The sequence below is a fragment of the Treponema phagedenis genome, assembly GCF_008153345.1.
GTDB lineage: Bacteria > Spirochaetota > Spirochaetia > Treponematales > Treponemataceae > Treponema > Treponema phagedenis.
In genome coordinates, this window is record NZ_CP042818.1 from 115,343 (window position 1) to 173,013 (window position 57,671).

Genomic DNA, 57,671 nt, shown 5'->3' on the forward strand with positions numbered 1-57,671 from the left:
CTTTCGGGAGTAAATCTTTCTCAATATAAAAGCGAAGGCAAAAATTTTGCAGATGTTTTGCAGCAATTACTGGATGAAACAAAAAAAATTCACATACGTATATCAAGCCTCTATCCGGAAAGTATCACCCCCACTTTTTTGAAAGTTGCGGAAAATCCGCGTATCGCGCCGCATTTTCATCTTTCAATACAGTCCGGCAGTAACGCCATTCTGAACGCTATGCACCGTGCGTATACCGCAGACGATATTGTTTCCGTTGTTACTGCTTTGCGGAGCATAAAGGAAAATCCTTTTTTAGGCTGTGATATTATTGCAGGATTCCCCGGTGAAACGGCAGAAGATTTTGAGAAAACGCTTTCACTTTGTACGGATTTACGGTTTACCGGTATTCATGCGTTTCCTTTTTCGGCTCGCCCCGGAACCGAAGCTGCCGGCATGAAAGGACAGGTGCCGCAAAGAATTGCGGGTAAGCGTGTCGCCATGCTGCAAGCATTGGCAAAAGAACATTACAAGGACTATCTAGCATACTGGGACGGGAAAACACTTTTTGCCGTTGTTGAAAAATATACGGACAAACCGCAAGTGCTTACTGAAAACTATTTAAGTTTGCCCTTTGATTGCAACGAAAAAGATTTGCAAGGAAAGGCGGTTATAATAAAAGTACAGGGAAACAAGGCAGAGCTGTATAAAAATAATTTTTATTAAATTTAAATCCTCGACTTTTAGATTTTTTTGTGTTATTCTATCCATATAAAGAAACATCTTGCGCAGCATCTTGTTTTATTTAAGACTAAAGTTTAACAAAAAGGAAACTCTGCCCTTTGTTGGACTGAAAGTAGTTATTAGGAGGATTTATGAACATTAATATTCAAGCAGTAAAATTCACCATGGATGAAGAGCAAAAAGCCTACGCATTAAAAAAGTTTGAAAGAATTCAATACGCAAAAGACTTAATTACCGATGTTCTTTGTAATATTAAGCTTGATAAAAAATTTATCTATGAGTGTACCGTTAATTTTAAGGGCGGAACAGCCCATGTATCAACCGAAGATTATGACTTTAATGCGGGAGTAAATAAACTCATGGATGTTTTGGATCAAAAAGTAAAAAAAGAAAAAGATAAAATACAAACAAAAAAATAACAAAGGCAAAACCTACCGGTTTAATACCGGAAATCAGGTGTCTGCTATTCAACAAAGTCCGAATATATCGATTTTGAGTTTAACGATCTTTTTTGATTAAATAAAAATCTAAACCTCCCTTTTTAAAAAGAGGGAGGCTGTTTTTATTACACTTACAACACCTTAAACAAAAAAACCGGTGTAGCATTTTTTTGATAACTCGATTATTTTTTAATTCATTCAATATGACTTGTAAAAAATTTTATATAAAAAGAACTCGACACGGCGCAACGGTGGGCAGTTTACCATAGGGCGAAGTTTTGAAAATTTACTGTAACTTCGCCAACGAGTTTTAAAGCTTCAATTTTACAATTTTATGTTGATGCTTTAAAACATCGTTTGGAATTGAGCAAGGGCGAGCAATTTACCATAGTGATACTGAATTAATTCTCAAACTGCCTGTTAATACTCCAATTACTAACAGCACTTAATTACAAAACGTTATACTGGGAACAAGCCGCGCTTTTTACATTACGCAAATCACTTATATTCAATTGATTTTAAAATCTTATTCAGCTTAACAATTGGATCTTCGTACTGTCTGAAAGTAAACAACACATGATATCCCATATCGGAAACAGCCGTGATACTTTTCCCTATACAATTATGTATCATGTTTGAGGTTTCGTATGGAAAGTACTGAGGCTTTAGGATTGCAAGATGATAATCTCTCCCATCATACCGCACCTGCGCAAGTTTTGAGGGGAAAGGAACAAGGAAAATTAAAAAGTCATCGCTTTTTCCGCCGCCAACGCTCAAGCGTGAACCGGGCCGCATAACGTGAATATTTCGTTTTCCGATTGCCCTTGTCTGATTAAAGACAAAAATTTCAGTCATGCCTGATTGGTTATGCTTAATCTCGATTTTTTCCGAGTGATTTGCCGGAGCAAAATTCCCTCGATTTTGCGCGAAATTTGCTCCTGCAGAATTTAAAACTGCAAAACGATTTTGTGAATCCGCAGTTTGCTGTGAAGCAATTCTACTTGTATCAGCGGTAAAAGCCGTACGAGATTCCGTTGCGGTTGCAAAACTGGATTGTCCAAAGCTATTAAGAGAAGTTTTTGTGTCAGGTTTTTCGTCAAGCTGATGCGGATAATACTTTTCCTCCTTAGTGAAGCTATTCATTGTTTCAACTGCATGAGCTTTTTCTTCTTGTTCAGTACTTTGCTTGCCTGCTGTACTGATTGCTCGTGATACCGGATGCGAAGTTCTGCGAGTAATAAAATATATGAGTAAGAAAAGTAAAATAAGTACAAGTAAAATAAGCAAAATGAGGTACAGGATTGCATGTTCACCGAATAATCCTTCAAGCGCAGAGGGAAGAACCTGCAAGTTTACCGAAGCGGTTTGCGGATGCACTCGCTTTCCTTCAGCAAATTCAAGTCTGAGATTTATTTGATATGCTCCTTGCTTTGCGTATCCTTTTGGAAGCTGTATTTTAGGAGCAATCTGAACTTCTTCACCGACTTTTATCGTAACGCTTTTTCCTTTTACTAAAATCTTTTCAGAATCAAAACCATTATCAAATATAACAGCATTTAATTGCAGCTGAACCGATTCGGAAGCGCTGTTTTTAATTGTTAAAGGCAAGCTAAAGCTTTTCCCTGTTGCGTTAATTGTGCTAGGAAAAATAACTTGCGGAAGCGCTTTTTGTGTATCATCAAACTCAACACTACCGTCTGCGTTCACCTTACTCGGATTAATTCCTGCCGCTTTTGTAAATTCGCCGGAAACATCGGTAGCGGTTTCAACTCCTTCCGCGGCTTGAGAGTCGGAAGAGCTTTCTGAATTGCTCTGCGAAATTCCTTCAGAACCCGAATCGAGATTCAAACCGGACTCTGAATTAAGTCCGCCCTCTCCGGAAGACTGAGTGTCAGGACTAGCGTGCGTGTCGTTAAAAGGTTGAGTTTCCGAACCGTAACCACTATCTCCGGATGATTGTCGTGCGGAGTTACTGCCGATATTTCCCAAAGATTGAGTCTTTGAAAGAGTGTCGCTGCTTCCGGAAGATTCTGTGCCGGTTCCCCCCCAAAAATGAGTACCCGAACTTTGTCCCAACTCGGTACCGGAATCGGTATCAATACCGCCAGACATGGAGGGAGCTCTCTGATTTTGCCCTGTTTTTCCTGCTGAAAAGCCGGATTGTTCGGCGGCAGATCCTTTTCCTTGTTGACCGGTCTCCCCTCCGATTGATTGAGAGCCTGATGTTTCGCCCTTTTTTGTTACGGACGGATCAATTTTTATTTTTCCTTTTGTTCCATCGGGATACGTTATGTTTCCATTATTATCCATTGTACCGGTATAGAGATTCCCATCCAAATCCTTAATGGCAACCCCCGACGGAAAGGGAAGTTTTACATAGTAAACCTTCCAACCGGTTTGTCGAATTGCCGCAGCGTTTTTTGCAAGGGCTGTTTTAATTTGTTCTGCATTATAGTTTTTATACGGACTTGTCTCCGGCGGATTAAAAATTCCGTCGGAGATAATAATCAATAGTTTTTCTTTTTTTTGCGGAAGAGAATTCACATATTGTTTTGCATAATCCAAGGCGGAAAGAAAATCGGAATTTAAGCCGAGCTGATATAAAAGCATAAATCGGGATACAATCCTTGACATATCAGCTTCAGAGTTAATAATTTGTGATACCTCATATCGCGGTTTTGCATTAAAAGAAAGAACGTGAAAAGTATCGCCTTTTCTGACAAACTTATCATTTATCTCTTTTAATACCCGGTTATTGATGATATCATGATATTGCAAAACCGTTCCGGATGTATCCATCACGACTACTATATCAGCAGACTGATTAACCATACGGCTCTGTGCGGTCAGCGGTAAAAATAGCACCCCGAATAAAACACAGATTGACAGCAATTTTCTTATTTGCCGCATAGATTCTCCCCCTTTTTCTCCGCATTAGATTTCTGCTGCGGATATGTTTAGAATCTCATAAATTTTTTCATCTTCACTAATAGTAAAAGACAGTTTTTCACCCTTTTTATGATTAAGCAAGTTCGTCCCAAGCGGCGACATATAAGAAATAACACCGCCTTCGGGGTTTGATTCCCATGGGCCAAGTATAGTATACACTTCGTTTTCTCCGCTTGTATGATTTTTTAACTCAACGATTGTTCCGAAAGAAACTTTTCCAATTGTCGTAGCCGTAGGATCAAATACTTGAGCGCGTTCAATTTCTTCTTGCAATCTGGTTACCATGTTATTTAACCGTGTTTGCTCTTCTCTTGCCGCTTTGTACTCCGCATTTTCACGAAGGTCCCCAAGCTCAAGAGCTTTACCAATCTCTTTTGAATTTTCAGGAATTTTGATATCAATAATTTCTTGTAATTCTTTTTTCTTTGCTTCAAGCATTTTTGCAGTAACAATGAGTCCGCGCGCGGTAACCGTTTTTTCTTCCGTATCAAAGAATTTAAAATCTTTATATTTTTCAAGAATTTTATTACGAAGCTGCATTTTTAATTTCGGGTCCAAATCTACAATATCATTAATGAAGGTGTAGAACCGCGTAACAGTATCTTCATCGCAGTCGAGAATAAAATTCTCAAGCAATGCATCTTTTCCAAATAATACACCAAGCACTTGTTTATTAATTCTTCTGTTTTCGGTTGTATTTCGTTTATTGGCAATTTCACGATAGGTAATATCAAGAATATGAATCAGCACAATAATTTGTCGGGCATAGTCAATATTCAACTCTTGAAACCATGCTTCGTTTCCTATATTTTTAAATAGCCAAATCACTGCCTCCCTATTATCACTGTAATTTTCAAAACACTCTTCAACAAGTTTTTTTACCTTTTCTTCAAAGCCTTCTTCTATAAGCGTGTTTAATATATCCAATGATAAAATGACGGGGAAAAGTTTTATATATTCATCACTCCAATCGGGAATGAGATTTTTGATTTTTTGCAAAAATTCCGCTTTAAGCGCCTTGTCTTTTATACCGGCATATACCGCAGAAGGATCGGATATCTGTTCATATAATCCGGCAAAATTATATACCTTATCAACTTGCAAATGAGCAAATGCAGTTGCGACCTTTGTTACCACCAAGTATGCTGATATTACTTGCTCATCAACCTGATTAAAAGCTTTTAAGAAATTATTAAAATACGTGAACATATCGCGGAATGTATCGGAATCGGTATCTCCGTTGTCCATAAAAGTATTAAGTATTTCAATTCGCGCGAAAAAGTTTCTTTGTGCTTTAAATTCGTTTGCAAGTTTTTCTTCAATAGACACCGGTCTGCTACGCACCGTATAAAAATCAATGTTTGACGGATTTGCGGCAAAATCCGTACTCTCTTTTAAAATTTTCCGTGCCTTTGTATTCCAGCTTGTCCATTCCCCTGGCGTTAGTAAGGACGGAACAATCTCCTGCTTTACTCGTTTAAGATCGCAATTATTATCAAAACTGCGGATAATAACTTTTAATGCCCATTCGGGATTTTTTTTCACCTTTGCGGCAAGCTCATCCCGTTTCATTGTTGATTTAAGCACCCAAATATGATCTTTATCGAGGGTTTGTAATGCGGTAATCGCCATTTTTAATCCCATCGTATGTCCGCGCTTTTTTACAAAATCGATAAGCAGGTCGTCATTATCTACTTTTGCAATTCTTCCGACGCCCCAAGTTCGATGAAAAACATAATTGCCCTCATCAAAGGAGATATGCTTTTCAAAGTCGGCGATGGCTTCAAAAATATTGCGCCATGATTGGCTAATATTTGAAATTTTCAGATATTCTTCAAGCTGGCTGTGGTCTGCATACCGCTGCTTAAAACAGTCGATAATTTCCTTACGCGCCCAAGTATCTTTTTCATTATATTCAAGAATGAGTTTTAAAATATCAATACAGGTTTGCCAATCTTCATTTTTCTTATAATACACATAGACTTCCTGCATTAAAAGTCCGCCGCGTCCTTCTCCGATTTTTTCGGATATTTTCTTTTGTTCACGGTAGAAGAAATCAATATCTTCAGGGATAAGCTCTACCAGCTTAGACCAAACTTCTTTGATTGCGGTTCCCTGTTTTTGTACAATAAGCCTATAGAGGGACTTTTTATAATATTCGATTGCTTTTTCCAAGTCGCCATCTTGCTCATATTTTTCAGCTAAAAGTCTCGGTATTTCCGTTTCATCATAATCAATTTTGATGAGCCGCTCCCAGATATCATATATCTCTTCATTCCCCGCGGCTTTGTAAATCTCTGCTAAAGTTCTTAACGCAAGCTTGGAGTCGCCGTAATCAAGCACTCTATTACAAAGGTGTGTAACAATTTGCGTTTTATGATTGTCAATAAAAATATTGATAAGCGTAACAAGCGTAGAATCATCAAGCAACTGTTTTGATAATGAAATAATGCTAGCTATGTATAAAGCAATAATGCTGTTTTTTGTGTGAGAAAGGTGTTCATCACAAAGTTGCTTTAAACCGTCAAGATATGATTCTTTTTTTGCTTCCGCAATAATTTTATCAAGCTCTTTAAATTTATCGGTTGAATACGCACTCAGAGCCGCCCTTGTCCATTTTTCTTCATTGAGCATTTCTCGAACGGTTTTTTCTATTCGCTCAGACATAATCTAATCCCCCAAATTTACGCTATTCCTACATAGCGATTATAAATTGATGTATCGATCAGTTTGATCCTTAATAGAATCTCATCGATTTTTCGTTTATCTTCACTGATATTGATATAGTGATCAATTAACCAAAAGTAGTAATTTATAAGTCGCGGCTTAAGCAGTTTTTCTTCTTCCGTCGCGTTTCCGCTTTTTAGTTCGCTTTCTAAAGAATAGATTGACTGTTTTAACCTTCCTATTTCCAGCGCTCTCAACTCCCGCTTAACGGTAAGCACTCCATCCAGTTTTCCGTATATAGGCAACCATTCGGCAAGCTCTTTACCGGAATACCCGAAAGAAGCAACTCGAGCGATAAGGCTATTAATAAGCCCCGACTCTAAAAAAGGTAACTCTATTTTTGAAGCACCTTTGAAAAAGGCCTCGCGAAAATAAAGCTTTGCCCAGCGAATTTCCCCCGCGAGGGCGTAGGCATCGGCAAGTTCTGCCAAAACAGGCGGAGAATCCTGCTCTTTTGAAAGAGCAAAATTAAGACATTCTCGTGCCGTATCATAATCGCCCAATGCTTTATAGCAAAGACCTGTCTTACGATATATCTCTGCGGGCTGCTCTCTTGTATCCTCTGTCAGCAGCTTTCCATAAAATCTTAGAGCAGAGGTAAAAGCATAGCATTTTAGCGCGTAAATGATAGGTTCCGAAAATATCCCTTCCTTTTTCATATAGGTTAAAAAAGGTGCCCATTGAGCAATAATATATTCACCCTGGCTAAATGAATCTGCTATATCACTTATCTGTTGCAGTCTGTCCTCCCAAAATTTTACCCCTTTTAAGGTATATAAAACCGTAGGATTTTCTAGATCCTCTTGCAAAATATTTTGCAAGCCTTGCCGAGCCTGCTCCAGATCTCCGTGCCTTAACAGTTTTAGCACCGGTTCCAACACTGTTTGGACAGATCGCGCAATCATATACTATAATATATTATACTGATATCAGCGGAATAGTCAATTGATCGGATTTTCCATTTTTTTGCATTTTATTCTTAAGTTATTTCATACATAAAAACAAAAACGCAGCAGTATAAAAGAAGAGCATCTTGTGCATACATTCCATAATTAACCTTACTGATACACTTCCGTTCTAAAAAATAACGCATAAAATAATCCCAATTTGAAACTGTTTTCTGCAAGGCTGCCAAGAAAATACAAAAATAAAATTTCTAACTTTTTATCAAAAAGAGTCCGACACGGCGCAAGGGCGAACCCTTGGAATTTCTACCTTTGGTTCGCCTACGAGTTTTGCCTGCTTACGCAGGAGAATCAGGCAAAACATCGTTTGGAATTGAGTAACGGTGAGCAAACTTACCATAGGCACAATGCTACGCACCACGGACTTTACAATAAACTACTTGCGCCTTGCGCTGGAGAAAAATAAGAAGTTAAACTCGGAAAAAGCTGTGCAGGAATAAGAACAGGACTGCGCTTGGCTTGCTGCCCTGTTTCGGTACAAAAGCAAATAACAGTTCCTCGAATGTACCTATCGTACATTCGAGGAACCGTACACCAAAGAGTGATTATTTATTTTTTAACAACTGTGCAAACGGATTGTATTTTGTGCCGTCGTCGTCTTTTCCGGAACGTCTTTCAGAAAGACTCCGCTCTCCTCGATGTGCGGGCTTTCGCTCGCCGCGCAGATCAAGCTGCTTTTCGCCTTGGATACTTGGCTTACCCGAAGTTGATTTTACGACAATAGTTTTGCCGTCCTTTGTTTTTACAGTAATCTTTTTCACTTCAGCCTTTTGCTTTGCGGTCAACTTTGCCTGTCCCGCTCCGCTTTTTCTGCTTAAACTAATTCGACGGCGGTCTTCGTCAAGGGCAATGATTTTGCATTCTACAATATCGCCAACCTTAACCGCTTCAAGCGGATCGGAAATAAAAGAGTCGCTCATCTCGGAAATATGCAAAAGTGCGGTTTCCTTAATGCCAAGATCCACAAAGGCACCGAAATCAACCACATTTTTTATCTTGCCTTTCACCGTCATGCCGGTTTTAAGATCTTCAAAGGTGAGTACGCCCTGCTGCATAATCGGCTTCGGGCAATCCTCTCTCGGATCTCTGTTCGGCTTTTTTAACTCTTCGATAATATCATTAATTGTTTGCTCGCCTATGTTGTAATCCGTTTTAATTTTTCCCCGCAGCTCGGAAGAAACCTCGGCATTTTTATGCAGCATTTCGTAAATGATTTTGCCTGCCGCATAGTTTTCGGGATGCACCCACGAGTTGTCCAGCGGGTTCGTGCTTTCAGGGATTTTCAAAAAGCCGGCGCATTGCTCAAATGTTTTTGGCCCCATGCCGGACACCTTTTTAAGCTGTTCTCTGTCTGTAAAAACACCGTCGCTTTCCCGATAAGACACAATCTTTTTTGCCAAACTCGAAGTAATTCCCGAAACGTATTTTAAGAGCGAGGCACTTGCGGTATTCAAATTCACACCAACGTTATTTACGACGGAGCTTACAACTTCGTCCAGCTGTTCCGAAAGTTTTTTCTGGTTTAAATCATGCTGATACAAACCGACGCCGATTGACTTCGGATCGATTTTTACCAACTCAGCAAGCGGGTCTTGCAACCGTCGCCCGATTGAAATCGCACCGCGAATGGTTAAATCCAAATCGGGGAATTCTTCGCGGGCAACATCTCCCGCAGAATAAACGGAAGCCCCGTCCTCGTCTACCACAGTAAACAAAACATCGGGATAATGCGTCTTAATCACATCGGCAACAATTTCCTGCACTTCATGAGAGCCGGTACCGTTGCCCACCGCAATAAGCTGCACATCGTACTCTTTTATCGCCTTTTGCAGCGCGCTCTTTGCTTCCTCAGCCTTATGTTGATAAATCACAAAAGAGCCGAGATACTTGCCGGTTGCATCAAGGGCTGCGCATTTTGTTCCGGTGCGTATACCGGGGTCAACGCCGAGCGTCCGCGTTCCTTTGATCGGCTGCGTCATAAGTAAGTGCTTTAAGTTTTCGCTGAAAATATTAATGCCGTGGTCGTCCGCATTTTCGGCTAAATCGCTACGGATTTCGCGAAGCACCGCCGGTGCCAACAGGCGTACCAGCCCGTCCGCAATCGCCTCTTTGTGATATTTATTATGGAAAGTAAAATGAGCCTGTAAAAGGTCAATTGCTTCGTCAATATCAACGACAATTTTTACCTCAAGCACGCCCTCACGCTCACCTCGGTTTATGGCAAGCACGCGGTGCGGCTTAATCTCATTCAGCGGCTCAGCATAATCCCAATACATTTGATACACCGAAACCTTCGCAGCCTCTTCATCACCGACTCCTTTTACCTCAAAGCGGCCGGTTTTCATAAAAAAGTCCCGAACATCGGCACGGTTTTGTGAATCCTGCGCAATTTCTTCGGCAATAATATCGGATGCCCCCGCAAGCGCATCGGCAGCCGTCGGCACATTCAGTTCTTCGGGATCGCAACCGGTCTTTATAAATTCTTCAGCCTTTTTTTCCAACGCTTCATCGTCAAGCTCTTTCATCAAATCGGCAAGCGGCTGCAAACCTCGCTCCGCCGCAAGCATACCGCGTGTTTTCTTCTTCTTTTTAAACGGCAGCCAAATATCTTCAAGTTCGGCAAGCGTTACCGCCTTCATAATATTTTCGTACAGTGACTCGGTAAGTTTCCCCGCTGCAAAAATACCGCGCACAATCTCAAGTCTGCGCGTCTCCAAATTGGTATACGATTTAAACAGCTTATCACAGTCGCGCACCTGCACTTCGTCAAGGGAACCGTGCTTTTCTTTACGATAGCGGGAAATAAACGGAATGGTACAGCCTTCGGCAACCAAAGAAATTACGGCGGAAACCTGATTCACCGTAATGCTCAATTCCTCAGCTATGCGTTTCATAATATCAACCTCATTCACGGAGAGGCTTTCGATAAATTCATTTGTTAATTCCATAGAAAAAGGAGTATAGAAGATTAAAGACAGAAAATCAAGAGAGAATTGTTATACGACAGGGCTTACGCATGAACAAGGAGCGTGCTGCCCCTTAGACCCCGGATTACTGTTGCTGCTGGCGCAGGGCTTTTTAGGCTTATGCTTCGCCGCGATCCTGTCCCCTGCACCCCGCCTATGATGATAAAACTGGAACTTTTTAGTAAATAAAAAAGGGCTAGTCGCCCATAGCCACCTTATCAAGGCAAGGTGGGACGCTGCCCTTTTATTTGGTATCCAGATGAGAACATCTGAACCAAGAGTACTTTATACTCCCACGCATACTATCCCCCGCTCCCGGCAAAATGTCAAGAGGCATATTTGTTTGTGTCAATTGTCCGCAATATTTGCGGCGGCGGCATCACTTCGATTTAGCTCTTATATATTTCGTGCAAGCGAGCCCAGTCCGGAATGGAAGCTCTAAGATCTTCAAATGCAGGCATTTTATAATCAGCTGCTTTTTTTCGAAGCTCATCAAAGGCTGCATCCAAGGACTCCATTTCGGTAACGGCATGGCGGCAATGCTCGGAGGCGGCAAGCTCCCCGATGCTTGTTTTTGCCATCACCCAAAACAAGGCAGCAGTTATAATGCGCTTAGCGCCGGGCTTAAAATATGCATCCATGCCTTTCGGAAGAATCGGATACGATAATTGTTTTAATAAGCCGCAAGCCTCGCCGGCAACATCTAAAACTTGTTTAATTTGCAATCGATTTACATTCCTCAAATTACAATGAACATGGTAGCATAGATAGGCAATGGGCAAAATTAATGTAAGATGACTTTTGTACCATGCATCCATATTATTAACCCAAGTCAGTTTATATTTTTTTCTTTTAGAATTTCTTGTAGAATCTCCGGCTGAATTTCCCGATTTAAACAAGGCGGTAACTTTTTTCTTTGTTGTCTCATCGGCTTCATTGTGCAAGCCACCCAGAGTAAGCGTGCCGTCACCAAAGCGAACACAGTGAAGGACGCCGTTCTCCCGTTTGCCTCCTGTTGCCTGAAAACCGAAGAGCACTGTTTTCGGAGTTTTTGTTTTTTGTAAAATGTGAGCTTCGTGAATTTGCGCGGACATATTATTGCCAACTAAAATAACCACAGGGCTACTCACGGCGGCAAGGTCATCCAATATTTCCGCCATTTGTTGGTATTGCATTACCGCAAAAACCGCATCGTATTTCGCATCCGAGGAAATGCTCTCAATAATTTTTGGACGGTCAATCGTTGTTTTGCGCTGAAGACGATGGCGAATAACAAGACCCTTTTCCTGCAATGTTTTTTTCCAAGCCCCGCGTGCAAGAATTGTAACATTGTGACCGGAAACGCAAAGCACATGCGCCAAATATCCGCCGATAACTCCCGCACCGTAAATCAATATGTTCATGTTGTTACCTCAAGTAAATTGTATACATAGTATAACAAAAACGGTGGAAGTTGCAAACTGTTGATACGGTTATTAAAAAATATATAATAATCAAAACTGTTGAAAAGCTCGATCCTTACATAGTTTATATTACGGAGCAGTTTAGATATGAATCAAAGTGAGCGAAGAAAGTTTTAATCGATAGTCTGTTTAGAGAAAACATTGAGTATCAAAACATGGAGTATCCAAAGGATGAAACTATGGGAAAAGGCTTATTGCGTTCGCTTTCTGAATGTGCGGGATCCGAAGCCGATAAGCGAATGTGGGGCGCACAACTTTTTACGCGTATTTTCCGACAAAGGATCACTTGTTAAAAGAATTATGCGCAGAGCTTTTTTTCCCATGTTTTCTCCGAGTCGCTCAGTGCGGAAAAATCTCATGATTTTTCGATAAGCTCCGGCAACCCGCATGAAGTTATTACGCATATTCTCTACCATATTTTAGATAATAAAAAACCTGTTATCAGTATTTTAAAAAGCGAAAGCCATGAGCTTTTTCTCATGTATTTTCGCGATAACCTCAACCGCAGCTTGGCGAATCTTTTTTTAAAAATTCGATATTAAAAAATAAGGATGTTCCGCAGGATTTTTTAATCAACCACATCACGTGCAGTTTTACCGGTATGATTAGGTGGTGGATAACTAATGGAACAAAAGAGCGTCCTGAAAAAGTTGCTGAATATTTTCTTTCGCTTATTTTATAGATTTTATCTTGCCATATATTTTTTTGAGCAAGCATGATATAATCAGTACAAAAAATAGAGGCACCAGTATGAACGTCAATGAACAAAACAATAAAAACTTTGCAAGCACAAACTTTTTGCAATATAATTTAGCATGCAAATTTTTGTGGAGCTATGTCGGCAAAAAATCCGTAAAGGAGCTTGCAAAAAAAAGAAACTTGGATGAAAAAGAATTAGCCGGCAAAGTTAAATCAACCTTTCTCGAAATTTTAGCAAGGACGCCGTCAATCGGAAAAAGCAAGTATTTGTTTAACCTTAATTTCGGCTGCTTGCTTTTTGCTTTTCCAAAAGTGCTTCCCGATATCAGCGGCGAAGAATTTAAAATGATTGTTTATATGATTTTCAGAAATAAAACCTTAGCCAAATTAGCTAAAAAGAAAATGAAAATCTTTACCGAAAAACGAGCTCAAGAAGGCGAGTACAATAGCGGTTATGCTTTTGACTGGATTGCCAAAACCGACGGCTCTCAATATCCCAAAGAGATTTACACAACATTCACTGCCTGCAGTTTATACAACTTGGCAAAGCAGGAAGACGCAGTAGAATGGCTGCCGTACTTATGCGGCACCGATTACTTCATCTGCGATGGAAGCGAAGCCGATCTCATCCGCACCAAAACCTTAGCAACAGGCGACGAGTGTTGCAACTTCCGCTTTATTAACACCAAATACCACAGCGCAGCGGAAATCATGGAAAAAGAAGGAATACGAAAAGAAGAGCTTAAGTGATAGAGTGTGTCTTATTGATGACAGCCACATACCGGAGCTCGCCGACCCGAAAGGATTTGCCCAAAATCATTGTAGTGTGAATACTTATAACACAATTTCTGTTTTTAGGAATTATATATTTCATGCAGACGAGCCCAGTCCGGAATGGAAGCTCGAAGATCTTCAAATGCGGGCATTGTACAATCAGGTGCTTTTTTTTCGAAGCTCATCAAAGGCTGCATCCAAGGACTCCATTTCGCTAACGGCATGGCGGCAATGATCGGAGACGGCAAGCTCCCCGATGCTTGTTTTTGCCACGGACGGCAAAATCAGAACGGGCACGGACGCCCGTGGTTCCAAACAGAAGCGATGTTTTAAAGCAAAACTATTTGCAAAGCTTTAAAACTCGCAGGTTTGGTTTTGCCATGGACGTCAAAATCAAACCGTCGTGTTGGACTCTTTTTATAAAACTTTTTATGATTTTTGTAAGATGTATTAAAAACGGATCGGGTTATTAAAAAAAATTTTATAAAAAAAATCTAAAGCCTCTTGACAGTTATCCGTAGTTAACATACAATCCATTTACCGAGATATCTCTCGGTAGTGAAGCGAGATAAGTAAATTATGAATAAACCAATTACAAAAGAAAAAAAGGCAAGAACAAGGTTAAACCCTGAAGACAGACGTAAGGAAATTTTGCATGCGGCGATGAAGGTTTTTATTGAAAAGGGTTATAAAAATTGCAGTGTTGCGGATTTGGTTTTTGCGTCTGGTTTGTCGGCGGGCGGATTTTATCATTATTACAAAGATAAATCCGAAATACTATACGACCTTATGAAAGAAGGTAACAAGCAGCGTTTTGACCTAATGTTGACGTATATGAAAAAGCATCCTGAAGTATCCGGTCTTGAGCTTATGGCGGAGTTAACGTTGGATAAGCTTTTGGATAAAAATGATTTAAAAAAAATCTATGTTATTTTTTTGCAAGAGCTAAAAACCGATAAGCGGCTGCGTGATTTATACCGCAAAATGATTAGCGAATCGAAAAAAGACTTTGCCGCCTTCTGCAAAGAACATAATTTGCAAGTCTTGAGTCATTTAGACGGTGATATATTTATTGCACTGATAAATTGTATTTATTTGGGAATTGAGCTTCTCGATCTTAGAGCATTGTTTGTTCGAGAGCGGGAACATATTAAAAAAGCTCTCCTTAAATTCATGGGAGAGCTGGAGGACAAACATAATGAATAATCAAACAAAGGTCAGGGAGCAAGAATTAATCTTGCATGGCAATGTTTGGGGGATGATGTGGAGCCTATCATGGCCGGCTATTGTTGCCATGGTTCTTTTCGGAATGAATGTTGTAGTCGACGGCATCTTTGTCGGGCAGTATTGCGGCGAAACCGCACTTGCGGGCGTAACCTTGGTTTACCCCATCACGCAAATTCTGCAAGGCTTCGGCTCGCTGATTGGAGTCGGTGCGGGATCCTATCTTAGTATTCTGATTGGAAAGAAGGCGTTAAAAGAACAGGGGACGCTGATCGGAAATGTAAACTTTCTTATCATTGTTTTTTCAATCATTATCACGGGGCTCGGACTTTTATCTTTAAACCCGTTGATGAAATTACTTGGGGCCTCTGCGGAAGAAAGTGTTTTTGCGCTGGCATATATCCGCCCGCTATTGTACGGAAGCATATTTTGGATAGCTGGTCTTGCTTACAATATGATTGTCAGAGCCGAGGGCAAAATGGCAACAGCCGCATGGATGATGGGCGTGGGACTTCTATGCAATATAATTTGTAATTACATTTTTATGGCGATTTTTAACCTCGGAGTTTTCGGTGCTGCACTGGGAACAAACATCGGCATGCTGCTTTATACACTGGCCTTTTTAATATATGCCGCAAGAGGAAAGGCGAGCTTCCCAACCAACGCTGCAAAGTTTTACCGGGAAAGCGGTGCACAAAAAGAAATCCTTTCTTTAGGTTTTCCATCGCTTTTGATGACCATCATGTATGTTATTCAAAGCTTAATTATCATGAAGGCTCTTAACAGCTACGGTACGCAGGGCGATGTTGCGTTTTACGGTAATGTGTTCAGACTGTTCAACTTATTCTTAACACCCATTTACGGTTTAATGCGCGCCTTGCAGCCTGCCATCGGAATCAATTACGGCGCAAAGAATTACGATCGTGTTATCAAATCGTACAGAGTTTTTTCCGTAGCAGCAACACTCCTCATGCTGCCGCTTTGGCTCGTTTCATTTTTCTTTCCGGAAATGATGCTGGGGCTTATGCTGCCGAATAAAATTTTCACTCCCGATGAAATTTTAAGCTTTAGAATTTTCATATCCGTAGCGCCATTTTTGCCGATTATCTTTATGGCAATGACTTTTTGGCCTGCAATCGAAAAACCGAAACCGGCCGGCATATTTGGCATTGCAAGACAGGTGCTGCTCTACATTCCGGCGATGATAATTCTGCCAAAATACTTCGGCATTTCGTGGATATACAAAGGCTCATTTCTAATCGACATTTTCCTTTGTGCAGTTGTGGCGTTAATGATAAACAAAGAATTTAAGCGCTTAAAATCTATGAAAGTACAAGGCTAAAAGAAGCGGTGGCTCCAAACCAAAAACGATGTTTTAAAGCAGGACTATTTGTAAAGCTTTAAAACTCGCAGGTTTGGTTTTTGCCACGGACGGCAAAACTCAGAATCGACATGGACGGCGGTGGTTCCACTATGGTAAACTGCCCGCCGTTGCGCCGTGTCGGAATCTTTTTTCTAAAAATGAATATTTCCCCTGCTTTGACAGAATCTCATTTTTTCATTATACTGTTCCGGTTTATATGCTCGGTTTACAGAATGTTATAAGTGATATAAGAGAACAAAGGCGCGCTATTGCGACAAAGGCTGTTTCTTCGCTTTTGTCTGAAGGCTCGGCGCCCCTTCAGTCCGGTCAAATTACAATGGAAGTTCCTCCCAATCCCGAGATGGGAGATATTGGCTTTCCTCTTTTTCCTTGAGGTAATGTAAAAACAACGCGCCTTCGTTTCAGCATACATCGCTAAAAAAGCAGATTCTTATCCGGAATCTCTTTTTATGCTTATACACAGGATAATACAGATTACATCGCAACGAGCCGGCTTCATTAGCGCTAAAATGAAGCCCGTATATTAACAGGCACTAAGGATACCATTGCAAAATGCAAACACAAATGAAAAAAGCGTATACCGCTTTCGGCCCCATTCACTTTTATAAATCGGCATTAAAAATTGCCGTTCCGGTGATGATACAATTATTTGTACAAACCCTTGTATCTCTTATTGACAACTTCATGGTTGCCGGACTCGGCGATATAAAAATGAGCGGCGTAAATGTTGTCAATCAATTCCTTTTTTTATTTATCACCGCCTTAACCACCCTTTCTATCGCGGGCGGCATTTTCATGGCGCAGTATTCAGGGGCAAAAAATGCCGAAGGCATGCAGCAAAGCTACCGGTTTAAAATCCTTTCCATGGGACTGCTTTCAGCTTTACTAATGGCGGTTTCGCTTCTCTTCCCCGATCAAATACTTGGCTTTCTGGTTAGCGGCAACATACAACAGCACGCCATTGTAGCGGAAGGTAAAAGCTACCTTTATATTATCGTTCTCACCTTTATCCCGATGGCTCTGTCAACCGCCATCGCCTCATCCTTACGCGAAACGGGCGATGTAAAACCGCCGATGTACATTGTAATTGTCAGCACCATAGTCAACACCATCGGCAACTATATTTTAATCTACGGCAACTTCGGTGCGCCCCGGCTGGAAGTGCAGGGAGCCGCATACTCTACCGTCATTGCGCGAATTGTGGAATTAGTACTTTTTATCGCCTATGTAAACAAAGCAAATTCAGTCTTTTATGTACGCTTTATACACTTATTCAACGTTAAACTCTCTTTGTTTGGAGACATCCTTAAAAAATCCGGCTGGATATTTGCCGCCGATATGTCATGGGGCATAAGCGAAACCGTTGCAACAGCCCTATACAACAGCCGCGGCGGAGCGGAAGTTGTTGCGGGCATGTCCGCCGGCTGGACAATCGCCAACCTCTTCTTCCTCATTTTCCCCGCAGTCGGCACCTCAATCGCCGTTATCGTCGGCGGCACCTTAGGCAAAAACAAACTCGAAGAAGCAAAACAGCAGGCGCGCTGGTTAATGAACGGATCCGTCATTGCGGGATTCTTTGTCGGCATACTGGAATTCTGCTCGGTCATCCTAACCCCCATCGTATTCGGACAACTTTCTGCGGAATCGCAGGCGGTGACAAAAAATCTTATCTGGATAATTGCCCTTTACATGCCGCTTTGGACATACCAAAACTCGCAATATGCCATCTCCCGCGCCGGCGGAGACGCCCTTTTAGGCGCATGGGTTGACCTCACCGTCAACCTCACCCTCTTCATGCCGGGAATGTACGTGCTGACCTATTTTACCAACCTCTCAGCACCGGTTATGTACGGCGTAGTAAAAATATCAAGCGGGGTAAAAGCAATCCTTGCCGGCTGGCAGCTGAAAAAAGAACGATGGGTAAAAAACCTCACCGCAATTGACCGATTATAAAAATACAAAAACTTTTCTCTTATCTAAGAATGCATTATAATCGGATAATCAATACGGGCGAATTTTTTCATTTTTTACATTAGACCTTCAATGAAAAAACCGGGCTGTCCATTACAATTGTACCGCCTCTTCTGCGAAAAACGAGCAACGTTATTCCCTAACGTCCATAAGTTGCTGCTTGTGCAAAAGCTATCGGCGATACAATTTCCATTACCATCCCTTTCGCATGGGTGTGGAACGGAAGCCCCGTAGCAAGATTTAGCCAACCTTATTATTTTTGAGCCACTCTATTGTTTTATTAAAAGCGTCAACCCGACTTTTATTGCATTCTTTCGGAAATTTGCGCTCAACCTTAAAAAGCCGCTGCTCTTTTCGCAAATTTAAGCCTGCAAGATGGAAGGGGAATAAAAGATGACTTACCTGTGAATAATATAAATGTTGACAGTTATATTTGAAACGCGCTTCATTCAGCTGCTTGAGCATTTGGTCGCAACAAAGTTTGCTCGGGCGTATGGTATCCTGCGTGGATGACAAAAAAAGAATCGGAGCTTTGATTTTTTCTATTGGGATTAAAGCTTCGGCGGGAGCGGCAAGCATCGCCTCTTGGTACATTGGAAGCAGATTAAGCTTTCGTAAAAACAAACGCTGCAAAAAAAGCTTGAATACTTTTTTCTTTATGCCTTCCCCCGCATAGGCAAGCGGAGCACCGTCAACACTAAAACAGGAAGTGCTGACCGGACGCTTGCGCAGCCTGCCGCGCTTCCCCTTTTCGCCGTACCAAATATGCCGAATCGGGCAAACAGCAATCACCGAATTTATCTGCGGATAAAGAGAGGCTGACAAAAGCGCAAGATCCGCACCCGCTTCAAACCCCCAAATTCCGATATTTCTATATCCCAGTTTTTGCAAGCCTTTAACGGCATATAACACAAATTCCGTCGGTATTTCGATAAAATGCTCGGGCAATCCCGGCGCATTTCGGTAAGCAAGCGCAAGGGTATCAATGCCGTTTTTTGAAAAAAATTCGGCAATTATCCGTATTTCCGTCGCTCCGCCTCTTCCAAGCATGATAAGCACTTTTGAGGAAGCAAAAGGTTTTGGAGCCTTAAATAATACGCCGGAAAAACCGTCGGCTTCTATGGTAAATTCCTGCATTTAAATTCCTTATTGATGCGGCGAATTAAAATACTCATAAACGTTCAAATCGAAAAAATAAAAATCTTTTAGCTAAAAAATTTCAGTGCATTTTCCGCATCTCGATAGGGATCCGCCATTTTCTCTGAAAAGCCGGTAACGGAATTATACATTTTTTCGGTTTGTATGCGCAGCAGGTCAAAGGCTTTGTCCAGCTCATCGCTTTTTGCGCCCATAAAATTGATGTTTTTTATCACTTCTTTTATGGTGCCGCCGATGTCCCGCGAACTTTCAAGTGCTGCCATTGCAAGCCGTCCCAGTTCCTCAGCAACAACGGCAAAACCTTTGCCCGCATCACCTGCATGGGCTGCCTCTATCGCCGCATTCATACTGAGCATTTTGGTTTGCTCGGCAATTTCTTCTATTAACTCTGACATTTCATGGATTTTGGAAATGCTTTGCGTAATAAACTGAATGCGCTCATAGGTAATCTTAAACAAACTATGTCCCGTTGTAAAAGTATTCTTCAGCACCTCAGCTTCCTGCGCGTCTTCCTGTATTTTTGGAGCGTTTTCCTGAATTGTGTGCAAAACTGATTTTATATTCCGTACAACCGCACCGGAGCCTGAAATACATTCCTCGTCCATTTTTCGCTGTAATGCCTCGTACGCTTCCTGAAGTTCAGCGTTGGATTTTTTCAGCTCCTCGTTGGTTTTTTGCAGAATCACTATTTGCTGCTTGGAATTTTCCGCCTCTTTTTCAAAAGAGTTATAAGAAAAACCGTCTGTACGATTTTCGGATTTATCCCGAGAAAAAGAAGACCGCTCTGAGCCCCATGTTTCGGATGCGGAAAATCCGCCCTGCCGTTTTTCAGCCGAAGTTTGTGCAGACAGTCCTCCCAAGCCTTTTTCGGCTTCGCCCTTCGGCAAGGTGCTTGCGCGGTCAAACGCAGGCAGCGGCGCAAAAGATGTTCCGTCCGATGCCGAGCCCATATCGTTTTTTTGCCCTTGCGCCGCGGAATCCCCGTGCGTAAAGGTTGTTTTTTTCTCTTCCCGAATCGCTGCTGAATAAGTGTTTTCGGATGTATTTCCCGTTATCGATGAAGCGGCGGAGCTTATTCCACTGAAAGCAGAGCCGCCTTGCCGGTCGGCGTAAGCAGAACCGGTTCCGGACAAATGGGATTGCCCGAAGGTAAAACCGGAAGTTTTTACTGCGCTTCCGCTCTGTGCGGTTTGTAGCCGCTTCTCCAAATCCGCTACCTTTTGCTCAAGCGCCGCATTTTTTGATCTTAAATCGGAAAGTTTTGCGGAATCTTCGGCAGCTTGCGTAAACGGCCGTGAATACCCTCGTGCCGTGTCTGTCTCTTTTTGATCGCCTTGAGGATTTGTGGTAATACTCGGAGAGGTGAAAGAAAAGGCTGCCGTTTTATGACGCTCCTCAGGCTGATCGGCACTAAGATGTTTTGGCGCAAGGTGTAAAATCAGTTTGCGGCGCTCGGCAAGCCACGCATGTACCCATTCGGACAAGAACCACGCAAGCACTAAGCCGGCAATCCACACGGTGATGATAAGGGAGCCTGATATTACAAAAACAGCCTTTTGTTTAGATTGCATTGTTTTTGTATACTCTTCCTGCAAAGAAAGGAAGCTTTTTTCTTCTTCCGAAAAAAGCTTTTCGAAGTCCCTCAAGGTTGATTCTGAAAAATTGTAATTACTTATTAAGCGTTTTAGATTTTCATGTATGGCTGTAAGGCTTTTTCGATATGCGGATTGAGCATTGGCACCGATGATTTCATTTTGCATTAACGGAAGAATGGAGTTAAAGGTCTCGTTTGTTTTTTTTGTAAAATTTTCTTTTTGAACTTTACTATTTATTGAAGCGGTTTTATAAAACTCCGCTTGCAGCGAAAGAATTCGGTAATGTCCGTCGGTAATAGAATCGGAAAAACTTTGCAAGTCGCCAACTGGATTCAGAAGCTTAAAATATAAGCCGACAGAGATAAGAACCATCAGGCAAAGCGCAATGAATGAAATAACTATTTTCGCCTCTTTTTTCATATCGCCCCTTTACAGAAATACTGATAGGGATTAGTATAGCACAAAATGAAAATTTTGCATACTGCGGACTTACATTTAGGGAAATCCTTGCATGAATTCTCTCTTTATGAGCAGCAAAAAAAAATGCTGCATGATATACGGCAAATCCTTTCAAAAGATGACTATGCCGCTTTTTGTATTGCGGGCGATGTGTACGACCGCTCCATTCCTCCCGCCGATTCGGTAAGTTTGTTCAGCTCTTTTTTAACCGAGATAAAGGCGGATAATCCGGAACTTTCTATTTATATTATTCCGGGCAATCACGATTCTGCGCAGCGGCTTTCTTTTGCAAGTGAGCTGCTGAAAGGGCAAAATATTTTTATTCACCAAGACCCCGAAAAATCCGATTTGCCCTATCATATTTCGCATAACGGAGAAGAAGCAGCTGTTTTTTTGCTTCCTTTTTTAAATTTGGGAGCATTTTCATATATTGCCGAAGACAAAACCGAAAAGCTTATGACTTCGCAATCGGAAATGCTTACCGAAGCGTCTCGGCGGCTAAAAAAAACGGTACCGAAAAATATGCCGTCTATTCTTATTGCCCACCTTTTTACGCTTGCGGGAAAATCTTCTTCAAGTGAGCGCGTTTTTGTCGGTTTGGCCGAACAGGTTGACCCCGCTCTTTTTGACTTTTTCTCTTATGCGGCACTCGGGCATTTGCATAAGCCGCAAAAAATAACGAAGCGAATGTATTACTCCGGCGCTCCGCTTCCGTACTCATTTGATGAAGCGGACGACCGCAAGTCGGTGTTATCCGTAGATATTGACTGCAAAACGGAAGGCTTTCCGGTAACCGTTACCGAAATTCCGATTGCGCCTCTTATCCCCCTGCGGCGGCTTGAGGGTACATTTGAAGAATTCCATCGGGGCAGCAAGTTTGCCGCATATGAAAATGATTTTCTTGAAATTCAGCTTACAGATTCTTTGACAGTGGCAAATCCAATGGGTTTGTTAAAAACCCGTTATCCGCGCATTATGAATATTAAGCAGCCGCAAGTCTTTTTTCAGACCGACGAAAAAACGAACGGCAGCTCATTGCGGGGGCGAAAATTGAGCGCAAATGACCCGCAAACACTTATGCAAAATTTCCAAGCTTTTCAAAAAGAGATTGAAAGCGATGCAAGTCCCGAAAAAAAAGAAGTGTTTACGCTTCTTTGCAAACAAATACAAGAGGAGCGGTAAATGCGCCCGAAAAAACTGGAATTACAAAATATCGGCCCCTTTGTGAATACTCACTCGGTTGATTTTTCGGCACTCGGTTCTATTTTTTTGGTCTGCGGTAAAACGGGCGCCGGAAAAACCACTTTGTTTGACGCAATCTTTTATGCCTTTTACGGTAAGCCGCTTGGAAGCAGATCCGACATCACAAAAAGCTTGCGCAGCGAATATGCCGGTGCCTCCGATGAGGCTGCGGTTTCATTTGAATTTTACCTCGGCGAAAACCTCTATCGGATACGGCGGAGAATTGCGTACACGCCGCCCAATAAAAAAAGGGAAATCCCCGAAGAAGTGAGTTTGGCACAAAAGGCGGCGGACGGCTGGAAAGATATTTCCTGTACCAACAAAAGCGAAACCGATGCTAAAATCAAAGCCCTTGTCAAACTCACCGATAAAGAATTTTCGCGCATTGTGGTTTTGCCGCAGGGTGAATTTTCTCAATTTTTAAAAGCAAACTCAAAAGAAAAAAAAGAAACGCTGATAAATCTTTTTCCGGTGGAAACGTACACCAATTTAATGGAGCGTGCAAAACAGCAAGCGGACGAGGCAAAACAGAATTTGCGTCTTGTGGAAAAAAGGCTTGAAGCGCTGCAAGCTGAATTCAATCATCACACGTATGAAAGTGAATCAAAAAAACTTTCGGATGAGTTGGACTTGCTTCGGAACGCACAAAAAGAAAACAGAAAAAAAATCGCGGAAATTTCTTCAAAAATAACCGAAGAGGAAGCCCTTGAAGAAAAACTGCAAAAATATGCACAAGCCCAAAATGAGCTTGAGGCTTGTAAACAGCAGGAACAAGAAATTCTCCTGACAAAACAAAAAATTGAAAATGCGCGCAAAGCGGCTCCCTTGGTTGTCCGTGCAAAACAGCTTGAAGAACTGCGCGAAGAAACTGTTCAGCTTAACCAAGAGATAGAAACAAAAACAAAGCTGCAGCAGGAGTTGGAACAATTTATTACAGAGCTGCATAACCGGCGCGAAGAAATTGAAGAAAAAAAGCTGCTTTCGATTGAGTTAAAAAAAACGCAAGGAAAGCTTTCCGACGGAATACGAATTGCGGATGAACTTAAAGCCGAAAAAACGGAAGGACAGCAATTGCGGGAAGGCATCAATAAACTTCAAGCGGAAAAACTGGATATGGAAAAGCGGGAAGCAGAAAGTTTGCAAACCATTGAAACCTTGCAAGAATCAATAGACGCTTTTACCGATCGGCAGGAAAATTTTAATCGATTAAAAGATGCGCTTGAGCTTTGGCGCAAACTTTCCGAGCTGACAAAAAAGAAGACAACCGTGCAGCAATATTATGCCATGCAAAATGGAGCGGCGGAGAAAAGTTTGCAAGAATTAAAAACAACCGAAAAGGATTTGGAAATTGCCCTTGCAACACAGCACGATTTAATCGAAGAGAAAAAAAATGCCGAACGCCGGGAAGAAGCGGCTCATTTAGCACAACATCTTATTCCGGGTGAGCCCTGCCCCGTATGCGGTTCCCGAGAACATCCGCAGCCGGCGGCAACCGCATTGCTTGACTCTTTCAGTTTTGATGACAAAATCCAAGCTGCGGAACGGCAAGTTGAAAAATTACAGAAAGACAAGGAAGAACAAAAAGATTCGTATGCCCGTTGTACCGCAAGTGCACAGCAATATCAAACTCAATTAGGGGAACTCAGGGAAGAGCTCAATCTGATTGCAAGTCAAAACAGCGATTTAAATCTGAGTGATTTCCCCGATGAAAATGTGTTAAAGCAAAAGATTGCCGCTCTTTCAGAAGAGGCTGAAAAAGCCGCCGCCCTTTTTAAGGATTCGAGCAAGGCTTTGCAGGACAAGAAAAAGCCCGAGCAGGCGCTTGAGCAGATTAGAACCGCCTTAAAAGAAACAAGCCAAAAAATTGCAACGGCTGAAGCACGCTTAAGCGGTATTCGGAGCGCCTATGCAGCAAAAAACAAACAATTACAGGAAATCTTAAAAACCGTTCCAAGCATTATAAACACTTCCGATTTAGAAAACGCACACGAAGAATGTAATGCGCTTATTCTGAAAACGGATAATGCAATAAACGGCTATACGGAAGACCTGCAAGAATCCGAAAAAAAGCAGAGTGCTATTCAATCTGAATTACAGGCGCTTCGGCAAAACCGCATACAAAAGGAAAAAGCAAAGGCGGAAATTGAAGAGAACTTACAAGCGGAGCTGGAAAAGGCGGGCTTCCAATCAGCGCAGGACTTACTTTCCGCCGGCATGAGCGAGCTCGATATTCAAAACCTTAAAAACGATATTGAAGTATTTACAAATAAACAGATTGCAAATGAGCAATTGGTAAATACCCTTAAGGCGGAAATCGGCGAAAGACGCGGCGGAAATCTTCCCGCACTTACCGCACAGCTTGAAGACTTGCAAAAAGACGGCGACACCATTCAAGCGCAAGCGGAAAATACGGCATCAAAGCTCAACACCCTCAAGGAAAACCAAGACAAGCATAAAAAGCTATCAGAAGAGTTTGAAGAAAAAAGACTGCAAGCGGCGGAGATGATTTGTCTTGCCGAAGAGCTGAACGGGTCAAATAAACGCAAGCTGCAATTCGACACGTGGATGCTTTCTTCATACTTACACGAGGTAACAATTTATGCAAATAAGCGCCTTGAAAAAATGAGCGAGGGCAGATACCGCTTGCAGGTAAGTGAGGACAGTTCCGGCGGTAAAGGCTATAAAGGGCTTGACCTTGCAATCGCCGATTCTTACACCGGCAGTCTTCGCCCGTCGGCAAGTCTTTCAGGCGGTGAAACTTTCATGGCATCAATCAGTCTTGCACTTGGCTTAGCGGATTCCATACAGGCACAGTCGGGCGGCATTCGGCTTGATTCAATGTTTATCGATGAAGGATTCGGCAGCTTGGACGATGCAAGCCTTGACCGCGCAATCAGCATTTTGGACGAAATCCGCGAAGGCGACCGCATGGTCGGTATAATCTCCCACGTTGGAGAATTGCGCACCCGCATCCCGCAAAAAATTGAAATCGAAAAAACAAACACCGGTTCACAAATTGTGCAAAATTAACCGGATTTGCGTCACTCTTTATAACCTTTGCGGAGCAACTCGCAGATTCGGCATTCCGATGGTAAGTTTACTCGCTGTCATTTTACATGAGATTTGGCAAAACTGTTACCTTCCCAGTAAATCCATATATAGTGTAGTTTTATTAAAAAATAAGTAAAAAGCAATATATATAGTGTTTATTAGTGATAAAGTGTGCTTTTAGGGAAAGGCATGATTTTACACGCGGTTTGGCAAAAATTAATGAAAAATGCCCAAAAAGGGCTGTTTTTAACCGTTTCTGTTACCTTAAATCTTTTTATTTTTTTGTTTGGAAAAATCGGGAGAATTTTTAAGAAAATCCTCTTAAAAATTAGTAAAAAACCAGATATCCGGGGCTGTTTTTATGATATTGTAAAAGTTATTCACAGCTTGTGGATAACCATCTTTTTATGGATTGTTACGGGTCTTTTTATTCTGATTTTTACGCCGTTTTAACCCTTTTTAAACCGCTTTTTTTGATTTTTCATTTATCGCGGTTTTCGGCAAAAAGTCTAAACAGTCGCCATGCAATAGTTCGATATTTTCGGTTAATTTCATTTTTTTTACCTTCCTTTTTTACATAATTTTTTAAATCATACTGAATAAAACAATACAATTTCGGAATATAGATAAACACAAAAAAAACAAAAAATCTTTCAAGCAGTTTGTTTGAAAGATTTTTATATTGAGAAGATAATATGTTTTTAAATTTAAACTTATTTTTTATTTTCCGGTTCCGGTATGGGGCTGTCATCAACAATATCGAAAAAAACCTTTGGATATAAATAGTCTTCTCCGGAATCGTCGACTATACGATAATCATCGCCTTCTATTGCTATTACTTCGTAAGCTTCTTTATCTTGAAACCAAATATCTTTTTTATTTTTGTTTACTACCTTCATGTATCACCTTTATAATTCGTTTTCTTTTAAGCTCAACCTTTCCGATGTTTTTACATTGGTACCAGTGTATTTCGGCAATATATTCCATTCCGTTTTCATTTACCAACATCGCCGTACCTCTCACCTTATACCAATCTTTTGCTTTTGTAAAGCTCCCGTTTTGATGTGTCTTTAATCTGTGATAATTTTTCCTATATTTCCTACTTACTCCAAAATCAGGCACGTATTAGTAGGAAAATCCGTTTATGCCTGTGGTAAATTGCTCGCCGTTGCGCCGTGTCGGACTCTCTTTTTAAATTCGCCTCTTGCGGTTCTTAGGTTTTTATACTATTATTGCGCCCATGATTACAGTAAGTGATTTAAGTTTAAATTTTTCAGATAGACCGCTTTTTAAGGATGTTAACCTTAAGTTTACGCATGGGAATTGTTACGGTATAATCGGCGCAAACGGGGCGGGGAAGTCAACGTTTTTGAAAATCCTTTCGGGAGAGCTGGAGCATGACAGCGGACAAATAGATATCACTTCAAATGAGCGCATTGCCGTATTGCAGCAAAACCATTTTGCCTTTGATGAGTATAGCGTAAAAGATACGGTGTTTATGGGCTACCCTAAATTATATGAGATTATGAAAGAGCGCGAAGCAATTTATGAAAAGCCGGATTTTTCGGAAGAGGACGGCATTCGCGCTTCCGAGCTGGAGGGGGAGTTTGCGGATCTGAACGGGTGGGAAGCCGAAAATCAGGTTGAGCAAATGCTTTCGGGACTCGGTGTGGATGAGTCAAATCACGACAGAAAAATGAATGAGCTTGATGAAAGTCAGAAAATTCGCGTGCTGCTTGCCCAAGCTTTGTTCGGCAATCCGGATATTCTTTTATTGGACGAGCCGACAAACGGACTTGACCTTGAGTCAATCGGCTGGCTTGAAGAATTTTTGATTGAATTTCCCAATATTGTTATTGTTGTTTCGCACGATAGGCATTTTTTGAATAATGTTTGCACGCATATCTGCGATATTGATTACGGGAAAATCCGCCTCTATTCGGGAAACTATGATTTCTGGTATCAAATGAGTCAAATTATGCAGCGGCAGGCAAAAGACCAGCAAAAGAAGCGCGAGGAAAAAATGAAAGACTTGCGCGAATTTATTTTGCGGTTTGCATCGAATGCGGCAAAAAGCAGGCAGGCAACCAGCAGGAAAAAAGTATATGACAAACTTGCGCTGGAAGAGATTGAGGTTACTTCACGGAAATTTCCCTATGTGCATTTTAAACCTAATCGCGAGATAGGAAACAATGTACTTACGCTGGATAAACTTTCGTATACTGCAAAAGAAGATTCCGATGAGCAAAATACGGTGCTTTTAAAAAACTTAAGCCTCGTGATAAACAGAACCGATAAAATCGCCTTTGTCGGGCAGGAACACAACGCAAAAACCGCTCTTTTTGATATTATTACCGGCGAAAAACAACAGGATTCAGGCGATGTGTTTTGGGGGCAAACCATTACGTATGGGTATCTGAAAAAAGACAATTCGGAATATTTTAAAACCGATTTAAATATAACCGATTGGCTGCGGCAGTTTTCCGAAGATCAGGACGAATCGTATATCCGCAGTTTTTTGGGCAGAATGCTTTTTACCGGCGATGAATCGTTAAAACCCGTGAAGGTACTTTCGGGAGGGGAAAAGGTGCGCTGTATGCTAAGCCGGCTTATGCTTTCCGGCTCCAATGTGCTCATTCTTGATGAGCCCACCAACCACCTTGACCTTGAGGCAATTACCAGCTTAAACGAGGCGCTGATAAACTTTCCCGGCGTGGTGCTCTTTAACTCGCATGACTATGAGTTTATCAACTCGATCGCAAACCGCATTATCGAGATTACGCCGAACGGTATTATTGACCGCATGATGAAGTTTGAAGAATACGCAAAAGACGAACACGTCAATAAGGTGCGGGAAGAACTGTACGGCGGGACTGCAAATAAAATTTCAATTTAGCTTATTGTAACGCTCCTTTGATACCTCGATTAGTGTAGCGTTTTTTTAATAAGTCGATTCGTTTTTAATACTTCTTATACAAATCATATAAAATTTTATATAAGAGCTCGGCACGGCGCAAGGGCGAACCCTTAGAATTTCTACTTTTGGTTCTCCTACGAGTTTTGTCTGCTTACGCTGGAGTATCAGGCAAAACATCGTTTGGAATTTAGCAACGGCGGGCAGTTTACCTCAGGGATGCTGAATCCAGCGCTAGGCACGTCTTTTGCGGATAAACAGTGCTAAAGATTCTTTGCGTTTGGCACAAAAGAGTAAGCACATATAAATCACTATTAGAAGAAAAAAAAACAGCTGTTGGCTTATTGCTATGTTTAATTTTTTTTGTAAAATATATATGATTATGTAAATTATACAATTATATAAAATATAATCACTTTTGTTTTACACCTTTGGATAAATCTGCTTTACAGCTTCACTTCTTTTGATAGTCTGTTTCGGCGGCATTGACAGAGATGAAGTCTTATTCTTTTTTCAAAAATATGCGGAATTGTAAGAACACTGTTCCGTCTTATCTTTAGTCAAACAATGCAGGTTTTGACAAGGGGCTTTTTTTTGCCTATAGTGTGTGCGTGAAAAAAACAAACGCAATGAGGATTCTGGAAAGTAAAAACATACCGTTTTCCGTCACCGAATATGAATGGGATGAAAATTATCTTGATGCCGTATCGGCTGCGTCAAAATTAAATCTTGATCCCGATTCTGTATACAAAACTATTGTGATGATGAATGAAAAAAAGGAAGTTTTTGTGTTTTGTGTTCCCGCAGCGCACGAGGTAAGCTTAAAGAAGGTGCGGATTCTCACAAACTCTCATTTAAATCCTGTTAAGGTAGCGGAGTTACAATCAATTACCGGTTATTTGCGCGGCGGGTGCTCTCCGATAGGAATGAAAAAACACTTTCCCGTATATATTGACGAAAGTGCTTTGAAAAAAGAGCAAATATATATCAGCGCAGGACAGCGCGGAATGCAGCTTGTTTTGGATCCGAAAGATTTGCAAAAAGCTTGTAATGCGGAATTTCATCAACTGATCGACGGCTAAAACGCTTAATACGTTTAAAAATATTTCCTTCTGTCTTGACACTTTCTTTAATTATAAAGACTATTACAGTATGAAAACGAGTAAAATACGAATACTTATAATGGCATCAATTTTTATTATTGCCTGTGTTTTAGCATTTCCCCCGGTACTTTCCGCTTTTCCGCGACAAGAAACAACGGAAGATATTCACATTAAAAACATTCAAGAAGTGTATGAAATGCTTCAAAAATATTATGTGGACGAGGTAGATCCAAAAATTTTGTACAAGGGTGCAATGGAAGGTATGTTAAATTCATTAAAAGACCCTTACACCGTTTTCATCGAAAAAAGCAGCATCGCCGGAGTAGACTTACAGGATGTTACTAAGGGCTTTTTCGGCGGTATCGGCGTAACAATCACAAAAGCCAATACTTCCACGCCTGAAAAACCCGCCTATCTGGAAGTTTTGTCGCCGATTGAAGGCACCCCCGGCTGGCGGGCAGGTTTGCAGCCCGGCGATTTAATCATAAAAATCGGAGATATTTCCACTGCCGATATAACAATGGAAGAAATTCTTAGTAAACTGCGCGGACCTATCGGTACAAAGGTTGATATTACTGTTTTACGCGGAAAATCCTTGGAGTTTCCGCTTTCAATTGTTCGGGATAAAATAGAAGTTCCTACCGTAAAATATGCGAAAATAGAGCCTGACATTGCCTATGTCCGCTTAATCACCTTTAATCCGTTGACCGCTCCGCGCATGGAAGAAGCTGTTGTCGAACTACAAAAGCGGGGATGCACAAAACTCATTTTAGATCTGCGCAATAATACCGGCGGCATCATTACCGGCGCTGTAAACGTGGTCAGCTCTTTTATTGATTCAGGTACGGTTGTTTCCACAAAATCACGAATCCCGAATCAAAATATGGTTTTTACTGTAAATAAAAATGTGACTAAATTCCCTCAATCAATGCCTATTATTGTGTTAATAAACAAAGGATCAGCTTCCGCATCGGAAATTGTTGCAGGCGCATTAAAAGACTATAAGCGCGCCTATCTTGTCGGCGAAACCACATACGGAAAAGGAGTGGTGCAGCAGATATTTGACATAAACCAAGATGAGGGCTTTAAAATGACTGTCTCAAAATACTATACCCCAAGCGACGCCAATATCGACAAACAAGGAATTCCCCCCGATTTTGAGATAAAAACACCGGAGCTTTCCGAAGAAGAAGAGACGGCTTTAATAAAACTTTTTGCGGACAATAAAATCGCGTCATATGTGGAAAAAAATAAGAGTTTGAACAAAACTGAAATAGAAAATTTTGCAAAAAATCTTTCAAAAGAGTATAAGCTTACCGTACAACTTCTCAAACGGCTTATTGTGCAAGAATACAATCGAAAACGCATTTCTCCGCCGGTATATGATTTGGAATATGACGAACAGCTTCGTAAAAGTGTTGACATCATAAAAAACACCAATATTTTTGAACTTCTGAAAAAAACAAAAACCATTCATATGCTGCAAGATGAGGCTGAGCAAAAGCAAGCACAGGAAAAAACAGCATCGTAAAAATGAAACAACTTTTGGTTAATGCAGAGGTCGATGTTGACGGGACAGTTAAGCTTTCGGGAAAAGATTACCATTATTTAGCTACCGTTTTGCGTAAACGAATCGGCGATATAGTTATTTTGGATTTGCCTTCCTGTGGCACAGTTGCGGCGGAAATCATCGACATACGCGCGCAAAAAAAAGAGCTTGACCTGCAAATAAAAACAGGCTTGGAAGGTTTGACTCAACCGCCGCCGTTTGAAATTGTGCTTTTACAATGGCTTATCAGAGGGCAGAAAATGGATTCGGTCATTCGGCAAGCAACGGAGCTCGGCGTTTCCCGTATTATTCCGATAGCGGGAGAATTTTCTTTAATAAAAGAAGAAAATGAAAAGCAAACAGAGAGGCGCAGAAGAATTATAAAAGAAGCTCGCCAGCAATCCGGCTCAGTGATACAAACCGAAATTTCTTCAGTGCAAACACTTGATTGCGCGCTGAAAAATTTAAACACAGCCTATCAAAAAAGCTCTATTGTAAAACTTTTATTCACGGAAAAAAAATCCGCCGATTCAATGCTGCACACTTGCTTGAGTTCTCGCCCGAAAACTGTTATCATTGCAATAGGCGCGGAAGGCGGAATGAGTGTGCAGGAAGTAACTGGTTTAAAAAATGCGGGATTTATTCCAGTACATTTGCACACAAATATTTTGCGGGCGGAAACGGCGGCTATTACCGCCTGTGCTGCCGTACACACCATTTTAAGTGAGGGAGAAACATGGCAGTTACCAGAATAAATTTTTTAACCGTTCCTTTAGATGTTCTTCCGGAAGAAGAAATAGAAACAACTGTTTTATCTTTGCTGGAAAAAGAGGAACCGCAACAAATTATCTTTGTTTCTCTTTGGGATGTATTAAAAGCACGAAGAAACTATGAATTTAAGCAGATGTTGGAAAATGCAGCTCTTTGTTTACCCATTTCAAAAAGCCTTATTAGAGGAGCACGCTTTTTAAAACTGCCGGTTCCTGTCAGAAGGCATCCCTTTAATTTTATTATTTCAATATTAAATGTAATTGATTCTCATTATAAATCGCTGTATTTATTCGGGGGCAGGACGGAAAGTGTAATTGAGGCGGAAAAAAACGTGCATGTTACTTTTCCCGGAATAAGCATTGTCGGACGCTTTAACGGATATTATCGAAAAAACATGGAAAAAGATATTATTTCCGCAATTATAAAATCAAACCCCTCTCTCGTTATTGTTGGAAACGGTATAACAGGCGGCAATAAATGGATATATCGAAATAGAGCTAAACTGCACGGCGGAATTTTCATTAAAGATCCTGATGTAATTGATATTTTCTCAAAACAAAAAAAGAGAATATCCGATAAAACATTTGAAGGCGGCAGAGAATTCTTACTGCAAATTGTAAAAAATCCTTTTAAAATTTTTTACTTTTTTCGCTATGTTTGGTATAACTTGCTCTTACTTTTCTATCGATTTTTCAGGACAAATAAGGGCTCTTAAAATTTATTATTCTTAATTATAGAAACCTCATAACTATAACTTTTATAGGCCGCTCTCAGATTCTTTTGCGATATTTTTTAAGCTATTATAACATTTTTTTGATAACTTGATCTGTTTTTTAATACATCTTACAAAAATCATAAAAAGTTTATAAAAAGAGTCCGACACAACGGTTTGGTTTTGACATCCTTGTCAAAACCAAACCTATGAGTTTGAAAACTCCTGTTTATATATAGCTGTGGTAGTTTTCAAACTCAATTCTGTTTAGAACCACGGGCGTCCGTGCCCGTTCTGATTTTTGACATCCGTGGCAAAACAAAACCTGCGAGTTTTAAAGCTTTACAAATAGTCCTGCTTTAAAACGTCGCTTCTGTTTGGAACCACCGCCATCCGTGGCGGTTCTGATTTTTGCCGTCCGTGGCAAAATGAAACCTTGCGAGTTTTAAAGCTTTGCAAGCTGATTTGCTTTAAAACATCGTTTCTGTTTGGAACCACGGGCGTCCGTGCCCGTTCTGATTTTTGCCGTCCTTGTCAAAACCAAACCGTGCGAGTTTTAAAGCTTTACGAATAGTCTTGCTTTAAAAAGTCGTTTCTGTTTGGAACCACCGCCATCCGTGCCCGTTCTGATTTTGCCATACGTGGCAAAACCAAACCTTTCGAGATCGCTGATACTATTTATTTCTCATTATAATCAATAACATAATTTTATTTTGCTGTACTTTTTTTTATTGGGCTTCCAATTTTTAAAAATAAAAAGGAGTCTTGTATGGAAAAAGTTTTGTATGTTGCGGAATTTGAGGAAGACGTTCTTATGCTTCAAACATTTGCTGAAGGTCTTTGGGATATCACACCGGTATATAAAAATACCGATATTATTGAAGCTTTAAAAAAAGATCATTTTTCTTTTATTCTTTTTGATTTTAATATTCCACAAATTTTTCCTATGAAGGTATTAAAAACCATCACAGCGGAGTACGCTGAAATTCCTGTTTTTTTGCTATCGCGTGCTTATGAGTTACCGTTTGAAAGAAGACTGCCACATAAAAACATACGAACAGGTTTTAGAATTCCGTATCTTTTTGATGATTTGCACAAAAAAATTGTCAGGCATAAAAATAATTATAATTCCTTTTTTATAAAAAAACTTGATTCGTCAATAGATAAAGAAATATCCGAATTGCTCTGGGGAATCAGTTTGAATATACAAAAGCTAAAGTATGATATTTTTCTTGCCGCCCAATCATCTCATGCGGTTTTATTACAAGGAGAGACGGGAACAGGAAAAGAGATAGTTGCAAAACTTATCCACGAGTTTTCAAACAGAAAAAACTTTAGCTTTATTCCGGTTGATTCAGGAAGTATTCACTTAGACCTTGCGGAAAGCATTCTTTTCGGGACAGAAAAAGGAAGTTTTACCGGGGCGGAATCAAAAATCGGACTTTTTTCTGCCGCAAATAAAGGAACACTCTTTCTTGACGAAGTTGAAAACATGAGTCTTGACTTACAAATGAAGTTTTTGCGCGTGCTGGACTCAAAGACCTTCTACCCGCTTGGTTCCACAACTTCAAAACACTCGGATTTTAGACTTATTTCTGCCTCAAATAAAAATCTAAAAAAAATGGCATTGGAGGGGAAATTTCGAGAAGACTTATATTATCGAATTGATGTGATAAGAATAGAAATTCCGCCGCTAAGGGAAAGAAAAGAAGATATTATGGTAGTAGCAGAAAAATATATTAAAAATCAACATAAGACTTTGAGTCTAAAAGCTGTTAAAAAGCTGGAAAAATATAATTGGCCGGGAAATATTCGGGAGTTATTTAACTGTCTTGACAGAGCAGCATGGGCGACCGGCGATAATCCGGTGATTGATGAAAGTGCTATTCTTTTTTAGTTTTTATATAGGCAAGTTTTTTGAACAATTTCTCAAATCGTGCAGCCTCTTTTTTTGACATTCCCGCTCTTCCGATAATTTCTTCCATAAACCGTTGGTTATCTTCCTTACCAGCATGTCGGAAAAGTCCTGCAAGGCAAAGATATTCGTTTATTTTTTCGGAAAGGAGCGTTACCTCCTGCATGGATATTTTTTCATAGCCATATTTTCTTGGGCTGAATTTTCTAAAAAGCTCATAACAGATAATTTGTACTGCATGGGATAAATTGAGTGAAGGAAAGTTTTGAGCGGAAGGAATATTGATTGCAAGCGAGCAAATATCAAGCTCCTTATCGGTTAAACCGGTTCTTTCATTGCCAAAAACAATTGCCGCTTTTCCGGCGCCTTGCTCAAATGCGAACGATGCAAACTGCTCGGGCGCCATCCCCCATGATTTTCTTTTTTCTCCCATTCTTCTGGTTGTTCCCGCAACAATAGCGCAATCGTAGACCGCTTGCCGCAGTCCTTCAACCGAAGGCTCAAAAAAGCGGGCGGTTTTCCAAATATTATCCGCATGAATTGCTAATCTGCAAATCTCTTCTTGATCATAATCCGAAGCATTGCCCGTTATTCTGAGCTCGGCGCAATCGGAGTTTGCCATTGCGCGGCAAACAGATCCGATATTTTTGCTTTTTTCAGGTCTTGCCAAAACAATAATGATAGGTAGCATAATAATATTTTTCTCTAAACACCCTTGTTATGTCAAGCCTTTTTGTGTTATACTTAATTTATAAAGATAGCTATGCTAAAACAACAATTTTTGTACATCCGACTTGTTGTTTTTCATATAATCGGCTGTCTTCTGTTTTTGATTCCAAAAGTTCGATAAATTCTAAATTGATTTTCCTATTTATCGAATCCGGCAAGGCTGAATGTTATGGTGTTATTAGTGAAAAATATATTTTAAAATAAGGGTTTGAAGTTATATGAATACTATTATTCCTGGTTTTGATGATGAAAAAGACGAAAGTCTGAAAATGCGTTTACAAATAATTGACGATTTGGAACACTGTATTATTATTTTTTTAGAAGGATACGTTGATACGTATAATTCAACTTATTTTCAAAAACGCATTACGAAGGTTATTGATGCGGGGTTTGTCAAAATAATCTTTAATTGTGGGGCATTAAACTATATTTCATCAACAGGAATAGGCTCTTTTACCGCCTTTTTAAAAACAGTTAAGCCAAAAGGCGGAGATATTGTCCTTTTAAACATTCAACCGAAAGTATACGAAGTGTTCCAACTTTTAGGCTTCTCTCAATTTTTTAATGTAAAAGATTCTCTTGCGGAGGCTCTTAACTTTTTTAAGAATAACGGGTCTTTGACAAAAAATAATGTTTTTCCAAAAATTTTTGCCTGCCCGATTTGTTCAAAAAAATTGAAAGCAACACGACCGGGAAGATTCCGTTGTTCGAAATGTAAAACCATCTTAGCGATTGATGATAACGCCCAAGTTATGCTTGGTTAATAGTAAAGGCTTTTCATGATAAGAACGCTGAATCTGCAAGCGGTTATTGTTAATGCTCTAATAGTGTAGCGTTTTCTAATTAACTTTCTGTTATGCAGAGCGAAGCATCAGCAGGAGGTTTGTGGATTCAAGTATCACTATGGTAAATTACCCGCCGTTGCTCAATTCCAAACGATGTTTTAAAGCATCAACACAAAACTGTAAAATTGAAGCTTTAAAACTCGTAGGCGAAGTTACAGTAAATTTTCAAAACTTCGCCCCTGCTCAATTCCAAACGATGTTTTCCCTGATACTCCAGCGTAAGCAGGCAAAACTCGTTGGCGAACCAACAGTAGAAATTCCAAGGGTTCGCCCTTGCGCCGTGTCAGGCTCTTTTTATAAAATTTTTTTACGATTTGTATAAAATACAGTAAAAAAGCAAAAAATCGTTTAAAGAAGTATGATAAAAAGCCGTCTGAAATAGCGAGGGCTTTTTATCTGTCGAGTTTTGCCTTTAAAATTGAGGTAGACAAAACATTTCCTATTAATTATGCTTTTTCAGACTCAGTCTCTTAAAAGTATTGAAAAACCTTTTTGGAAATCTGAGGATACTTCAAAAAATTTTATGAGGGGAATTTATGAACAAAAAAACAGGTATCGGCATTATCGGCGCCTGGGGCTTACGCCGCGGGCTTATTCGCTATGTTGCACAAAACGAAGACGTAAATCTGCTTGGTGCAGCGGATATTTCCGCGCAGGCATTAGAGAATTTTCAAAAAGAGTACGGCAAAAACCTTTATGTTACACAGGATTACCGCGATCTCTTACGTAAGGACGATATTGACGCGGTGTTTATTTTGTCGCCCGATTATTGCCATGAAGAACACGCTGTTGCCGCCTTGCAGGCAGGAAAAGCGGTATATTTGGAAAAACCGCTTGCAATTACGATTGATGGCGCCCTGAATATTTTACAAACGGCAAAGCAAACCGGCAGTCTTTTATATGTCGGGCACAACATGCGCTATTTTCCGGTAGTGCTAAAAATGAAAGAGATTATAGAATCAGGTGTAATAGGCGAGGTGCAGGTGGTGTGGTGCAGGCATTTTATCTCTTATGGCGGCGATGCTTATTTTAAAGACTGGCATTCGCAGCAAAAAAATGTTACCGGATTGCTTTTGCAAAAAGCGGCACATGATATAGACGTTATTCATTGGCTTGCAAACTCGCATAGTACGATGGTTACCGCAATGGGAAAACTTTCGGTGTACAACCGATGCACGAATAAACAAGCGGAGGGCGAAACCCATGTGGTTAGTTTTAATCAAGAGAACTGGCCGCCGTTGGAAGATCACTCGTTTGCGCAAAAAATTGATGTGGAAGACCATTCGATGATGTTGATGTCAATGCAAAACGGTGTACAAGCCTCATACATGCAATGCCATTACACGCCTGACGCATGGCGGAACTACACGGTTATCGGTACCAAAGGCCGTGTGGAAAACATCGGCGACAGCGGAGACTGCTCAATCAAACTCTATACCTCCAGAACCGATACCTTTGAAAAACCTGACACCGTTTATTTTCTGCATAAAACCGAAGGCTCGCACGGCGGCTCAGACCCGTCAATAGTCAAAAGCTTTGTCGACTTTGTCCGCACCGGACGCAAGGCAAACATCGACCCGTCCGCCGCCTTTTATGCAGTCGCCGCAGGTATTGCCGCAACCGAATCCCTGCGCAACAACTCGCAACCCGAACAAGTACAGACTCTTCCTGAAGAACTTACCAACTATTTTACAAACGGACAAAGGCCGGAATAATTCTGGTGTGTGTTTTTACCTTTTTGAATTAACCTCGCATGTAAGACTGCGACTCAATATAACAGCAGGTTTCAACTGAAGTCATAAGCACCTTGCTTGGAAAAAGCAAGGTGCTTATGGGCAACAGCAAGGGGTTATTTTCTCATAAAAATTTACTGTTTAAATTCGCCTCGAATGCTTTACGGTTAGCTTTCTTTTTTTAATTTTGCGCTTACCGCTTGATGAATAAGATAGAGGTACGGAGCGCCCATATTGGTTTCCAGTAATGAATCAATGATGAGTGTCATGATGCCTGCTTGTCGTATGCCGGTTAAAAACAACACTGCCTCCCAGCCAAGCTGTACCAGTATGCCGATAAAAAGGATACTTTTAATGTCAACTTTTTCAGCTTCTGTTTTGGCGGAAAGATTTTTAAAAATAAGATAGCTGTATCCGACGATAAGAAAAACAGCCATAATCCAATGATAGCCGCCGGTGCCGCGTTGAATAGAGATATGATTCCATGATGCGCCTGCTCTTTGGGATATTATTGCTATAGTGAACCAAGCAATAATAATAAGATAAGACCATTCACGGCGGTTTTCTTTTTCATCAAACCATAACCATACCCACGCCATATTGGTAAATCCATAACTGAGGCTTAACCAAAGCAGAAATAAAAAAGGGCTTGCTCCAACGACTTTTCTTGTTCCAAGCAAAAGATAAAATCCGCCATAATCGACAACAAAGTATAAGAGCCCGCCGAGTACGCCCGCCCAAAAAGCCGCGTATCGTTTGGTTCGGATCAAATAGAGCGCTAAAATTACGAGAAATATACAGTCAAGCAGAATGTGCAAACTGCTTAAACTGCGGTTAGGTACAATATTCATCCCTTGTCTCCCTACTATAAAATTAGATGGAAATTATAGAGACTCTTCTATATATCTGTCAAGCGGGAAACAGTGGCTTGCACAGGGCAGGCATGAAAATTTTTATATCTTATTGTGTGAGATATCAGTGAAAATAATTTGCACAATAAAAAGCATGCGACCTTGGTTTCAAGGTGGGTTCTTAGGGTAAAGGCAAAGCTTTGCAACTTGTCTTGCTTTAAAACGTCGCTTCTGTTTGGAACCACCGCCGTCCGTGGCGGTTCTGAAATTTACATTCCTCTGGTGCAGGGGGTCAGTACACGAAGTATAAGCATAAAAGCTCTGTGTAGCAGCAACTGCCAAGCAGGCAGATTAAGGGCGGCCGAAGCCCTCAATGCGAAGCATAAGCGAATAAATTTTACAAGACCTTGAACTTTGTGGTGCGCAGCACGGGCGAAGCTTTGCCATTTTCTCTTTACTTCGCCTAAAAGCGGGGTTCAAGGGCTGATAGCCCCTTGTTCATGCGTAAGCCCTGGAAACAAACCCTTGACGAGAGATAAAATTTCGCATAATCTATTATAGTGGGAGGATTATATTTATGATAAAATTAAAAACTCCTTTGTTTTTTGCAGGAATAGGTTTTCTTTTATCTTTTTTAATCGGTATTGTAAGCGGAGGAATTCGTTTTTATGTTATCATTTTACGCGCCCTCGTTTTTGGTATTATGACAGGGGGCTTTATCTTCGGTGTATCTATTTTACTGCGAAGAGTGCTTCCTGAACTTTTTACCGAGTCCAGTTCTCCCGAAACTCCCGAAGAAAATAAATCCGATTTGGGTGCTGCCGTCAACATCACTTTGGATGACGATCTTGATGACAATGAGGAAGCTGCGGATATGAATTCTTCTTCAGAAGAAAAAAGCGATGGCTCTTTTTCAGCATCGGCTTCCGATGTACCGGCGGAAGACTTCCCAAATGATAATCATCAAATTGCAGATGAACAAGATGAAGAGTTAAAGGATTTGCCTGCCATGAGTGAAATTATGCATGATGAGCCTGATAATGCAAACTCTTTTGAAGAGCTGACAAAATCGAAAACCGATAACGGATTTTCGATAAGTGATTCTCAGATATCCGTGCCGGAAACGAAAAATATGGCACGAGCGATTAGGACGATTTTGGCCGATGAAACATAAGCTGATAACAATACATTGTAATTACCCGCATAAAAGGACATAAACATGGAAACTACAAGTTTTGAAAATAAACCGGAAGAAGAACTTTGGCTGGAGTATAAAAAAACCGGCAATGCAAAAATCCGGGAATTTTTTATCATTCAATATGCTCCCTTAGTAAAATATGTTGCAAGTAAAATTGCGGTAGGAAAGCCGGGAAGCATAGAGTTTGACGATCTTGTCAGCTATGGCATTTTCGGACTTTTTGATGCGATTGATAAATATGATCCTGAAAAAAATATTCGTTTTAATACCTATGCGGTTACGCGTATCCGCGGTGCTATTTACGATGAGTTGCGCTCAATTGATTGGGTGCCGCGATCGGTTCGTCAACAGATAAAACAAATAGAAGACACAATAGCCGCCATTGAAGCAAAGCTTGGCAGATCAGCCACTGATGAAGAGATTGCATTTGAATTGAATATCAGTTTGGAAGAATATCACCAGCTTTTGCTAAAAATATCGGGGACAAGTGTTATTTCTCTTGCGGACACTAAATTCGGCGGAGAAGATTCCGGTCAAATAGCGGTAGGCGACAGTATAGAAGCACCCGCATCACTTAATCCAGACGTTATTGTGGAACGTGAAGAAATAAAGCGCGTAATAGTCGAGGCAATAAAAGAGCTTTCCGAAAGAGAACAACAAGTACTTATTCTTTATTATTACGAGGATATGACATTAAAGGAAATCGGAAAAGTATTAAAGGTTACTGAATCTCGCGTATCGCAGATACATACCAGTGCAAACCTTAAACTCAAAGCAAAACTGACAAATATAAAAAGAGGTATTCGCTAGGAGGAACCGCATGATAAGTCTTAATCAAATTTATGAAAGAATGCGTGAACAATATGAAGAAGATGCTGCGCGCGTTTTTGAGGATGTAAGCGGAAAAACGCTTGATGAGGCGATAGACAATGCGGCAGTGCAACTTCAAATTCCTCGCAATAGAATAGGGTATGAAATTCTTGAGCGCGGCGCATCGGGTTTTTTTGTATTAACTCCTCGCGAATGGAAAATACGTGCATATGAAGTGAAGCGGACAAAACCGAAAGTTAAAAGCGAGGAGATTGTCGCAGGTGCTCAATCTGAAGAAAAAGAAGTATCAATCGATAAGGATGGAATGGCATATGTGTATTGCAGCGCGGAAGGCGTTTTCCTAAAAGTAGTAAAACCTGTCGGCAAAGGAAAAAAGGCGACTCTTTTCGATGTGGTAGAAAAAATACGAGACCGTAACGTTCCCGTCCCTTCTGAAGATATTTTAAACCAAATTGTGAAAGAGGCAACCGGAGAATATGTTCATATAGCGCCCTTTGAAAGAGTGCCTGGCAATGATGCGATGATGTCTGTAATGATTAGCGAAAATGAAATGAAAGCCTTTCTGGTTGTAACGCCACCGGGACACGGGGGGGCGGATGTTTCCGCAGATATGATTATTTCTTTCCTTAAAACAAACAATGTTGTCTACGGTATAAATGAACAGAGAGCTCAGGAATTCCAGGATTCTCCGATATATCGAGAAAATTATCTTATTGCGGAAGGCTTGCCGCCAAAAAACGGAGAAAATGCAAAAATGCTCTATAATTTTGAAACCGATAATACCAGAGTTCGTTTGCAAGAAACAAAATCGGGACAAATAAATTTTAAAGAGCTAAATCTTATTCAGAATGTTGTGGAAGGACAGCCCCTTGCACAAAAAATTCCCGCAGAACGCGGTGTTGCCGGTAAAACTGTTACCGGCAAATATTTGGAAGCAACCTCAGGCGAGGATATTCCTATCCCTCTCGGCAAACATACAAAACTTGCGGAAGACGGATTAACGGTTATTGCGGAAATAAACGGACAAGTGTTGTTGGTAAAGGGGAAAATAAATGTAGAGCCTATTTATGTGGTTGAAGGTAATGTTTCCATTAAAACCGGAAATATTATGTTCTTGGGTACTGTTTTGATAAACGGCAATGTTGAAGACGCATATGAAGTGAAAGCTTCAGGCAATATAGAAATAAAAGGTACCGTCGGAAAGGCGGTGCTCGATGCGGAAGGTGATATTTTAGTCAGTCAGGGAATTATCGGGAAAGACGGCGGAAGTATTCGTGCGGGAAAATCAATTTGGTCAAAATTTATTCAAAACACGGAAAATGTTGAAGCCGGTGACATGGTTATTGTTTCCGACGGTATTATTAACTCCAATGTGATGGCAAATCATAAAGTGATCTGCCGAGGCAGGCGAGCGGATATCATTAGCAGTAAAATAGCAGCCTCGGAAGCAATTTATGCAAGAAATCTGGGAAGCGCGATTGGCGGAAAAGATACTATTTTAAGCGTTGGTTTTGATCCGCGCAGTAAGGAAAGACTTACCTTTTTACAAGAAAAAGTTGTAATCAACGAGCGTTCCCTTGCGGAGATCAAGCTTAACCTTCAATCATTGGAAAATCTCAAAAAAATCCGAAAAGAACTTCCAAAAGATAAGCAAGAACTTGAAGTAAAAATGAATGAAAACAAGTACTTACTTGAAACAGAGATTAAAGAAGCTTCTTCGGAAATCAATCAGATTAAAAACTATCTGGATTCATTGCGAACAGATGGGAAAATTTCCGCTTCGGGAAATGTATATGCGGGAGTAAAAATAGTTATTAAGGATATTGCAGAAGACGTGCGAGCTGATTGTAAAGCAACAACCTTTTATCTTGAAAACGGATTGGTTCGGTATGGCAAATATCAAAATGACGAAGACGAAGATTTTAAGAAGGTACCAAGTGGGTATTCAGCCTATTGATCTGCAAACATTGTATTCTCAAATGGAAAAAGTCGGTAGAGCTCAAGAAGCGCAAAATCAAGCTTTAAATGCCATAGCTGAACAGCAGCAACAGCATAATAAGCTGGATGCCGAAAAACGACTTACTACAGTACAGGAAGTTCCGGCGGAGGATGAAAGTTCTTTAGCAATACGGGAAAACTCTGAAAACAGTTCAAATGCCTATGATGATGCCAAACAGCAGAAAAAAAAGATACAAGACGCTGCTGATAAACCTCAGGAAAAAGAAGAAAACTATATTACCGATACCGCACTTGGTAAAAAAATTGATATAACAGGATAGGATTATGCTTGTTTTGGGAGTTATTCTGTGTTTTATAAATATTTTCATGCTTGTCTTTTTCTATTTGAAGATAACGAATTCTTTTTCTCAGAACGCGTACCAAAAAAACATGGAAAAAGAAGTATTAAAATTAATCCAAGATATTCGTTATGAAGCGGATCTTGCAATTTCTATGTTTGATACTAAGCAGGCTGAATTGGATAAAGCGATAAAAGAAGCTGATAAAAAGCTGCGTTTGCTTAATAAAGAAATGGAAATAAATAAAACCGCTTTAAATACAATGCAAAAGCTTGACAAACAAGTAACGAACCAAAATCTACAAAAAGAGTCAAGTTTAGTCAATTTCGGATCGGAAAACAAACTTTCGGTTGAAAATCCCCCTCTTGCAGCTTCTTCCCAAAAAACTCAGACGCAGGAAGAGCCTATTACTATTTATACCAAACGAATTATACAGGATAATGCGGTAAAAACAGGGCAGGGAACTGTTAATGAGCAAATCCTTGAAATGGCGAAAAAAGGATTTTCTCCTGAATTCATTGCAAATAAGGTGGGCATGACATTCGGAGAAATTCAGCTTATTATCGGACTTAATAGCTAGTATAACATTTTTTTAATACGTCGATTATATTTTTTTAATACATCTTACCCAAAACGTAAAAAATTTTATAAAAAAGAGTTCGACACGGCGCAACGGCGAGCAATTTACCATAGGAATGCTTAAATCCGCACTCCCGCATTGTTAGTGCTCCAATTTGTATAACAGGAAGCTAATTACAAAACGCTACACTAGCAAAATATACAGAGCTTATTCAATATTATTTTAGAGGTAAAATTATTTTGAGCAGCGGGAGGAGTTTTCATATCACTTTGTTTGCACGTTTTGCTTGTTTGTATTAGAGTGTCCAGCAAAATTTTGAAATTTACAAACCTTCAAACAACGGGATGTGGAGTTGACTTAGCGTCCTGTATGCAATACATGAGCGAAAAAGCCTTTATTACTATGGTAAGTTTGCTCACCGTAGCTACGTAAATAAAAAATCAAAAAATTACAATCAGACCCGCCATGGACGGCGGTGGTTCCACAGCGTACTCGGAGTTTTCAAACTCATAGGTTTGGTGTTGCCATGGACGGCAAAATAAAACCGTCGTGTCGGACTCTTTTTTAAAATCCGAATGTTTGAGGAGGTATGAGGCGTTGGAACCATGCCTATCGGCAACAAGTGAAAACGCTGCTTACAGGCAGGAGTTATTGTTTCCTATATGAGTTTTTCGGCTATGTCAATAACCAGTGAATATTTCACCCCTAAAGGGGGTTAATTTTGCAATGAAAATTGCACCCCTTAACACATCGAGTTATCCTGCTTTTGCATCTTTAAGTAAGAATTCATAAATCAAGTCAATAACTACTTGAGGCAGGTCTCCGGTTCGTCCAACCGTATCGGTTCGGTATATATCATCGAGCGGTACAATCGGATAGAATTCATCATGTATTAAAGCGCGTATACCATGTTTTTGTGAAATCAATACATTTACCATTGCGCCTGCTGCGAATTTATTCTGCTCAATTTTAAACAAATTGTTTTTTATTGAGATGGTAGATCCGCTTGAAAGCTTGCGCGTAATAACCGATGACAACAGTTTATCAAGATCGAGTGTTTTTGGCGTCGGTACAAACATTGAATATGAATCGCAGGCAGGAACACCAAACTGTTTGTTGAAAATACCGATATACTCTTTTAAGAATTGATTTGCTTGCTCTATGGTTGTAATTCCACGTCGTGCAAATTCAACAGGGAGTCGGCTTTGTAATGTTTGCCATAATCGCTCAACACGTCCTTTTGCTTGTGATGAATGAGCCGGGAACATATCGATTCCTAAGTACTTGATAATTTTGCCGAATTGTGTTCCTTGGTTCCTTGTAATTGCTCCTCAATGGATAACTGTTTTTTTGCATTAACAAAAAAAACGCTACACTTATCCGGATAAAGAGCGGCGGGGAGTCCATAATTTTCGAGTGTCTGCCGCAGAACTTCTAAATATCCGAGCAGGCACTCGTTTTTGCATAAATAAAGACCGGTAATCATTCCGCGTGCATCATCAATAAAAGCATGTAATGCGGATTTTTCTTTCCCGCCGAACCAAGGAAACGGAGTTGCGTCCACTTGCAACAGCTCTCCGAAGCAAGCTCTTCTATTGCGCGTTTTATGCACCTTCTTTCGTGTTCGTCTTTTCTTTGGTGAATAAATTCCATGTGATAACAGAATACGGCGCAGAGTCGAATATGACAGCTGCAATTGATATTCTTCAGTTACTATTTCATGAAAATGCAAAAAATTGCTTTTTGACAATGCGGGATCGCTTCGCAGCGCAAGTAATCGCTGCTCAATTTCTTTCGAGGTCTTCTTTGCAGAGGGACGCTGACTGTTGCCATGCAGCATTGCTGCTAAACCCTTTTCTTTGAACGCCTTTTTTAATTGCTGTACGCGTCTTCGTGAAAGGTTTAATCGAAGCGCAGCCTGTTGTACCGTACATCTCCCTTCTAAGCAGTTGGCGATAACATGTCCTCGTGTAATTTGATCAATGCTCATAAATAATTTCATTCCTCCAGTTTAGTGTAACAAGTCAATAATTTCACCTCGGTAAAATATAGGGGTGAAATATTTATTGAAAACTTATAGGGGTGAAATTATCACAGATTAAAGACAGACTCATTGACTTCGTTTTGTTACAGATGTAAAAATTACAATCAGAACTGCGCAAAATGATGTTTAAAAACTACTATAACGTTCCGTTGATATCTTCAATTAGTTTTTAACTCATCTAATACAAAACATAAAGAATTTTATAAAAAAAGAGCTCGACACAACGGTTTCATTTTGCCGTCCATGGCAAAATGAAACCTATGAGTTTGAAAACTCCTGTTTATATAGCTGTGGTAGTTTTCAAACTCAATTCTGTTTAGAACCACCGTCACGCACTGATTTTTAGTATTCTTGATTAAATCAGTGCTGCGAGTTTAAAAGCTTCAATTTTGTAATTCACTGTTGATGCTTTTAAATATTGCTTAACGCCCATGCGGGTTACCACATAAAAATGCTAAATCCGTCAAGCCGCCTGTTGCTGTCTTGATCAGTGTAACAGGGGTTAATTACAGAAGGCTAACAGTATTGCGATCAATTTTGATTTGTTATTAAACCAAAAGTACCTGCGCTAAGGTGCCCGGCGGTTTTACTCATCACTCATTTTAATCATAAAAAATGCGATTTCAGTTTTGAATTGCAAAGGTTTTTTGCAGAGGGTTTCTATCAGCGGAAGAATTTTTTGTATATCAACACCCGGCTGTTTCGGAATTGCGGCTCCGTATGCGGAATCGGGGGCGAACCAGCGTTCAATACTCTTTTGTGATATAAGTCTTGTTTCGGTGTATTCGATTGTTTCTTGCAAAATATGAAAATTCATTTTTTGGGCAAGGGCAGTAATTGTTTTATCTGTCCAATTAAAAAGTTCATTGCTCGGATTTTCGTAAAAAGCTTTTTCCGCCGCCGCAAAGGAGCAAAGCAGTTCTGTTTGTCCCGCAAAAAGATTTTTGTTTTCCAAAAGAAGCGACGAAAGCCTCAAACCGCTTTGCGGCAGTTTTACCGAAAAAAGTATTTTTTCAAGGTTTGAATCGGCCGTGCGTAAAAGCTCAAAAAAAACTTTCATCTCATTAACGGTTTTAAATGGATTGTAAGAAAGCAACATGTCAAACGAAAGATCGGGAAACAGCTGCGAAATTGAAGTCTCGGAGCGAAGCAGGGCAAAGCTCGGCCGGCTCAACTCATCTAATGTTTGTGCATATTGGGTAAGTATATCGTAGCCTTGCTGCTGCACACAAATCCCCGCTGTGCACCCGTCGGACGCTTTGCGCATGGCAGTCCAAATCAAAAGGTTATCATCCGCCGGATAAATGAGTACGCGGCTGTTTGCTTGCAGTTCCGCAAGTGTAAAAAGCTTGTCTCGAATTGTTTCAAGCATTTTTGCGGTACTTGCTTCGGTGCGCACCTTCCAATCGTCTTGGTCAAAGGTTGACTGAAAATCATTTTTTTCAGATCGCTCGGTTAAAGCTGCAATTTGCGCTTCACGCTGCATTAAAACTCTTTCTTGAATTTGTTTTTCATATCCCTGATCGGAAGGCTGATAAAACACAATCCCCGAAAGATTATCGGGAAGATATTGCTGTGCAATCCAATGGTCTTTATACGCATGAGGATATAAATAACCTTTTCCGTGTCCAAGCTCTTCCGAATCTCTATTAGCATCTTTTAAATGATTTGGTATTTCAGCATTCTCTTTTTCCACTTTTGCCAAAGCATCAAAAAAGGCAAAGGCGGTGTTGGACTTCGGGCAAGTGGCAAGATACAAGGCTGCGTGTGTTAAGTGGTATCGCCCTTCGGGGAGCCCTACGCGGTCAAATGCTTGAGCTGCGCTTACCACAACGGTTAGGGCATGAGGGTCGGCAAGTCCGATATCTTCGCACGCTGAAATAAGCATCCGTCTGAAAATAAAGCGCGGGTCTTCGCCTGCCGCAACCATTCGCGCAAGCCAATACATTGCCGCATCGGGGTCGCTTCCGCGAATTGATTTTATAAACGCACTGATAACATCGTAATGGTAGTCGCCGTCGCGGTCATACAGTACCGCTTTTTGTTGAATGCTTTCCTCCGCGGTTTGCATATCAATTAGTATTTCGGCACCCGTAGGCGGAGGCCAGTCCGGTACGGAAGTTTCTACGGCAAGCTCAAGCGCATTTAACAAACTCCGTGCATCGCCCGAAGCGGTTGCAATCAAATGTTCAAGCGCCCCTTCCTCAAATTGAATGCGCCATTTTCCGTATCCGAGCTCGGTATCGGTTAAAGCTCTTTCCGCTGCTTTTGCAAGGTCGGAATCGGTTAAAACTGTCAGCTGAAAAACTCTGCTTCTGCTTACCAGCGCCTTATTTACCTCAAAAAAAGGATTTTCGGTTGTAGCGCCGATAAAAATGATAGTGCCGTTTTCTACCCAGGGCAAAAGCGCATCCTGCTGCGCCCTATTCCATCGATGTACTTCGTCCACAAAGAGAATGGTGCGTCTGTCATATAGCTGTTTGTTTTCTTCCGCTTTGGAAATCGCTTCGCGGATTTGCTGCACGCCGGCAAGCACCGCATTCAAACTGAGAAAATTGCTTTTTGTGTGATTTGCAATAACTCGGGCAAGGGTTGTTTTTCCGGTGCCGGGCGGCCCGAAAAAAATAACGGACGAAAGTCTATCCGCCTGAATTGCTCGCCGCAAAAGTCTTCCTTTTCCGACAATATGCTCTTGCCCGATGTATTCATCTAAATTACGCGGACGCATGCGCGCTGCAAGCGGCTCATGCCCGCCCTGCGCAGAAGCAAATAAATCCTTATTCACGGTTCCATTCTAATTGTTCCGGATTATAAAATCCCCATAAGCCTGAATATCGTGTGCTAGGGTCTCCTACGCCGGCGTAAACAACGTATCTATTTGGATCGGAGATGGGGAATATGGCAATGTTGGTTATCGTCCATTTACCTAGCATGTTGTTGTACTGTAAGACGTGTTCTTTCGGTGTTGACGAGCCGTCGAACATACCTGCACTTTTATAGACTTTTGACTTAGTTAAATCTGTTAGGTCGGAAGAGTCAAGTTGTACCTCACCGTATCCGCTTGCGCCGCCAATCAATAAGATATTTTTATCTTCCCAATATGTCATGCAAGCGGCGCCAGGCACGGTATGTTCTACTGAAGCCCATTTTTGAGTGCCGCTATTATATGCATAAAGCTTTTCAAGTGTCAGCACAAAAAGGTCTGCATTTACTTGCACGCCGTCCTGCAGCTTTACCGGAGTTCCGGTTAATGCCGATCCGGCTTTATACGCTCCTTTAGTAGAAATAAGATAATCTTTTGTTGCCGCCTTAATTGCTCCTTCTATTTCCATTCCGGTCGAATCGAGCGTATTTCCGGAAATCTTGTACACCTTTGAGTTTGAACCTTTTTTTTCTACTCCATACGCAGCACTTTTATTATCTCCGAAGACAGTTTGAATTTTTTCGCTGCCTTGTATAGGAATCCCGGCGACAGTAAAAACACCTTTATCCACGATTGCGACATAAACGGTATTCCCGTCCGAAGCTAAGCCGGTAATTTTTTTAAATTCAGATGTCTTTTCCCATTTTCCTTTTTCGCCTAATTTCTTTGTGTATAACTCACCGTCTGATGTATAGAGGGTGGAACCGTAAGCAGCGATAGAGCGAACTATTCCCCGCATAGATGCCGGTTTCAGTTTAATTTCCTGCTCGATGGCTGCAAATATCGGAGGGTTTTTACAGGAAAAAGTTGCGATAGTTATAATGGACAGTATAATAATTGCTAAAAATTTTTTCATTTTCATCTTTTTCTCCATCAAAAGTGATATCGTGCTCCGATGCTAATCGTAAGAAAATTGCCCGTCCGATTATATTTTTTTTCTTTATACCATTGAGGAATTACATTCCATGCGATATCGCCGCCAAAAGACCATTCGGGAAGATATTGGTAATAAAATCCGACGGCAGGTTTGAACAGCATTGCAAAATATTTTGTCGCATTGCATGCTTGAAAATTTCCTCCGATACCGAAGCTTAAAGGGAAACGCAATCTGTTTTTTGCGAAAGTATACCCGATATTAAAAACAATCGGCACGGAAAAATAAAGGTTTTTTCCCAATGTCGGGTAAAATTGAAATTCAACTTCACCGCCGAGGGAAAAGCCTTTAGTTAAATAGTAAGCATATCCAAGGAAAAAACCGCCGCCCGGATGTATTTTCGGGTTTACGGCAAATTTTTCGGGGGAAGTGTTAAAAAGCGGAAAGCCGACGGTAATTCCCAACTTCATATATTGGTCGCCTTTTCTAATCGGTTCATAAACGGCAATGGATTCAGGTTTTTCATCTTTTTTATCCAAAGCAGAACTATCTTTTTTGTTGGCGGTATCATCGGCAGGCTCTGTTTGCACAGTAGTTTCCTGCTCGGAAATTTCTTCTGAAAAAAGATTAGTAAAGCAAAGAAACCAAACAATTAAAACAAAGAATATGCGTTTCATTTAATTAGTATACCTCATTTTTTATTTATATGTCTATTGAAACAAAGGAATGCCCGGGTAAAAACTTTTATAAACCGCTTTTCTTACTACACTAACCGTTATACTATTGAATAGTTACGCGGAAACAGATATCTTCTTTCTTACTTATTTTAATTTCAGAGGAATTATGGGGACTAAAATTATTGACGGCTTTTCGTATGCGGCTGAACTTCGCACCGAGCTTAAAAATAAAGTGAGCGAATTAAAAGCTCAAGGTATTACTCCGGCTTTAGCGACCATTCTTGTCGGAAACGATCCCGCATCTCTTTCATATATATCTTCACGGCATAAGGTTTTTCAAGAAACAGGAATGGCAGATAAACTGTATACCCTTTCTGCAACCGCAACAGAAGAAGAACTCCTTTCTCTTATTTATTCGTTAAATGATGATGCTGCAATTCACGGTATTTTGGTACAATTTCCGCTTCCTTCGCAAATGCGGCGAGAAACAATTATTCAAGCAATTAAGCCGGATAAAGATGTGGACGGATTTCACCCGCTTAACTGCGGGAAACTTTTTTTAGGTTATCCGGTTTATATTCCCTGCACCGCGCACGGTGTTTTATATCTTTTAGAAAAAGAGGAAATAAAAACCGAAGGTGCACAAGTAGTTATTCTGGGGCGAACGGGATTTGTCGGGAAACCTCTTTCCGCCCTGCTTTCGGAAAAACCGTATAATGCGACCGTTACGCTTTGCCACAGCAAAACCCGAGATTTACCAAAACTCTGTTTGCAGGCGGATATTCTTATCACCGCAATAGGAAAGCCGCACTATATTACCGCAGATATGGTAAAAGAGGGAGCGGTTGTTATCGATATCGGCATCAATCGAGTGCCTGCGGAAAATGCAAAAGGGTATAAGATTACCGGAGATGTGGATTTTGAAAACGTTGCACCAAAAACAAGCGCAATTACTCCCGTTCCCCGCGGAGTCGGACCGATGACCGTAACAATGCTTTTGTCCAACACCTTGCAAGCCGCATGCCGGCAGCACGGTTTATCGGAATAATCATTTCGGAGACTGCTATGCTTCCGGATATACAAAGCGGTAAAGAAACCCGCCAAATTTTATTGCAACAAGTAGGTATCAGCGATTTGCTGTATCCTCTGCGTATCGGGCTGTCAAAGGAGACAGAGAAAATCCTTGCAGAAATCGATTTTTCGGTACAGGTAGAGTCTACCCAGCGCGGAACTCATATGAGCCGCTTTATTGAAACGCTGAATGAATTTACCGAGCCGCTCGCTATGGAAAATTTTCAGAAGCTTCTTGAGTCCGGCAGGAATAAACTGCACGCGCAAGCTGCTTCCGCAAAAATTCGATTTCCTTACATCGTATTAAAAAAAGCGCCGGCAAGTGAAAAGCCTTCGTATATGACTTACTACTGCGTGCTGAGCGGCACAAACTACGCAAACCCAGAAAAAAACACCGAACAAATAACGCTCTTTGTTCCGGTACAAACGCTTTGCCCCTGCTCAAAAGAAATCAGTGCATACGGAGCGCATAATCAGCGAAGCAAGGTTGAAGTTACCCTACAGCTCGGATCTGTTTTTCAGATAGAAGATTTGATTACCTGTATTGAAAAGGCGGCGTCCGCTCCCCTGCATTCTTTATTAAAACGGGAAGATGAAAAATACGTAACCGAGCAGGCATATGCGAATCCAAAATTTGCGGAAGACCTAGTACGAGACATCTGTCTTTCCCTGCCCGCACTCGGCAATTTTCCCTATGCACGGGTAAAAACAACCAACTACGAAAGCATTCACAACCATAATGCCTTCGCAGCAGCTCACGGAGAGTGTAAAGACGGGCAGTTTTTGCAGCCTGCCTCAATTTAGTATACCGTCCTGTAATTAACTTCGATTATACTAATCGAGGCATCGACCGGTGCTTGCGGATTTAAGCATTCCTATGGTAACCGTCATGGGTTAGTTTTTGCCAAGAACGCCGAAATTAGAGCGGGCACGGACGCCCGTGGTTCCAAACAGAAGCGACGTTTTAAAGCAAAGTAGTTTACAAAGCTTTAAAACTCGCAGGTTTGGTTTTGACATGGACGGCAAAACCAAACCTGAGCTCTTTTTTATAAAACTTTTTACGTTTTTGGTAAGATGTATTAAAAACGGATCGAGGTATCAAAAAAAACTTATGTTAGTTGAAATCCTAGAATACGGCGCAAACGCCAAGCGTTTTATTCCTGCCATGTAAAAACCACCGTTCCGGTTATAAGATTGTGTTTTCGTTAATTCAAGAAGCGCTGTGCCAAAATCGGTTGCAATGTTTTACATATCTTTGTATTTTTCAAAATACTCATCAATTTCTTCTCTAAGCTCAATGCCGACTTGCTCAAAAATAGCCAGTAAATCGGTATAAGCTCCGGCACCGCCTAAAAAATCCCAAAACTCCTCTGCAACTTTTAACTCGTTTTCCAAATCGAGCATTCCCGCCATTGTCCAACGTGAATACGGTTTAGGCTCATACGGATTATACGGAATTGCAATGAGCGTATGAATTTTTGCTTTTGGATTTTCTGCAAGAACACAACCACCCATTCCAACATGGTTCGTTTAAATTCTTTAAACCCGCCTTTGTTCGGTTTTGCTGTCTTAATATCAAAAAAATAAAGTTGATTGTCATTGCTTCGAAGCCACAAATCTACTTTTGTCGGTTTTACCGTATGCAAATTCCCTTCCTGACACACCTTTCTAATTGCTTCAATTTCTTTCGCTTTATTGGGTTTTGAATCCGCCGCGGTGAGTTTGTCCATAATATCTTGAATAACATGCTGAGCTTTTTCGCTTATTTTTGTTCCGGCAACAGCTTGAGTTTTCACTTCTTTAAATGAAGAAGCGGCAAGAGCTTTTGCAACCGGTTCAAAAATACTTGTTCCGAAGTTCGTATTCAAAGAATGGATAAATGAAAAAAGAGCCATACGGTCTTTCCCCAAAAGCCGCGTATGAAAAGGCATTACATTCGGTTCCGGATTATAGTTTTTAAATTTATTACGCAGAGCTTGTTTTAAAATTGCGCTGATTTCGGCATGTTGAGTTTTTAAAAGAGCCATCTTATTTCTCCCTCATATGAAATATTGTTTCCGAATACGCTCCCTTATCTTTTTCAGTCCTGTTTAAAACCGGACGGTGATATTGATTGATAATTTTCATTCCGGCATTTTCTGCAATTACAGGGTACATGTTGAATTTATCATTCGCTACTAAAAAAACATGATAATCATCTTTTAAATACTTTTTTGCATTGTTGAGCACCGTGCTAATACCTTGTATATAACTTTCGCGGGCTTCTTTCCCCTTTCCTTTAAACAGAGGTCCTATTTCAAGTTCATCATTGCGGCTAAAGCCAAACAAATCATAAGCATAGGCATGTTGCTCGTGGTAATCAATCATACCAACATAGGGCGGGGATGAAAATATTCCGCTTATTTTATTTTTTGCTGCAAGTTCATAAAGCGATTTGTTAGCCGATTGGAGGGAATCAAAAATATTGACATTCCGTGAATCACCTGTAAGGCAATATTGAAACGTGTTTGTTTTCAGTGTAGAAAATTCCGCTAATCTTTTTACAGTATCCTTCGAATAAGTTTGCCACCACTTCAATATTGAAAAGAGAGGTTTACAAATTTTTCCATGCTTACTGCAATAATACGGAGCAATTACGGGCTCGTAAATAGTTGCTAAATCTGAATGAGTTGTTGCACGACAACTGCGTATTGTTCTACTCAAAATTACTTTTGCAATTGTTTTTAATTTATCATCATCTATTTTTTCTATGAGTTTAAAAACAAAGTCAATTTCATTGCGTATGTTTTGCATATACCATTTTTCTAAAAAAGAATTTGCTGATTTTTGTTTTAACTCAATGCTAAATTTTTTTACCAAAGATTCGTACTGAGGCAAAAATTCTATTTCTTTTTCCGCACCGTATTTTTTTTCATCTATTTCTTTTTTACGTACTTGTATTTTAAATTCCGGAGAGGGAAAATATTTTGCATTAAATGCCATCAAAGCATTGCTTAATTGTTCTTCAAATTCCGATATATTTGATTGCAAAACAAAATCTTGTAATTTATGTGTTATACGCGTTAATTCACTTTCCAATTCCAAGAGATTGTAGCTGTCAATTTTTGCGTTGGAAATCATTGCGTTAAAAGCGGAAACATCAATTCCAATTGAATGCATTCCCAATTCATTTGCTTGAATTAAAGTTGTACCGGAACCGCAAAAAGGATCAAGAATAATATCGTCTTGCTTAAAAAAAACTTCGGTTTTAAATGCATCTGTATGATTATCTAAAAAATATTCAACAAGCTGCGGAATAAATTTTCCTTTATACGGATGCAAGCGGTGAACATGTTTTGTTGTCTCTGCTTCTTTGTATTCTTCAAAGGAGAGTGCCCAGTTCACATCGTTTGACAGCGCATCTTGCCATGCCTGCTGCCTTTGCTTAGACAAAGATGCATAATAATCAATCACCTCCGCTTTGGAAACAGCAACACCGCCGTTCTGAGAAAATTTATTAATTCGACCGTATTGAATAAGATAACTTATATTTGAATTCGTTACCTTTTTTCCGGAAATGCGACTCGCCCAATGCCCTGCTTCGGGAATAGAAATGAGATCGGATCCGTTTTCATGTATAAATAATTCTTTTTGCATACGAGCGGCTCTTTTATAGAGTATACCACGAGCAAAATATTTTATCTATACACAATGGAGGTAAGAATAAGTAAGAGAGAAAAGCAGTCGGCACAAAAACTATCGCGCAGGAGCCCTATAAGCCCCCCGCTCACTCTTCGCTTTTTGCTTTGAACTCAACTTTTACCGAGGAGCTGCCGGCTGAGATGATGAGGCCTTTTTTTGCGTTTTCGGCGCCGAAGATGCCTTGGGCGTTTTTAACGGCGGCGCCGTTTATGGTAAAATCGGAATTGCCCTGCCCGTAGGTCAGCCGGTAATTTTCAGGCGTTCCGATATATTGTATTGCCGCTTTTACGCTGTTCATACAAATAACCGAGCTACGCAAAATCTTCGCATCATAGTGCAGGGTGCCTTCCGCCTGCGTTAAGGTTGAGGTTTTAAAAACGCAGTCTTTTATCTCGGCGTTCCCTTCGTTTACCATAAGCAGCGTCCACACCGCCTGTACAGACTCAATTTTTAAACTCGCATTGGTAACCCGAATTTGTGCGGAGGCAAGCAAAAGTTTTTTCGGCACCAGAATATGTAGTAATCCTTTTGCCGGATATATATCTCTGATGCGGAGTCTGTCCTGCACCTCTACGATTGAAAGCTTGGAGCTTTTTTCAAGTTTGGTGTAGCAGCGAATTGAATCCCCGTCATCGCCTTGAATAAACACATCAACATTTTTAACGCTGATATCTAAAATATTTGTTTTTTCTTTTGCAGTAATTATTTCTTCCGCATACAAACCGAAACCGAGAATAACGAACAATAGTACAAACAGTTTTTTTATCTTTACCATTTCCCACACGCTAATGATATACTCGTTCACCGAAAATCGATGTTCCCACCCGGACTTCAGTGCTTCCTTCTTCTATGGCTATTTCAAAATCGCCCGACATGCCCATTGAAAGAACCGCCATTTCCACATTCGGCAAAGCCAGCTTAATGCAATCCTCTTGTATGTTTTTCAAAAGCCGATAACAGGCGCGCACTTTTTCGGTGTCTGAAGAAAAAAGCCCGATGGTCATCAATCCCTTTATGCGCAGATCCGGAAAAGCGGAAACCTGCTTTATCAGCGAAAGTGCCTCTTCGGGAGCGCACCCCGATTTTGTTTCTTCGGCGGAGGTATTCACCTGAATTAAAACATCAATAGTTTTATCCTCAAACCGCAGCCGCCTCGCAAGTTTTTCCGCAAGGTCAAACCGGTCAACCGACTCAATGCAATCGGCATATTGAATTACATCCTTTATTTTATTGGTTTGCAAATGCCCGATAAAATGAGCCCGATGCGGCACCGCCGAAAGCGCCTCATACTTTTCCGCAAGCTCCTGAACCTTATTTTCTCCGATCAAAAGTTCGCCGCATTCAAAGGCTTGCAAAATCCAATCGGGCGCAATCGTTTTTGTCGCCATCAAAAGCTTCACCTCGGACGGGTCGCGCCCCGCTCTTGCGCAAGCCTCGGCAATCCGCCGCTTAACTTCCTCGATATTTTGCTGAATTACATTCATACCAAAAGTATCGTCTTTTTATCCGCTTTTTGCAAGTCCGATTCTAAAAATTTCCACCGCACATAAACCCGTAAATTCTTTGGGCGTGCCCCTCCGTGCGGCGCTTTCTTACAATAAACTTCAAACCGCCGCACTCCGGGTCGGCGTACTGCGGGCTCCGCTATCGCTTCGGCTGTTTTTGCGCTATTTTGAGCGCGCAAAAACGATCCGGCTCGCATTTTTGAAAAAATGCTTCGCCGCCCTCCGTATGCCTCACGCAGGTTTAGCCTTGTTCATGGCTGCAATCATGAACAGACATCCGGGGAGATTTCCACCGGGATGCTAAGCCTGCAAGTATCCGATTTTATTTTACTATAGATGTAATGAAAATACTGAAAACCGACTTTAAACATCGGTAAGGATATAAGATAATAAAGAAAAATCTTATTGATACGCTTTAGCTATCTAAAATTATAGCCAACTCTCGGACTTGAACCGAGTACCTGCACGTTACGAGGGTGCTGCTCTGCCGGGTGAGCTAAGTTGGCCTATGGGTTGACTATAACAAAAACCAAAAGACAAGTCAAGCATCACTCTCACGACAACACATGAAGAATATTGTAAAGCGTGAATGTATCTATTTCAATACCAACAAAGTTTACCAGGGACTTTATAAAAGTTTAGGTATCATGAAGCCCATATTGTACGCTGCAATTTTAACAACATTCCTGACGGAAAATTAGTCTGTCCGGAAAAGCGTTTAAAATAAAATCGCTGCCTCATCTCTTACAATTTAATTCGCTTATCACAATGGGATGCAAAGCCTTTCCTTACTGCAACGCATCAACAGATTAAGGGCTGCATAATCTTTAAAAAACACCCTATCGGCGCAATTTTATTGTAATTTGCTTATTTTCAGCATAAACACGCGCTATATTTACCTACATAAGAAGAAACTCACGTAAAAACATCCAAAACGGTTTCTCTACAAAACATTGCACCGCATAATGAGGTGCGTACGTTTCTTCTGTTTTACAACCTCTTTTCAGGTAAAAAATACCGTCGGCATCATGGCACTGGTGCCGCAAGACATGGAGGCAAGAAACTATTACTTAGGAGA

General features: G+C 40.7%; 48 protein-coding genes, 1 tRNA gene and 1 pseudogene (2 of these 50 running past the window's edge). 28 read left to right on the plus strand and 22 right to left on the minus strand.

The genetic code is table 11. The features are described from left to right. Nucleotides 1-705, plus strand: the 3' portion of a protein-coding gene (gene mtaB / locus FUT79_RS00505; protein WP_002701291.1) for a tRNA (N(6)-L-threonylcarbamoyladenosine(37)-C(2))-methylthiotransferase MtaB. 660 nt of this gene lie to the left of the window's left edge; the window shows 705 of its 1,365 coding nt (coding positions 661-1,365); its start codon lies off the left edge, out of view; its stop codon occupies nucleotides 703-705. Between the two features lie 149 nt (nucleotides 706-854). Next, a complete protein-coding gene (locus tag FUT79_RS00510) occupies nucleotides 855-1,142 on the plus strand; it encodes an HPF/RaiA family ribosome-associated protein (RefSeq protein WP_002701293.1) in 288 nt (95 codons plus the stop codon). Between the two features lie 519 nt (nucleotides 1,143-1,661). On the opposite strand, the gene FUT79_RS00515 is transcribed toward FUT79_RS00510, so the two are convergent. The 6 genes from FUT79_RS00515 to FUT79_RS15430 all read right to left on the minus strand — a co-directional run bounded on the left by FUT79_RS00515 (nucleotide 1,662) and on the right by FUT79_RS15430 (nucleotide 12,637). Then, entirely contained in the window at nucleotides 1,662-4,073 is a 2,412-nt protein-coding gene (locus FUT79_RS00515; RefSeq protein ID WP_052812608.1) for a VWA domain-containing protein, read from the minus strand. Between the two features lie 24 nt (nucleotides 4,074-4,097). Then, nucleotides 4,098-6,779, minus strand: a complete 2,682-nt coding sequence (gene greA / locus FUT79_RS00520) for a transcription elongation factor GreA (protein ID WP_024752851.1) — start codon at nucleotides 6,777-6,779, stop codon at nucleotides 4,098-4,100. 17 nt (nucleotides 6,780-6,796) lie between these two features. Beyond that, the gene (locus FUT79_RS00525) at nucleotides 6,797-7,744 is read right to left on the minus strand and encodes a tetratricopeptide repeat protein (protein ID WP_024752852.1); all 948 of its coding nucleotides are present in this window, start codon (nucleotides 7,742-7,744) and stop codon (nucleotides 6,797-6,799) included. Between the two features lie 605 nt (nucleotides 7,745-8,349). Further along, nucleotides 8,350-10,752: a helix-hairpin-helix domain-containing protein gene (locus tag FUT79_RS00530; RefSeq protein WP_044634763.1), complete on the minus strand. Its 2,403-nt coding sequence runs from the start codon at nucleotides 10,750-10,752 to the stop codon at nucleotides 8,350-8,352. A gap of 407 nt (nucleotides 10,753-11,159) precedes the next feature. Further along, nucleotides 11,160-12,173 (minus strand): ketopantoate reductase family protein, encoded by a 1,014-nt coding sequence (locus FUT79_RS00535; protein WP_148889192.1) that lies wholly within the window; start codon nucleotides 12,171-12,173, stop codon nucleotides 11,160-11,162. 251 nt (nucleotides 12,174-12,424) lie between these two features. Then, nucleotides 12,425-12,637 (minus strand): hypothetical protein, encoded by a 213-nt coding sequence (locus tag FUT79_RS15430; protein ID WP_231577589.1) that lies wholly within the window; start codon nucleotides 12,635-12,637, stop codon nucleotides 12,425-12,427. A 131-nt stretch (nucleotides 12,638-12,768) separates the two neighbouring features. Between FUT79_RS15430 and FUT79_RS15850 the strand changes: the two genes are divergently transcribed. The 7 genes from FUT79_RS15850 to FUT79_RS00570 all read left to right on the plus strand — a co-directional run bounded on the left by FUT79_RS15850 (nucleotide 12,769) and on the right by FUT79_RS00570 (nucleotide 18,267). Continuing rightward, on the plus strand, nucleotides 12,769-12,915 hold the full coding sequence (locus FUT79_RS15850; protein ID WP_162147460.1) for a TetR-like C-terminal domain-containing protein: 147 nt from the start codon (nucleotides 12,769-12,771) through the stop codon (nucleotides 12,913-12,915). A gap of 68 nt (nucleotides 12,916-12,983) precedes the next feature. After that, on the plus strand, nucleotides 12,984-13,682 hold the full coding sequence (locus FUT79_RS00545; RefSeq protein ID WP_002701318.1) for an L-2-amino-thiazoline-4-carboxylic acid hydrolase: 699 nt from the start codon (nucleotides 12,984-12,986) through the stop codon (nucleotides 13,680-13,682). A 144-nt stretch (nucleotides 13,683-13,826) separates the two neighbouring features. Further along, the gene (locus FUT79_RS00550; protein WP_148878526.1) at nucleotides 13,827-14,039 is read left to right on the plus strand and encodes a hypothetical protein; all 213 of its coding nucleotides are present in this window, start codon (nucleotides 13,827-13,829) and stop codon (nucleotides 14,037-14,039) included. Nucleotides 14,040-14,285: 246 nt separating this feature from the next. Beyond that, nucleotides 14,286-14,912, plus strand: coding sequence for a TetR/AcrR family transcriptional regulator (locus FUT79_RS00555; RefSeq protein ID WP_044634648.1), 627 nt, complete (start codon nucleotides 14,286-14,288; stop codon nucleotides 14,910-14,912). Beyond that, entirely contained in the window at nucleotides 14,905-16,272 is a 1,368-nt protein-coding gene (locus FUT79_RS00560; RefSeq protein ID WP_002701324.1) for an MATE family efflux transporter, read from the plus strand. Before FUT79_RS00555 ends, FUT79_RS00560 begins: the two co-directional genes overlap by 8 nt. A gap of 73 nt (nucleotides 16,273-16,345) precedes the next feature. Further along, a complete protein-coding gene (locus tag FUT79_RS00565) occupies nucleotides 16,346-16,687 on the plus strand; it encodes a hypothetical protein (protein WP_024752856.1) in 342 nt (113 codons plus the stop codon). Between the two features lie 179 nt (nucleotides 16,688-16,866). Further along, nucleotides 16,867-18,267 carry an MATE family efflux transporter gene (locus FUT79_RS00570; protein WP_002701328.1) on the plus strand — a complete coding sequence of 467 codons (1,401 nt, stop codon included), beginning with the start codon at nucleotides 16,867-16,869 and terminating at the stop codon, nucleotides 18,265-18,267. A 258-nt stretch (nucleotides 18,268-18,525) separates the two neighbouring features. On the opposite strand, the gene FUT79_RS00575 is transcribed toward FUT79_RS00570, so the two are convergent. Further along, the gene (locus FUT79_RS00575; protein ID WP_002701330.1) at nucleotides 18,526-19,422 is read right to left on the minus strand and encodes an acyl-CoA thioester hydrolase/BAAT C-terminal domain-containing protein; all 897 of its coding nucleotides are present in this window, start codon (nucleotides 19,420-19,422) and stop codon (nucleotides 18,526-18,528) included. 68 nt (nucleotides 19,423-19,490) lie between these two features. Next, a complete protein-coding gene (locus tag FUT79_RS00580) occupies nucleotides 19,491-21,458 on the minus strand; it encodes a methyl-accepting chemotaxis protein (RefSeq protein ID WP_244951111.1) in 1,968 nt (655 codons plus the stop codon). Nucleotides 21,459-21,503: 45 nt separating this feature from the next. Between FUT79_RS00580 and FUT79_RS00585 the strand changes: the two genes are divergently transcribed. Then, nucleotides 21,504-22,679 carry an exonuclease SbcCD subunit D gene (locus FUT79_RS00585; RefSeq protein WP_024752858.1) on the plus strand — a complete coding sequence of 392 codons (1,176 nt, stop codon included), beginning with the start codon at nucleotides 21,504-21,506 and terminating at the stop codon, nucleotides 22,677-22,679. Beyond that, a complete protein-coding gene (gene sbcC, locus FUT79_RS00590; RefSeq protein WP_044634645.1) occupies nucleotides 22,680-25,769 on the plus strand; it encodes an exonuclease subunit SbcC in 3,090 nt (1,029 codons plus the stop codon). A gap of 734 nt (nucleotides 25,770-26,503) precedes the next feature. Here the strand turns inward: sbcC and FUT79_RS00595 are convergent. Both FUT79_RS00595 and FUT79_RS15665 read right to left on the minus strand, forming a co-directional pair. Continuing rightward, complete coding sequence (locus FUT79_RS00595) at nucleotides 26,504-26,689, minus strand: hypothetical protein (RefSeq protein ID WP_024752862.1); 186 nt, start codon at nucleotides 26,687-26,689, stop codon at nucleotides 26,504-26,506. Continuing rightward, entirely contained in the window at nucleotides 26,667-26,798 is a 132-nt protein-coding gene (locus FUT79_RS15665; RefSeq protein ID WP_269410050.1) for a hypothetical protein, read from the minus strand. The genes FUT79_RS00595 and FUT79_RS15665 overlap by 23 nt, the downstream gene beginning before the upstream one ends. A 232-nt stretch (nucleotides 26,799-27,030) precedes the next feature. Between FUT79_RS15665 and FUT79_RS00600 the strand changes: the two genes are divergently transcribed. The 6 genes from FUT79_RS00600 (at nucleotide 27,031) to FUT79_RS00625 (ending at nucleotide 34,736) form a co-directional block, all read left to right on the plus strand. Further along, nucleotides 27,031-28,686, plus strand: coding sequence for an ABC-F family ATP-binding cassette domain-containing protein (locus tag FUT79_RS00600; protein ID WP_024752863.1), 1,656 nt, complete (start codon nucleotides 27,031-27,033; stop codon nucleotides 28,684-28,686). 629 nt (nucleotides 28,687-29,315) lie between these two features. Then, entirely contained in the window at nucleotides 29,316-29,786 is a 471-nt protein-coding gene (gene ybaK, locus FUT79_RS00605; protein ID WP_024752864.1) for a Cys-tRNA(Pro) deacylase, read from the plus strand. A gap of 70 nt (nucleotides 29,787-29,856) precedes the next feature. Then, a complete protein-coding gene (locus FUT79_RS00610; protein ID WP_044634782.1) occupies nucleotides 29,857-31,338 on the plus strand; it encodes a S41 family peptidase in 1,482 nt (493 codons plus the stop codon). Nucleotides 31,339-31,340: 2 nt separating this feature from the next. Then, on the plus strand, nucleotides 31,341-32,111 hold the full coding sequence (locus FUT79_RS00615) for an RsmE family RNA methyltransferase (protein ID WP_024752866.1): 771 nt from the start codon (nucleotides 31,341-31,343) through the stop codon (nucleotides 32,109-32,111). Beyond that, nucleotides 32,093-32,842, plus strand: a complete 750-nt coding sequence (locus FUT79_RS00620) for a WecB/TagA/CpsF family glycosyltransferase (RefSeq protein ID WP_024752867.1) — start codon at nucleotides 32,093-32,095, stop codon at nucleotides 32,840-32,842. The genes FUT79_RS00615 and FUT79_RS00620 overlap by 19 nt, the downstream gene beginning before the upstream one ends. A 766-nt stretch (nucleotides 32,843-33,608) precedes the next feature. Next, on the plus strand, nucleotides 33,609-34,736 hold the full coding sequence (locus tag FUT79_RS00625) for a sigma 54-interacting transcriptional regulator (RefSeq protein WP_024752868.1): 1,128 nt from the start codon (nucleotides 33,609-33,611) through the stop codon (nucleotides 34,734-34,736). Here FUT79_RS00625 and FUT79_RS00630 read toward each other — a convergent pair. Next, nucleotides 34,723-35,445, minus strand: coding sequence for an rRNA methylase (locus tag FUT79_RS00630; protein WP_002700578.1), 723 nt, complete (start codon nucleotides 35,443-35,445; stop codon nucleotides 34,723-34,725). The two genes, FUT79_RS00625 and FUT79_RS00630, sit on opposite strands and share 14 nt — an antisense overlap. Nucleotides 35,446-35,701: 256 nt before the next feature. On the opposite strand from FUT79_RS00630, the gene FUT79_RS00635 reads away from it, so the two are divergent. From FUT79_RS00635 to FUT79_RS00645, 3 genes are all read left to right on the plus strand, one after another. Further along, nucleotides 35,702-36,247, plus strand: a complete 546-nt coding sequence (locus FUT79_RS00635) for an STAS domain-containing protein (protein ID WP_002700580.1) — start codon at nucleotides 35,702-35,704, stop codon at nucleotides 36,245-36,247. Between the two features lie 121 nt (nucleotides 36,248-36,368). Beyond that, nucleotides 36,369-36,650, plus strand: a complete 282-nt coding sequence (locus FUT79_RS00640) for a hypothetical protein (RefSeq protein WP_148879331.1) — start codon at nucleotides 36,369-36,371, stop codon at nucleotides 36,648-36,650. A 214-nt stretch (nucleotides 36,651-36,864) separates the two neighbouring features. Further along, on the plus strand, nucleotides 36,865-38,043 hold the full coding sequence (locus FUT79_RS00645) for a Gfo/Idh/MocA family protein (RefSeq protein WP_148889193.1): 1,179 nt from the start codon (nucleotides 36,865-36,867) through the stop codon (nucleotides 38,041-38,043). A 185-nt stretch (nucleotides 38,044-38,228) separates the two neighbouring features. Here FUT79_RS00645 and FUT79_RS00650 read toward each other — a convergent pair whose 3' ends face one another. Next, nucleotides 38,229-38,912: a hypothetical protein gene (locus FUT79_RS00650; RefSeq protein WP_002700584.1), complete on the minus strand. Its 684-nt coding sequence runs from the start codon at nucleotides 38,910-38,912 to the stop codon at nucleotides 38,229-38,231. A gap of 577 nt (nucleotides 38,913-39,489) precedes the next feature. Here FUT79_RS00650 and FUT79_RS00655 point away from each other — a divergent pair. Genes FUT79_RS00655 through FUT79_RS00675 form a run of 5 tightly spaced genes read left to right on the plus strand, consistent with a single transcriptional unit; the run spans nucleotide 39,490 to nucleotide 43,818 of the window. Then, complete coding sequence (locus FUT79_RS00655; RefSeq protein WP_002700590.1) at nucleotides 39,490-40,086, plus strand: hypothetical protein; 597 nt, start codon at nucleotides 39,490-39,492, stop codon at nucleotides 40,084-40,086. Nucleotides 40,087-40,131: 45 nt separating this feature from the next. After that, nucleotides 40,132-40,920, plus strand: a complete 789-nt coding sequence (gene whiG, locus FUT79_RS00660) for an RNA polymerase sigma factor WhiG (protein ID WP_002700592.1) — start codon at nucleotides 40,132-40,134, stop codon at nucleotides 40,918-40,920. 10 nt (nucleotides 40,921-40,930) lie between these two features. After that, the gene (locus tag FUT79_RS00665) at nucleotides 40,931-42,898 is read left to right on the plus strand and encodes a FapA family protein (RefSeq protein WP_024752872.1); all 1,968 of its coding nucleotides are present in this window, start codon (nucleotides 40,931-40,933) and stop codon (nucleotides 42,896-42,898) included. Beyond that, nucleotides 42,879-43,220 carry a hypothetical protein gene (locus FUT79_RS00670; protein WP_024752873.1) on the plus strand — a complete coding sequence of 114 codons (342 nt, stop codon included), beginning with the start codon at nucleotides 42,879-42,881 and terminating at the stop codon, nucleotides 43,218-43,220. The genes FUT79_RS00665 and FUT79_RS00670 overlap by 20 nt, the downstream gene beginning before the upstream one ends. A 4-nt stretch (nucleotides 43,221-43,224) precedes the next feature. After that, on the plus strand, nucleotides 43,225-43,818 hold the full coding sequence (locus FUT79_RS00675) for a DUF6115 domain-containing protein (RefSeq protein WP_002700598.1): 594 nt from the start codon (nucleotides 43,225-43,227) through the stop codon (nucleotides 43,816-43,818). A gap of 755 nt (nucleotides 43,819-44,573) precedes the next feature. Here the strand turns inward: FUT79_RS00675 and FUT79_RS00680 are convergent. The 5 genes from FUT79_RS00680 to FUT79_RS00700 form a co-directional block, all read right to left on the minus strand. Beyond that, a complete protein-coding gene (locus FUT79_RS00680; protein WP_148878587.1) occupies nucleotides 44,574-45,086 on the minus strand; it encodes a hypothetical protein in 513 nt (170 codons plus the stop codon). Between the two features lie 8 nt (nucleotides 45,087-45,094). Beyond that, nucleotides 45,095-45,820: a helix-turn-helix domain-containing protein gene (locus tag FUT79_RS00685; RefSeq protein ID WP_148889194.1), complete on the minus strand. Its 726-nt coding sequence runs from the start codon at nucleotides 45,818-45,820 to the stop codon at nucleotides 45,095-45,097. A 628-nt stretch (nucleotides 45,821-46,448) separates the two neighbouring features. Next, nucleotides 46,449-48,647 carry an AAA family ATPase gene (locus FUT79_RS00690; protein ID WP_024752874.1) on the minus strand — a complete coding sequence of 733 codons (2,199 nt, stop codon included), beginning with the start codon at nucleotides 48,645-48,647 and terminating at the stop codon, nucleotides 46,449-46,451. Beyond that, nucleotides 48,640-49,647 carry a hypothetical protein gene (locus FUT79_RS00695; RefSeq protein WP_024752875.1) on the minus strand — a complete coding sequence of 336 codons (1,008 nt, stop codon included), beginning with the start codon at nucleotides 49,645-49,647 and terminating at the stop codon, nucleotides 48,640-48,642. Before FUT79_RS00695 ends, FUT79_RS00690 begins: the two co-directional genes overlap by 8 nt. 11 nt (nucleotides 49,648-49,658) lie before the next feature. Continuing rightward, nucleotides 49,659-50,336 (minus strand): TP0733 family outer membrane beta-barrel protein, encoded by a 678-nt coding sequence (locus FUT79_RS00700; RefSeq protein ID WP_024752876.1) that lies wholly within the window; start codon nucleotides 50,334-50,336, stop codon nucleotides 49,659-49,661. Nucleotides 50,337-50,502: 166 nt separating this feature from the next. Between FUT79_RS00700 and FUT79_RS00705 the strand changes: the two genes are divergently transcribed. Both FUT79_RS00705 and folE2 read left to right on the plus strand, forming a co-directional pair. Then, nucleotides 50,503-51,384, plus strand: coding sequence for a bifunctional 5,10-methylenetetrahydrofolate dehydrogenase/5,10-methenyltetrahydrofolate cyclohydrolase (locus tag FUT79_RS00705; RefSeq protein WP_024752877.1), 882 nt, complete (start codon nucleotides 50,503-50,505; stop codon nucleotides 51,382-51,384). 17 nt (nucleotides 51,385-51,401) lie between these two features. Beyond that, nucleotides 51,402-52,211 (plus strand): GTP cyclohydrolase FolE2, encoded by an 810-nt coding sequence (gene folE2 / locus FUT79_RS00710; RefSeq protein WP_002700629.1) that lies wholly within the window; start codon nucleotides 51,402-51,404, stop codon nucleotides 52,209-52,211. 441 nt (nucleotides 52,212-52,652) lie between these two features. Here folE2 and FUT79_RS00720 read toward each other — a convergent pair. The 5 genes and pseudogenes from FUT79_RS00720 to FUT79_RS00740 form a co-directional block, all read right to left on the minus strand. Further along, nucleotides 52,653-53,434: pseudogene (locus FUT79_RS00720) on the minus strand (TdeIII family type II restriction endonuclease). A 1-nt stretch (nucleotide 53,435) separates the two neighbouring features. After that, nucleotides 53,436-55,043, minus strand: a complete 1,608-nt coding sequence (locus FUT79_RS00725) for a DNA methyltransferase (protein WP_148879326.1) — start codon at nucleotides 55,041-55,043, stop codon at nucleotides 53,436-53,438. A gap of 130 nt (nucleotides 55,044-55,173) precedes the next feature. Beyond that, nucleotides 55,174-55,893 (minus strand): hypothetical protein, encoded by a 720-nt coding sequence (locus tag FUT79_RS00730; protein WP_024752880.1) that lies wholly within the window; start codon nucleotides 55,891-55,893, stop codon nucleotides 55,174-55,176. Next, nucleotides 55,874-56,572 carry a YggS family pyridoxal phosphate-dependent enzyme gene (locus tag FUT79_RS00735; RefSeq protein WP_024752881.1) on the minus strand — a complete coding sequence of 233 codons (699 nt, stop codon included), beginning with the start codon at nucleotides 56,570-56,572 and terminating at the stop codon, nucleotides 55,874-55,876. Before FUT79_RS00735 ends, FUT79_RS00730 begins: the two co-directional genes overlap by 20 nt. A gap of 454 nt (nucleotides 56,573-57,026) precedes the next feature. Next, nucleotides 57,027-57,099: transfer RNA gene (locus FUT79_RS00740), tRNA-Thr, on the minus strand. A gap of 522 nt (nucleotides 57,100-57,621) precedes the next feature. On the opposite strand from FUT79_RS00740, the gene FUT79_RS15670 reads away from it, so the two are divergent. Further along, a protein-coding gene (locus FUT79_RS15670) for a hypothetical protein (protein WP_262373047.1) crosses the window boundary here: on the plus strand, nucleotides 57,622-57,671 show its beginning. The gene runs 85 nt beyond the window's last position; 50 of the gene's 135 nt are visible here — the first part of the coding sequence; it begins with the start codon at nucleotides 57,622-57,624; its stop codon lies beyond the right edge, outside the window.

Coding starts and splice junctions, on each gene's coding strand:
- FUT79_RS00510 (WP_002701293.1), top strand. CDS start 855: ATGAACATTAATATTCAAGCAGTAAAATTCACCATGGATGAAGAGCAA.
- FUT79_RS00515 (WP_052812608.1), bottom strand. CDS start 4,073: ATGCGGCAAATAAGAAAATTGCTGTCAATCTGTGTTTTATTCGGGGTG.
- greA (WP_024752851.1), bottom strand. CDS start 6,779: ATGTCTGAGCGAATAGAAAAAACCGTTCGAGAAATGCTCAATGAAGAA.
- FUT79_RS00525 (WP_024752852.1), bottom strand. CDS start 7,744: ATGATTGCGCGATCTGTCCAAACAGTGTTGGAACCGGTGCTAAAACTG.
- FUT79_RS00530 (WP_044634763.1), bottom strand. CDS start 10,752: ATGGAATTAACAAATGAATTTATCGAAAGCCTCTCCGTGAATGAGGTT.
- FUT79_RS00535 (WP_148889192.1), bottom strand. CDS start 12,173: ATGAACATATTGATTTACGGTGCGGGAGTTATCGGCGGATATTTGGCG.
- FUT79_RS15430 (WP_231577589.1), bottom strand. CDS start 12,637: ATGCGTAATAACTTCATGCGGGTTGCCGGAGCTTATCGAAAAATCATG.
- FUT79_RS00545 (WP_002701318.1), top strand. CDS start 12,984: ATGAACGTCAATGAACAAAACAATAAAAACTTTGCAAGCACAAACTTT.
- FUT79_RS00550 (WP_148878526.1), top strand. CDS start 13,827: ATGGAAGCTCGAAGATCTTCAAATGCGGGCATTGTACAATCAGGTGCT.
- FUT79_RS00555 (WP_044634648.1), top strand. CDS start 14,286: ATGAATAAACCAATTACAAAAGAAAAAAAGGCAAGAACAAGGTTAAAC.
- FUT79_RS00560 (WP_002701324.1), top strand. CDS start 14,905: ATGAATAATCAAACAAAGGTCAGGGAGCAAGAATTAATCTTGCATGGC.
- FUT79_RS00570 (WP_002701328.1), top strand. CDS start 16,867: ATGCAAACACAAATGAAAAAAGCGTATACCGCTTTCGGCCCCATTCAC.
- FUT79_RS00575 (WP_002701330.1), bottom strand. CDS start 19,422: ATGCAGGAATTTACCATAGAAGCCGACGGTTTTTCCGGCGTATTATTT.
- FUT79_RS00580 (WP_244951111.1), bottom strand. CDS start 21,458: ATGAAAAAAGAGGCGAAAATAGTTATTTCATTCATTGCGCTTTGCCTG.
- FUT79_RS00585 (WP_024752858.1), top strand. CDS start 21,504: ATGAAAATTTTGCATACTGCGGACTTACATTTAGGGAAATCCTTGCAT.
- sbcC (WP_044634645.1), top strand. CDS start 22,680: ATGCGCCCGAAAAAACTGGAATTACAAAATATCGGCCCCTTTGTGAAT.
- FUT79_RS00595 (WP_024752862.1), bottom strand. CDS start 26,689: ATGAAGGTAGTAAACAAAAATAAAAAAGATATTTGGTTTCAAGATAAA.
- FUT79_RS15665 (WP_269410050.1), bottom strand. CDS start 26,798: ATGTTGGTAAATGAAAACGGAATGGAATATATTGCCGAAATACACTGG.
- FUT79_RS00600 (WP_024752863.1), top strand. CDS start 27,031: ATGATTACAGTAAGTGATTTAAGTTTAAATTTTTCAGATAGACCGCTT.
- FUT79_RS00610 (WP_044634782.1), top strand. CDS start 29,857: ATGAAAACGAGTAAAATACGAATACTTATAATGGCATCAATTTTTATT.
- FUT79_RS00615 (WP_024752866.1), top strand. CDS start 31,341: ATGAAACAACTTTTGGTTAATGCAGAGGTCGATGTTGACGGGACAGTT.
- FUT79_RS00620 (WP_024752867.1), top strand. CDS start 32,093: ATGGCAGTTACCAGAATAAATTTTTTAACCGTTCCTTTAGATGTTCTT.
- FUT79_RS00625 (WP_024752868.1), top strand. CDS start 33,609: ATGGAAAAAGTTTTGTATGTTGCGGAATTTGAGGAAGACGTTCTTATG.
- FUT79_RS00630 (WP_002700578.1), bottom strand. CDS start 35,445: ATGCTACCTATCATTATTGTTTTGGCAAGACCTGAAAAAAGCAAAAAT.
- FUT79_RS00635 (WP_002700580.1), top strand. CDS start 35,702: ATGAATACTATTATTCCTGGTTTTGATGATGAAAAAGACGAAAGTCTG.
- FUT79_RS00645 (WP_148889193.1), top strand. CDS start 36,865: ATGAACAAAAAAACAGGTATCGGCATTATCGGCGCCTGGGGCTTACGC.
- FUT79_RS00650 (WP_002700584.1), bottom strand. CDS start 38,912: ATGAATATTGTACCTAACCGCAGTTTAAGCAGTTTGCACATTCTGCTT.
- FUT79_RS00655 (WP_002700590.1), top strand. CDS start 39,490: ATGATAAAATTAAAAACTCCTTTGTTTTTTGCAGGAATAGGTTTTCTT.
- whiG (WP_002700592.1), top strand. CDS start 40,132: ATGGAAACTACAAGTTTTGAAAATAAACCGGAAGAAGAACTTTGGCTG.
- FUT79_RS00665 (WP_024752872.1), top strand. CDS start 40,931: ATGATAAGTCTTAATCAAATTTATGAAAGAATGCGTGAACAATATGAA.
- FUT79_RS00675 (WP_002700598.1), top strand. CDS start 43,225: ATGCTTGTTTTGGGAGTTATTCTGTGTTTTATAAATATTTTCATGCTT.
- FUT79_RS00680 (WP_148878587.1), bottom strand. CDS start 45,086: ATGTTCCCGGCTCATTCATCACAAGCAAAAGGACGTGTTGAGCGATTA.
- FUT79_RS00685 (WP_148889194.1), bottom strand. CDS start 45,820: ATGAAATTATTTATGAGCATTGATCAAATTACACGAGGACATGTTATC.
- FUT79_RS00695 (WP_024752875.1), bottom strand. CDS start 49,647: ATGAAAATGAAAAAATTTTTAGCAATTATTATACTGTCCATTATAACT.
- FUT79_RS00700 (WP_024752876.1), bottom strand. CDS start 50,336: ATGAAACGCATATTCTTTGTTTTAATTGTTTGGTTTCTTTGCTTTACT.
- FUT79_RS00705 (WP_024752877.1), top strand. CDS start 50,503: ATGGGGACTAAAATTATTGACGGCTTTTCGTATGCGGCTGAACTTCGC.
- folE2 (WP_002700629.1), top strand. CDS start 51,402: ATGCTTCCGGATATACAAAGCGGTAAAGAAACCCGCCAAATTTTATTG.
- FUT79_RS00725 (WP_148879326.1), bottom strand. CDS start 55,043: ATGCAAAAAGAATTATTTATACATGAAAACGGATCCGATCTCATTTCT.
- FUT79_RS00735 (WP_024752881.1), bottom strand. CDS start 56,572: ATGAATGTAATTCAGCAAAATATCGAGGAAGTTAAGCGGCGGATTGCC.